Consider the following 41,389-nt stretch of genomic DNA (forward strand, 5'->3'; position numbering starts at 1 on the left):
ACTGCTACCTGATAGTCATTTTCATACAGATAATCAGCAAGCTTTAAATGGTAAACTCCTGTATGCTCCATTATGATAAGCATATCTGACTTTTTAAACTTTTTAAGATAAGGCTTAATTTTCTTTTCAAACTCTACTGGGTCAGATTTAACTTCAAAAGTTTCTTTAAAGCCTAATGTTCTTACTGCAGGTTTTAGGAAGTTTTAGGAAGGACAGTCTAAAACATCCTAAAGCGGTCTTAAAAGACTAATGACAGAAACTTGATCTGTCCTTCCTTTTTCTCCCATGTCTGTAATTATTAGTAAAACTTATTCTCTTAAAGTTTAAAAATTTTTGGTATATTTAATATAAGATGACGGAAAAGTAAGCTTACGAGAATTTTGGAACACTCTTACTTAAATCAATATAAAATACAAAACCCATCGCCATGTTTTAACACAATAGCGAAGGGCATCTTGAAATTTTTAAAATTAATACAATCTAAAGTGTCTGTTTAAGAATTTTTGCCATGTAGAAGGAAGCTTATCCAATTCTTCTTGTGCAATTTTCATTACTTTTTCTTTTATTTTATTTAAATCGCCATTTACTCTTAATTTAACATCACAAACCTGTGGTTCAGTGATTGGTTTACCGATTTGGCTAACTAAATAGCAGTAAGCCTCTTCAACTTCTTCAATCTCCGCAACGATTCTTTCTGCCATATCCATTGCTGCAGTATTGTATATCTTTCCTATATGAGATACCGGGTTTTTACCAGCAGCAGCTTCTAAGCTCATTGGTCTGTAAGGAGTGATTAAGCCATTAACTCTATTACCTCTTCCAACCTGACCGTCATCACCAGCTTCTGCAGATGTTCCGGTAACAGTTATATAAACAGACTCATTATCTATATCATCCGCTGTATTTATAAATATATCAACATGTTTGGTTGTTAATCTTTGAGCTATTGAGTAAGCATAATTAGTAACAATTTCTTTTTTCTCAACATAATCTTTTATATCATTAACATACTTGTCAACAAAAGCCATAGCTATTGTTATTCTGATGTTATCATGGTTTCTAACACCCATAATTTTAATATCTTCACCAACATATGGATGTTCTTTTTTAAACTCTTTACTGTTTAAAGCTCTCTCAAGTTCATAAACGATCGTTTCTACATCAGAAAACGGAGCAAATCCAACACCAAAAGATGTGTCGTTGGCAAGAGGAATTTCGCCCTTTAATTGAAATCTTTCAAAGAGTTCAACTAAATCCTTACTACCGGGTTTTAATTTTGGATGAATAATAACATGATTAGCTATATCTAAGTTAGGAATGTTTTCTTTTAACCATTTGTGAGCTGTCTCTATAGCCAACTCTTTTATCGGTAATTTTTTATTTCCTTTTTCATCAATCGCTCTTCCGGTTAAATAAATTTCTATTGGCTCAATAATTTTTCCGCCTTTAAATTGTGGGTCTGCAATTCCACCGATCAGTAAGGCTTTATCAACGTTGTGATGCATAATTGCTCCAAATTCTTCTCTGTATAGGTTAGATAATGCTATTGACAATTCTTCTGCTAATGCATCACAAATCGTGTCAGGATGACCTGTTCCCTTTCTTTCTACAATTTCTACAGGTTGCTGGCTTACTTTTTCAAACTCTAAAATTCCAACGTTAATATTTGCCAATCTTTTACCTCCTGAAAAATTTTAAGAATATTAAATTACCATATTTTAAACATGCTTGCAAATTTTAATTAAACAGGTTAAAATATTTATCTACATTCTTTAAGACGGAGGATTAAATGGCTAAAACTACATTATCACCAAAAAAACAGAAGCATAAAAGAAGAGTAAAGAAAAATATTAGAGTTGCCGAAAGAAGAAGGCTCGAAAATAGATATCATATTTCAAGAATGAAAACTGCATTCAAAAAACTTTATTCAGTTCTTGAAAAAGAAGGTCCAGAGGCAGCATCTAAATACTTACCATTATGCCAAAAGCTTGCATACAGGGCTGCAGCTAAAGGGGCTATTCATAAAAATGAAGCTGCAAGAAGAGTTTCAAGAGCAGCTAAAAGAATAAAAGCGGCTTTAGAAAAATTGCAACAACAGCAACAAGTTGCATAATTTTTAATTTTGAAATAAAATATTATTTTGAAGAAAGTGGCGGTATAGCTCAGTTGGTTAGAGCACACGGCTCATATCCGTGGGGTCCGGGGTTCGAATCCCTGTACCGCCATTATAATCATGCTTGAAAGCAAATTCCTAAAAGCTGTTAGAAAATTTAATCTTATTGAAAATCAAGATAAAATCCTTATAGCATTCTCAGGTGGCCCTGATTCTTTAGTTTTAACCAACCTACTACTAAAATTCCAAAAAACCTTGAGTATATCAGAAATTCAGCTTGCACATCTAAATCATGCTCTAAGAAAAGAGTCAGACCAAGACCAAGAATTTTGCGAAAATTTTGCCAGTAACCTTGGTTTAAAGATTCATGTTAAGAAAGTCGATGTTAAAAAAGTTGCCAAAGAGCAAAAAATTTCTGTAGAAGAAGCAGGAAGGTTAGAGAGATATAAATTTTTCAATGAAATTCTTCAAAAAGAAAATCTAAATAAAATAGCAACAGGGCATCATCTTTCAGATTTAACAGAGTCTATAGTTCTTTGGTTTATCCAAGGAAATAAACGAGGACTAAAGGGTTTTCGTCCAAAAGAAAACAATATAATAAGACCATTATATCTAATCACAAAAGAAGAGATTGAAGAATACTGCCAAAAAAACGGATTAGTCTATTTAATAGACCAGTCAAACTTTTCAAGAAATTATTTAAGAAATCAAGTTCGCTTAGATGTTATACCAATTTTGAAAAAAATCAATCCAGATTTAGAAAATTCAATGTTAAATTTATCTCAGTTTTCATATTTTGATGAATCCTACTTAGACAAGCTAACGGAGGAGTATTATTCCAATCTTGATAATAAAAATTTATTAGACTTATCTTTTATTAAGATGCTTCCAAATGCTTTAAAATACAGACTTTTAATTAAATGGATATATGAAAACACCAATACTTACCCATCTTACAAGCAAATCTTAAATCTAATGGAAATTTTAGACAAACAAGGACAAAAAGAGATAAAAATTTCAAAAGATATTAAAATTGTAAAAACATACGATAAACTCGAAATTTTAACATCTGAAAATATGGAAAATTTACAAATAGAGTATAAATTAAAAGTTGGTCAGAAAATTTTCTTAAAAGAGTTTTGTATGGAATTAGAAAGCTATATAATCGATGCTAAAGACTTTAAAAAAGATAAAAATACAGAATGTTTTGATTTGCCGGAAGATAGTATTTTAGAAATTAGAACAAGAAAAGAAGGAGATAGATTTTTACCTTTTGGTAGAAAGACGGAAAAGAAGTTAAAAGATGTTTTTATTGATTTAAAAATTCCAAAACATATGAGAGATAGCATACCCCTTTTGGTGTATAATAATAAAATACTATGGATAATTGGATACAAAAGGTCTGGATATTATCCGGTTTCAGAAAATTCAACGAAAGTTATTTGTTTTAGATATAAGGAGGTATAGAATTGCAGCTAACAAGAAGTTTATTGATATGGTTTTTAATCGGTGCTATGATGATTTTGGCTTTCAATATGTTTGGTTCAAAGCAGCTTGCTGATAACAAGGTTCCCTTCACTGAATTTGTCAATATGGTAAATGAAAAAAATATTAAAGAAGCCACAATAAGAGGAGAAGAGCTTATAGCTGTTACGGAAGATGGGAAAAAGGTTGAAACTATAGTTCCATCCGGCTATTCAAGACTATATGATATTTTATCTGAAAATGGTGTGCAGCTAAAAGTATTACCAAGTGAAAGCAGTAATTGGTTTTTAACTTTATTAGTTTCTTGGTTGCCAATACTGCTTTTTATTGGTCTTTGGATTTTTATGATGAGACAGATGTCCGGTGGTCCAAATAGAGCATTTTCTTTTGCAAAAAGTAAAGGAAAGCTGTACTTAGAAGAAAAGCCTAACGTAAAATTAGATGATGTTGCCGGAATGGATGAAGTGAAAGAGGAAGTAAAAGAGCTAATAGAATATCTTAAAGACCCATCAAGATATCAAAAACTTGGTGGTAGAGCACCAAAAGGAATATTACTCTATGGAGACCCGGGTGTCGGTAAAACTTTATTAGCTAAAGCTATAGCCGGGGAAGCTAACGTTCCTTTCATTTCTATATCAGGTTCAGATTTTGTCGAGATGTTTGTCGGTGTTGGAGCTGCAAGAGTTAGGGATTTGTTTGAAACCGCAAAAAAACATGCTCCCTGTTTAATATTTATAGATGAGATTGACGCAGTAGGTAGAGCCAGAACAGGTGTTGGTTTTGGTGGTGGTCATGATGAAAGAGAGCAAACATTAAACCAATTACTTGTTGAATTAGATGGATTTGATACTAATGAAGGAATAATAGTGATTGCAGCGACAAACAGACCAGATATTCTTGACCCAGCATTACTTAGACCGGGAAGGTTTGACAGACAGATTTCTGTTCCAAAACCAGACGTAAAAGGAAGATACGAGATACTAAAAGTTCACGTAAATAAAAAGAATGTACCGCTTGATGAAGATGTAGATTTGATGACAATAGCAAAAGGAACACCAGGATTTTCGGGTGCAGACCTTGCAAACCTTATAAATGAAGCAGCACTTCTTGCAGCAAGAAGAAATAAAGAAAAAGTAGGCATGCAAGAATTAGAAGATGCATTAGATAGAATCATGATGGGATTAGAAAGAAAAGGAATGGCGATAACGGAAAAAGAAAAAGAAAAAATTGCGTACCATGAAGTTGGTCATGCAATAGTTGGAGTAATGTTAGAGGAAGCTGACCCATTGCATAAAGTTTCTATAATTCCAAGAGGTGCTGCTCTTGGTGTAACTGTTAACCTTCCTGAAGAAGATAAGCATCTTTATTCTAAAAAAGAGCTGATGGCCAGAATCTTACAGCTTTTCGGGGGAAGAGCGGCAGAAGAAGTATTTTATGGAAAAGATGGAATTACAACAGGAGCTGAAAATGACCTAATGAGAGCAACAGAATTGGCTTATAGAATTGTTGCAGCTTGGGGAATGAGCGATGAAATAGGACCTATACACATCTCTACAAACAGAAGTGGCGGATTTTTCTTTGGAAACCAAGGACCAGAAATTAGTGAAGAAACTGCAAGAAAGATAGATGAGGAGGTTAACAAAATATTAAGAGAATCTTATCAAAAAGCTAAAAACATAATAGAAAGCTATAAAGATGCAGTTGTAGCAGTAGTTCAGCTTTTACTTGATAAGGAAACGATAACTTGCGAAGAAATGTTTGCGATTTTAAAAGAATATGGCGTTCCAGTATTAAATAGATGTAGAAAGTTTGAAAGCGTAGTCACAATAACAGATTCTTCAAGTCCAGAAACTCCTCCCGCAGAACTTCCGGCACCAGCATAATTAGATGATAGACACCCACTGTCACTTAGATATGCTTTCTTCAGAAGAGGATGTATTAGAGAGCGTGGACAGGTTAGACTACCTGCTCACCATTGGCTGTGATAAACAGGAAATTTATAAAGCTATAGAATTTACAAAAAAATTTAACAATGTTTACGCATCAATAGGGTACCATCCTTATGACATAGGTGATATATCCGAAAAAGATATAGAAAATTTAGCAAAACTATATAAAAACAACAGTAAAGTTGTAGCCATTGGAGAATGTGGATTAGATTTCTATAGAGATAAAACTCCAAAAAATTTACAAGAAAAGTTTTTTAGATTACAAATAGAGCTTGCAAAAGAGTTAAAACTTCCGATAGTCATTCATAGCAGAGAGGCGGATGCTGACACTGAAAGAATACTTTCTGAATATGCACCATTTGAAAATGGTGGGATAATGCATTGTTTTGGCGGTAGCTTAAGATTAATGGAAGCAACTTTAGAAATGGGCTTTTACATCTCTTTTGCAGGAAATATAACCTACCCAAAAGCTGATAATTCAAGAGAAATAGCTAAAAAGGTTCCTTTAGATAGATTGTTATTAGAAACAGACAGCCCCTTTTTAGCTCCTCAAAAAGTAAGAGGAAAGCCAAATAAACCATCAAACATATTTTACACTTTAGAGTTTGTAGCGAATCTTCTTGGAATTTCACCTAATGAGTTAGAAAAAATTACCGATGAAAACGCAAAAAGATTATTAAAATTTGATAACAAACTTTTGTCAGCAGTAATTAATAGTGTTTCAAAATTTTCGTAAGCTTACCTTTCCGTGTCATCCTGAGGTCGTAAGGCCGAAGGATCTCTTCTTTTAAAAAACGATAAGAAGGAAATTCTTCGCCGGCTTGACAGCGCGGATTTTTGAAACACTCTCAATTAAATTTTTCACTTCTTATATATAAACTCCTCTGGAAAAGGGTTCAAATAAACTTGCAATGACTGTAACGATACCTTATATATATAACTCTTATCTTGAGTTATCATTAAAACTCTATCACTTCATCAGATTGATACGTATATCTTCTGTAATCATATGCTAACGGTATTTTAAATTCTCCATCTTTTGATTCAAAGTTAACGACCTGTCCAATAAAAAGCGTATGCTCAGAAAAGCTTATTTTATCTTTTTTTACACACTCTAATGAAAGGATAGATTCTTCTATTAGATAACTTCGTATAAGCTTTGCAGGTTTTTTCGTTAGTTTTGTTCCGTAGAATTTGTCTGTATGTTCGCCTGTTGTTCTTCCTGTATAGTTTATTGCTCCAACATGGGATATATCTACGAAGTTTAAACCAAAATCAAAGCTTCTGTTTAATAGATAATGAGTAAATCTTTCAGTGTGAACAGAGATTCCTATGAGTAAAGGGTCTTCTTCTAAAACAATAAAGTTGTAGCAGGGCATTATATTTTCCATAACGGTGATCAAAGCTACAGGTTTTGGTATTTTTTCTAAAATGTTCATGTATTACCTCTTAAAAGTTTCTTAATAGTTAAACATAATATGACTTCATTTTATACACCATTTTTTTAAGATTAAACATTATTTTAAAAGTGTTACAAAATTCTCGTAAAATTATCTCTCTGTGTCATCTGAGGACTTTAGTCCGAAGGATCTCCTGTTTTAAAGATTGAGGAAAAAGGAGATTCTTCGCTTCGCTCAGAATGACAACGTTGATTTTTGGAACATCCTCACATTATTTTTCATAAACTCCTTACTTTTTCTACGTATTTTTTAATATCAAACTTTGCTTCTAAACCCGATGCGCTCATATATCTAACTTTTCCAAAGATTTTTCTTTCTTTCCATGGTCTGTCATGGGTTCCAAAGCACCAGGATATGCCGGCATAACCGTTTGGGTCTCTTCCGTCAAGCTCGTATTTATCATTTAGATAGCATGCAATATCAAAGGCATGTTTTGGGTCATGCGTCCATTCTATAATTTTTTTACACCAATACATCCTCATGTAGTTATGCATCTTTCCGGTTTTTAAAAGTTCAAGCTGTGCAGCATTCCAGTATTCATCATGGGTTTTTGCATTTTCAAACTCTTCTAATGTGTAAACATAATCTCTTTTGTCGTTTTTGTGATCTTCTAATGTTTTTTTAGCCCAGTCCGGAATGCCTTCATAATGGTTATAGTTTGGATTATAGTAGCAAAAGTTCCTTGCAAGCTCTCTCCAAACTATCAGTTCGTTGAAAAAGCTATCAACGTTTTCATCTTTTTTATACTCTGACAAGATTTCAAGGACAACTTCTACCGGCGAGATTTGTCCAAAATGAAGATAAGGACTTAGGTTTGACTGATAGTCAAGCTCCGGATGAGACCTGTACTCTTTATATTTATGAAGCTTCTTTTCAATAAATTCTTTTAAATGCTTCTTTGCTTGGCTATAACCACCTATAAAAGGTGATAAACTAACGCTTTTGTCTATGTTGAGAATATCTAAAATCTCTAAGGAACTATTTAAAGTTAGCTCCTTTATTCCAAAGTCAAGATTGACGGATTTAATCTTTGACTCCCTTGGCTCTAAATTAAGAAGATATAAATCTAATAAATCATAAATCTTTTTTCTTATATTGAAAGCATAAACTTCTTGCTTTTGAGATGCAATCTCTACAGGAACACAAACATCAGACTCTACTTCGTAAAATGGTATATCTAATTGTTTTGCTATATCACTATAAAGCTTTCTATAATACTTTAAATAGGCTTTATCTGTAATTAAGGCAATGGCATTCTTTGATATCTCTATGACTCTTTGCTTGATATCATCTGATTTTTCTATGATAAATTTCATACCTCTTTCTTCTATGGACTTTTTGGCTTCTAAAATTCCATCTAACATAAATTTGTAGTACCTTGCATTTGAGTATTTATATTTGTCTGTAATTGGAAAATAGACTAATAATGGTTTTTTGTAGTCATTTGATAGGTTGATTGCGTATTCAAGACCGTGGTTAAAGTTTGCTCTATGGCTGTGAGACATCCAGTAAATTATGTATTTGCCTGATTGATTAAACTGTCTGTCGTTTAAAGCTTTTACTCTTCCTTTGAATTCTAATTCCATCGATTATCTCCTTTTGTATAGGTTTATTGTTCTTTATTTGTTTTTTATCCTTAAATTAAAGCTTTAAGGGTTGATTGCCTCTCTATTTTACTGAGACTACTTGCAAAAACCAACATCGTCATTCTGCAGCAGTGCCAAAAATCTCATGTTTTTCTTTTCAAATCAAGAAAAATCAAAAAAAAGAGATCCTTCTGGCTTAAGTCATCAGGATGACAAAAATTAAAGGAGCAGGGGCAATTCATGAATTGCCCTTACATATTCTACGTTAACTGTAACCTTATTCGTCATTCTTAAGTCGGCGAAGAATCTTATACTTTTACCCGAACGTTTATTTTTATTTTACTTTTAATTTTAATTTTTTACAGATAACTTGTAAAATTTTAAATCTAATATGACAAAAATCAGCTTTATTATGAAGAGCATTTCTTGGAAAATATTTAGCGTAATAAATCTTGGGAGGTGCGTTATGAAAAAGTTTTTAGCAGCAGTTGGAACAGCAGCATTTTTAACAGTTGGCTTGGCTAATGCTGAGCAAACTCTGTACGAAAAGCTTGGCGGTAAAAAGGCAATCGATGCAGTGGTTGAAGACCTTACAAACAGAATGATGCATGACAAACAGCTCAAAAGATTCTGTGGCAACGTGTCAAAAGATAAGGTCAAAACAAACAGAGAGCTTGTAGCTGCGTTTATTTGTAAAGCAACAGGTGGTCCTTGCGAGTACAAGGGTAAGGATATGAAAGAAGCACATCAAAATCTTGGAATTACAGAAAAAGATTGGGACAGGTTTGTAGAACTTGCAAAGCAAAGTCTAAACAAGTTTAAAGTACCTGCTGACGTTCAAAAAGAGTTTTTAGGTGCTGTTGCCGGATTAAAAGACCAAGTGGTAAGCAAAAAGTAAATGTTTAAAATAATAGAAGATGGCTACACCCTTGGATACGTTCCACGACCGCTCGTTATAGTGGTCGTGGAAGAAAATCCTTTTACCGTTGGTTGGCATACACCTGTAAATAAAAACCCTTTTCTATACTCTATATCCATAGACAAAACAAATTACAGCTATAAGCTTTTGAAAGATAATTTTACGATAAACTTTCTAACATCTGAATACTTTGAAGAAATTCTGATTGCGGGGTCATATCACGGAGACCAGGTTGATAAACTGAGACTACTTAAAAACATCCATCTAACAAATAGTGAAAAAGTGTCTTCCAAAAGTATTTTAGAGTCTTTCATGGTCTATGAGTGTGAAGTTTACCAAAAATTAGAGTTTCAAGACCATTGTCTTGTGATTGGCGGGGTTTTAGTAATAAAGTACAAACAAGGAAAGGTAAAACCAAAAAACAAACTTGCTTTAACAATGGGAAAAAATTACTACTGCTTTAACACTAAGGGATTTTATAAAAAAATCTGAAAGTAGAAAACTTTCCATCATAAAAGTATTCTAACTCTCCATTGAAAAATATCTTTAGCCTTTCCCTTAGATTTTTAAGACCTGTTCCCTCTGTTATTTCCTCAAAACCTTTTCCGCTATCTTTAACTTCCACATAAAGATACCCGTTTTTTATGTATGAAGATATGATTACTTTTCCGCTGTTTTTTAGTCCGTGTTTTATAGCATTTTCTACAAGAAGCTGTATTGACATTTTTGGAACGGGTAAAGATAAGGTGTTTTTGTTTATGTAAAATTCAAACTCTATGGCAGGAAATCTTAGTTTTTCAATAAAGATAAAGTTTTTTACTATTTTAAGCTCATCTTGTAAGGTTATAATGCTGTTTTCGTCTATGATCATTCTTAAAAATTGTGATAGTTTTAACATTCCTTTCTCTGCAAGCTTTTGGTCTATATAAACCAGCTCTGAAAGTGTGTTTAGAGCGTTGAATAAAAAATGTGGGTTTATCTGATACTCTAAGGCTTTTAACTTTAACTCTATGTTCAGCCTGTTTAACTCTTCTTCTATCTTTTTAGAGTTGACAATCATGTAAAGAAGATAACCTATTAACATTGTTAAAAGTCCTGTCATAATACTAAGATAAAACAGAAATTTGTTAGAAAATTCTAAGTCTATAAGTTTTAGGGCTTTTATAAACTCAAAAGCTGTTAGACTTCCAATAAAGCCGGCAAAGAAAGACATTAAAAGACTTATAAAAGTATAGTATTTATCGCTTAGTAATGGCAGTATCTTTTTGTTGCTAAAATTAATCATTGCAAAAGAGAATACAAATATAAAAAATCCAAAGATAGAGCCGGAAATCATTCCTTTAATGATAGGAATATTTAGAATTAAAGATATAAAACCGCCCAAGATAGAGCCAAAAATCAATCCAAAGATAAAAACTATAGTCCAGTCTTTTTTGTTTATCTCAATGTAGTATTTCATCTATATCCTCTATTTGAAGGAGTAAGTTAAGCACACCAATTATAACACCCGGCCAGCCCTGACCGGGAAAAACAGAGTCTCCAACTAAATAAACTCCTTTTATGGGCGTGAAGTTGAAAGGATACTTAAAGGGAATGTAGTCTTTTATAAGCGGTATTCCGCCAACTGTTCCGTTGTATCTTCCTGTGTATCGCTGAAAAGTCTTTGGGCTTCCTACCATGACGTTTTTTATCTTACAATCTTTAAATTTTGGCACGTATTCAAAAAGCCTGTTTAAAATAAAATCTTTTGCTTTCTCTTTTTTCTCAATATACTCTTGTTTGCTTAAATCTTGCCAAAATGATATTTTACAGTGGGTTGATATGATGACAGATTTTTCTCCGTCTTTTGTAAGGACTTCATCTTCTTTGTCTGAGATTGAGACAAAAAACGAGTTGCTGCCGGTATAAGGGTTTATGTCTTTATGGATTATTTGGTAGTGATACTCATCAACTATGTTATTTTTATCTTCCAAATTAAAGTATATCGTCAAGCTTGACCAGATTTTTGAATACTTTTTTCTGTTTTTGATGCAAGCATCTTTAAAATCTTCAAGTAAATCACAGTAATCCCATATAGTTTTGTTTAAAATCACATTCTTAGCCTCAAAGACTTCTTTATCTGTTATCACTTGGAAAAAATCTTTTACTTTTTTTATTTTTATCACTTTGTGTTTCAAAAAAACATTTTTGTAATCACCGGCTAAGCAGTCAAAAACCTTTCCCATTCCACCATAAACATAGTAGTTGTCAAGGTTTGGATAAGTCAAACCCATAGACCCAACGGATATAGGAACGTCTCTGCTATATCCTTGAGATGTCATCAGAATTTGATTGTCTAAAAAGTCTTTAAAGTCCTCGTCAAAATCTCCAAGATTGTCTTTAAAAAAATCGTAAGAAGTCTTAAATTGATAGGACAAGGTTTTTAGTAAGTATCTGTAATTCTCGGCAAACTTTTTAAAAAGCAGTTTTGGATTTTTATAATTTATGGGTATCACATTGTAAATATTCTGCCAGTTAGCATCAGAGATAGAGTAAACCTTTTGCCAAACAGACCTTAGGTTTTTGAAATTAAAATTATTCTCAAGCTCTAAGACTGCCTTTTCTCTGTCTGAATATCTTTTTATAGCTTTATCTCCAACGAATACAACCATCGGAACTTCAAGCTTTTTTACCTTTGGTTTTGGAAGGTTTAAGAATTTAAAAACTTTCCCAAGGGGCATATGGTCTTGTAGTCCAACCAATGTAGAAGCTCCAACGTTGTACAGATATTCCTTTCTTTTGAATGTTCCGCTACAACCTCCTAAGTATGACTCTTTTTCAAGCAGTGCCACCTTTTTACCTATCTTTTTTAAGATCGCATAAGAAACCGTCCCGCCAATTCCACCACCAACTACTACATAATCAAACATACACTCTCCTTAGTTTAAAGATAGCATTTCATCAAAGTAATCATTCAGGCTTGATGCTATGATTTCCAAATCTTGTGGCTTTTTGATGATTTCAATCTTAAACAAATCAGAAGGAATGCAGATTTTAGAAGTGCTTTTACCTTTAACCTCTATCTTTTCTTCAAAATCTTTGTAGTAATAAGTAATTATCACTTCATAGCTTTGTTTAGACCTAAAGGTTATAACAGTCTCAAAGCATCCTTGCCCTTCAAAATAGACGAAATTATCAGTTGGTTTTATTTTTATGATGGACAGGTAGTCTAATTTTATACACTTCATAGTCTACACCTCTAAGGTTTGATTTAGAATAATGATATTGATTTTGACCAAAAGCTTGAAGGGCTGTTATTTAAGTATAACGGTTAGATTTTAGAGTTTAGAGGGTTAAAAAGAGGGACCCTTTAAAAGGGTCCTAAAGTCTGAGGTGTGGTGAGAAAACACAGCTACCAGCTGGTAGCTAAAAGCAAAACGTTGTATCCTACGTGAAATAACTCCCAAAATATGTATACAATCAATAGCCATTTAAAAAACTTTCTTTCTATCCCTTTTGCATCTTTATATATCAAATACAGAAATACAGCTATTAAAAACTGTAAAAATAAAGAAAAAGAGAGGGTCAAAAGACCCTCAAAGCTTAGATTTTTCATTTAAGCTCTGTTATCCATTTTGCGATCTTTTCTGCCTCATCTTTTGGTACGTTTGTCATAGGTGGCATTGGAGTATAACCAGGCCAGTTTGAAGGTTCAGGTTGATAGATTAGTTTTACTATTCTGTCCGGAGTATATCCTTTTTTAGCAACATCTTTAAAAGCAGGTCCAACTATTTTGGTATCAACTGCATGGCATGCTGTACAGCCATTTTTTGCAATCAATTTTTCTCCTTCTGATAGGTTAGCCGCCTCTGCAACAGAAATTCCAACCGGCTTAGTTTTTGCTTCTTTGTAATCTTTCTCTACTGCTGCTAAGTACTCCTGAGTTTGTTTTTGCATTTGTGCTATTGCCGGTTCAAGTAGTGATATTCTCATTCCGTGTCTTGTTATTCCCATTGATATAAGCGTTACTAACAACAATCCAGCAGCCAAATAAGCATGCTTTGGAGAGATATTATCGTTGAAAAACTCTTTAAGCAAGATAGCAATCGCACCAAGAATAGATATCACGGCTATAATTATAAATACTTCAAATCCTTTTGAATAGAAGTTTTCAATACCGTAGTTAGGAAATTGGAAGAATGTCAACGTTCCAACAAAAAGGTTTAAAACAGTTGGAACTAAAAACCATGCTTTTCCTTGTCTGATGAGGATGTTTGCCGCCTCTAAATCTTGACCTTTACTTTTTTTATAAACTCCGTACAAGAGCATAAACATGCCGTTTACTGCAAACGCTCCAAGGTAAAAGTGAGCCAATCTAAACAGTACATCAGGTCTTGAAACAACATCCCAAAAGTGAGTGTTTGGCGTCCAGGTTGATGGTGTTATGTAAAGTTGTACTGTAGACATAAACACAGGAGGCAGTGATAAAAACAGTATAGCAGCTATAGCACCTATGGTGATATGCAGTGCTTTATGGTTTTCAAGTTTATGCCAACTAAATTTATACAGATATGAAATTAAAAAGGCTACTACGTTTCCCCAAATTATATGGAGCCATTGAGGTGAGTTCATAACAGAAGCCGAATAAAAGAAAGCTGTGTACATAACGCTTACAATCAAAAGAGGAGCAACTCCCCATAACGCCCCCATATTTTCGCTAATGGTTACAGGTGTAGTTAGTAAGTATGCTACTTTGTCATAATTTTTGTCATTTTTTAAATGACCTATCCAGTTGTTAATCACAGATAAAACAGAAGAGCCAAGTAAAACGTTGATGAAAATTATGTGAACTAAGAATGAAACAACCAGAAGAATATGAAAAACAGGAACTATTATAGCATCCATTCCACCTGTTGGAAGGGGTAAAGGTATATCATGGGGAAGGTAAGGGAAAATTGGGTTATTTGGATTATTCATTTTTTCCACCTCCGATTTTATTTATTTACTGCTGTTTGGGTTTGCTTTTGTTCTACTAATGTAGCAAGGTATGCTGCTAATGCTTTTCTTTCTTCATCCGTTCCTACAAATGGTGGCATAAAAGGAGTTGCTGGAGAGTTTAAAGCTCCTATTCTGTGATAGATAGCATTCTCATCTAAGCCTTTAACTTTCTTGGTTATTGCATTTACTCCATTTACAGAGTGGCAAACTCTACATTCAAGCTTAAACAAATACTCACCTACTTTAACTTTGTTTTCTTCTGTAATAGTTCTGTACTGTTGGGGAACAAAAGATGCATACTTTAAAACACCAACGCTATTTAAATGTGCAACGTCAAATTTTCTAATTCCATGGGCGTACATGTATCCATAAATTATATAAGGTTTTCTTACAAATTCTCTAATTCTTTCAAACTCAGCCACTAAGAACACATAAGAAACCATCATTAAAGATGCTAAGGCAAACGGAACAGCTTTTGGTTTTAGGTAGAAAGCAAAAATTGCAACAAGGATTAAAGCAAACGCTCCAAGAAGTGCGATAATTAGCATTTCTTTATGACCGATGTATTTGGTTGTCAATCCTGCAACAAACATTAAGCTTTTTGCTTCTTGAGGAATTTGTGCATAATACCACAATCCAAAGATAATTGTAATTGGAATGGTTGCAAGCACAATTCTTCCAAACCATCTTTCAGCTTTTTCTCTTAATGTTAAATCATTTCTTGTAAACCACCAAGTCCAGTACATTGATATTGCAGCAGCAAAGCCAATAGCAAAAAATGTTCTAAACATTAAAGATGGTATCCAGCTTGGGTTAAAGAGTGATGCTATATAGTCTGGCTGAGCTGGAAAGTCTGATTTAAGCCAGTTTCCTGGTGTTAGCATAAATCCAAGTATCGCAGTGATGATAACCATCGTAAGCCAGCTTGCAACTGCGTAAACAATTCCAAACTTCAAGTTTTGAGTTCTTTTTTCCCATCCGTACGTTTTCCATGTTAAAAACCATGCAAGTAAGAAAATTAACTCAACGTTAAACACTATCCATTCTGTAAACCATTTCCAGAAGAAAACTCTAAGCAGTGAGCCAATAGCCGGTGGGTCTATGATGTTTGCGTGTATCCATATACCTATTCCTGTCAAAGCACCGATGGCGGTTGCAGCAATAAACAGAACAAACAAGATTTTGTAGGTTAGGTCATAGAGCTTCTGGTCGTTAGTTTTTATGGCATACCACTGGGTAAGAGCAAGAACGATACTTCCACCAACCGCAGCACCGTGAGAGATAAGAACGTGGAGGATGGCATCAATCGCAAAGATGAGCCTATGCCCTAAAACGGGCATCTCAAAAATCGGATAGTCAAACATGACTTACACCTCCTGTTAAAATTATATTAAAATTAACACTAAATTCACTTTAAACTAAAATATGATTTTTGTCAATATTCATAAAAAGATTGATTAATCAATGATTTATTGAATAATAATTTTGATAAGTAATTTTTAAATATTCATTTTTTAAAAGAGAAATAAAGTGAAATTTGAAAATACCAAAAAGAAATAAAAAGACTACAAGATGCAGAGGTAAGCAAGAAAAGAAATTTAAACAGAACGTAAAAATAGGAAAAGACAAATAAATCTTAGATTTTCTTTAAGGGTTTTTTAAGTTAACTCAAGTATAAGAGCGTTCCAAGGTTCTTGCAGGCTTACCTTTCCGTGTCATCCTGGAGGCTGTAAGCCGAAGGATCTACTCTTTTAAATAAGGTGAGAAAGTGAGAGGTGAAAGACGGAGATTCTTAAGCCGGCTGCAGAATGACTGTGTGGATTTTTGGAACGGTTTTGCTCTGAATGTGTTAAATTAGCTTTTTCACTTCCTACATCAACTCCTCTGGAAAAGGGTTCAAATAGACTTGTGATTGTAGATAGTTGTCGTTAAACCTGTATATGAAGCTTTTAATGTATTCAAGGAGACCTTCAAGATGAAGTCTGTTATTTGTGAATTTATCTATCATTCTAAGTAGATGCTTTTTTTCTGACTGGGAAATTTTATCTGAGAAATGTCCGTATATGTGCTGGATGACGTTTAAATGTTTGTTTAAATTTGACCTTTTAGATAAAGCACTATAGAATAAATTAACATACTGATTCATTGTCTCATCTAATCCATACTTTTTCCAGTTTGCAAGTATATTTCCCATCTTTTTTAAAGCGTTTGGGTCATAAAGCATAAGCAAATATTTATGTTCTTGGTGAAATTTTAGCAAATCGTTGATATCTTTATAATTATCCTTCAGATATCTTAATCTTGCATAAGAAAAAATCTTTGTTAAAAAGTCTCTTCTTATCCAGTAGTCGTTCAACCTTCCCTCATCTTCCACCGGTAAGTAGGAGTAATGATCCATAGCCTTTTGTGCAAATAAACCGCTGCTTTTTCCGTTTATCAAACCTTTTAAGTTTTCTTGATAAAGTTTAGCATCTTTTACTCCACAGCTTGGAGATTTTGCTTTTAGTAAAAATCCGTCAACTTCTCCAACAGATTTTAAAAAATTTTCTGAGTAGTTTATAATCTCTTCTGTGTAATCTTTCATGCTGTTTGGCTCTATCATTCTTATCTGATTGTCTTTTTTGTAAAGCAAGACAGAAGGTCTTGGAACAGACATTCCTATGTCTACCTCTGGACAAACTGTTATGTATTCAACATAATCAAGAAGTTTTTTGCTAAACTCATCGTTTACAATACCGCCGTTGTATCTAACCGGCTCTATGTTTAAACATCTACTTAAAACGATTCTTGGCTTGTAGTAGTTCATGATTTTTCCTTTAAATGTTCAGATAATCCCTTAAATATTTTGCACCATCTCTGCTTGTTTTTAAAGTGTCTGGTATATCTTGGAATGTGATTAAAAATTTACTTTGTTCTACTGACTTCATCTCTTTAATTTTTGTAAGATTTACTAAGTAGCTTTTATGAACTCTAAAAAAACCTTTGTATTTTAAGATATCTTCAAACTCATACAGCTTTCTGTTAGAAATGTACTCTTTATCCTTTGTTCTTATGACTGTCTCAGAAAGTTCGGCCTTTATGTAATAAATATCATCCGGCTTTAATAGAACTATCTTGCTAAGATGCTTTACTGGTATGAGTATTTCTGTGTTAGTAGTAATGGTTGCTATCTTTGCAAGGTTAAAGCTTTTGTTTTCTATATTTTTTATTTTCTCTAATGCTTTTTCTACGTCTTCTTTTGTAAATGGCTTTAATAGATAATCTATTGCATTTGCCTTAAAGGCATCAAGTGCAAAGTCTCCATATGCCGTTGCAAAGATTATGTAAGGCGGATTATCCATACTCTCAATGACTTCTTTTGCAATCTCTAAGCCTGTGCCGTCTGGAAGCTTAATATCTAAAAATAACACATCAATCTCTTTATCTTTCATCTCCGATAGAGCTTTTTCCTTACTGTCAGCAACTCCAACAATATTGATGTTTCCAATCTCTTTTAAAAGTCTAATCAATCTTTCTCTTGCGATTGGTTCATCTTCTACGATAAAAACATTCATGATCAAACCTCCTTTAATCTGGCTTAAAAACAGCCATGTAAATAATAATTAGTCCGAAAAGTATCAAAAATGGTGAAATTATCAATACAAATCTATCATACCTTTTATAATCTTCTATGTTTTTCGCCTTTACAACAAAATAAAGATTTAAAGCTTCCATGGGAGCAAAAAACAGCAAAGCTGTCAAAATCTTAACTCTTAACCAAGTTATTGAAAAATCTTCATAGAACAAAAAGTATAAGCTCAATCCAAGGGATATTACTGCCGAAAACAAAAATACTTCTAAGTATACTAAATATTTGTAAAATTTTCTTTCTTTTTCTTGATTTTCATCTTTTAAAACAAAGGTTTTATAAATCAAATACAACGACATAGAGCTTGAAGAGCTAATCCAACCTATCACAGCAAGTATATGCAGATATTTCAAAAAAAGATACATAAAAAACCTCCCTAATGTTAGGGAGGAAAAATTTTAGCATCACTGACCAAAGATTGCGCTACCAAACTTATGTCCAAGATAAAACACAAGACTAATTCCAATCACATGAACTACCCACCAACCGATTCTTAAAAACCTCATAGATTCTGGCAACATGACTTACACCTCCTTAAGATAAATTTACATTATAAGAGTAAAGTAGTGGCTAAGGCTTTTAAATGGAGATTGTGTCGTTTTATGTGATTGATTTTTCAGTTTGTAGATTAAGCAGGAATAAAATCGTTGTGGGAGGCTGTTCCAAAAATCAAAATTGTCATTCTGAGCGAAGCGAAGAATCTCATAATTTTCTTTTCAAATCAAAAAATCAAAAACGAGATCTTTCGACATTACGGCCTCGGGATGACAAGGAAAGGTAAACTTAAGGGAATTTTGGAACACTCTTAATCGTTGTGGTGATTTTTAAGATAATCTTTATATAAGATGATATTTCGTGTGAGAAACTCAATAAAAATAAGATTCTTTGCCGGCTGCAGAATGACGAATAGGGTTGTCCCTAGTCAAGTATATGATTATCAAGTTTTCTTCGTCATCTTGAAGCTGTAAGCCAAAGGATCTTATTGTTTATATTACATAAAAACCATTAATTTCTCACTCCAAGGTATGCAAAAAATATAACATTGTTTAAAATTATCTTAAAAAGCTAACAAAAACTAATTTCTTTACCTTGCTACTCCACAATTTCCCTTCTTATCTTAGCGCCGATATTGATTAATTTATCATCTATATGTTCATAACCTCTGTCTAAATGATAGATGCTAAATATTTTTGTTTCTCCTTCTGCTACCAAGCCAGCGATTACCATTGCAGCACTTGCTCGTAAATCTGTTGCTTTTACTTCTGCTCCTGTAAATTTCTTAACAGGTCTAATAATAGCAGTTTTTCCTTTTATTTCAATATCTGCTCCAAGTCTGTTTAACTCTGGAACATGCATAAATCTATTTTCAAAAATATTTTCTGTAATCTCGGATATTCCATCAGCAAAACAAAGTAGAGTCATAAACTGAGCTTGAAGGTCTGTTGGAAAAAGCGGATATTCTTTTGTCTCTATATTTACAGGTCTTAATTTTTCTTCTCTTTTAATTAAAACTTCGTAATCTGAAAGCTTTACAATGTGTATGCCGATTTTATTTGAAATTTCTTCCACATACTCCAAATATTGACTTGGATAGTTTTTGATTATTATTTTTCCATCTGTCAGTGCAGCTAATACTAAAAAAGTTCCGGCTTCAATTCTATCTTGAATTACTTTATGATAAGCTCCGTGAAGTTCTTTTACGCCGTTTATAACAATTCTATTGGTTCCTTCTCCTTTAATATCTGCTCCCATTTTTTTAAGCATAACGGCAAGGTCTACAACCTCCGGCTCTAATGCTGCGTTTTCTATAATTGTCTGACCTTCTGCTAAAGATGCAGCCATTAAAATATTTTCTGTTCCTGTAACCGTGATTTTGTCAAAGAAGATATGAGCTCCCTTTAAGCCTTTTGGTGCATAGGCTTTTATATATCCATGCTCTATTTTTATCTGGGCTCCCATTTTTTCTAAGGCTTTTAGATGTAAATCAACCGGTCTTGCTCCGATAGAACATCCACCGGGCAGAGCAACTTCTGCATAGCCAAACCTTGCAAGCATTGGACCCAGTACAAGGATAGATGCTCTCATCTTATTTACTAAATCGTATGGGGCGGTGTAAGATTTTGGATTAGCAAGTTTAAAACTGTATGTTTTATCTTTTATGTGATTTATTTCTGTTCCTAATTCTTGTAAAAGCTTTTTCATTGTATCTATATCTAAAAGGTCTGGAAGGTTTTCTATTATTACTTCATCAGATGTTAGGATGGTTGCAGCCATATTAGGAAGTGCGGCATTTTTAGCCCCAGAAACTTCTAATACACCCTCTAATCTATTTCCACCTTCTATAATTAATACTTCCTTCAACTTAACATCTTCCTTCAACATTATTCTTCTCCTTTATTTTAACAGGTTTTTTGCTTTATATCTAATTTTTAATCAAGAATACTTTAAAATTTTAATTAAGTCTAAAATTATTAATTAATCTTTGTTCGTCTTTCTGTAGCCGTGCAAAGAATCTCCACCTTTGTGCTTCTATAATGTCATTCTGCAGCCGGCGAATAATCTCCAATTCTCGCCTCTCACTTATTCACTTTCTTTAAAAGAGGTGTTTCTTCGGACTAAAGTCCTCAGGATGACGTGATGAAGATAAACTTACAAAAATTTTAAAACATTCTCATTTTCAATCTCCTATTTTTTTAAATCTCTCGCCAATAACAACTCTATCAATTCCAGCCAAATCTTTATGGATTTCTACATTTTTATATCCTTTATCTTCTAAAATTTGCTTTACCTTTTCAGCTTGACCTATTCCAACTTCAAAAGCAAAAAAACCATCTTCTTTTAGAAAATCTTTTAAAGAATTCACTATCTTTTCGTAAAATTCTGTTCCTTCTTTACCAGAAATTAAAGCTTCTTTTGGCTCTTTTTTTACTTCTTCTTGAAGTTTTTGATAATCTTCTTCTTTTATGTATGGTGGATTAGAAACTACAAAATCAAGCTTTGGAAGGTTTAAAGAATTCATTTTTTCATTCACAATATCAAACTTAAAAAGTTTTAACCTGTCTAAAACTTTATGAATTTTAGCGTTTTTTTCTGTAATCTCTAAGGCTTTTTCTAAGATATCAATTCCTATGATTTTCAAGTTTTTTATATTTTTTAATAAACTAACAGAAATGCAGCCACTACCTACGCCAACTTCTAAGCCGATTAACTCCCTCTTAACATTTTGCAACTTTTCAATAACTTTCTCTACCAAAATCTCCGTCTCCGGTCTTGGGATTAAGACGCCTTCTTCTATGTAAAAATCAAGTCCAAAGAATTCTTTGCTTTTTGTAAGGTATGCCATAGGATAGCCTGAAGCTCTTTTTTCAGATAAAACTATTAATTTTTTTGCATCTTCTTCCGATATCTCTAAATCCGGATATGAAATAATGTAATGTTTTGGAAGATTGAGAATTTTAGAAATCAGTATTAAAGCTTCATTCGCCGGATTTTCTATTTTTGATTCTTTAAAGATTTCTGTTATTTTACTAAATAGATCTTTTAACTTCATTGAAATTTTGGAAGCTTCCAATCATAGAGAATTGCTACGATTCTAAACATCAGAACAAGTAAACTACAAACAATAGATGCTACTGTTAAATCTGATGTTAAAACCATAGATATGTAAAATCCAATTGATCCTATTATGCTACAACTTGCGTAAAAATCATCTCTCAGTACAGATGGAACTTTTCCAAGAAGTAAATCACTAATTACACCACCACCTACACCTGTAAGTGTCGCAAGAATGATAATTCCGAAAAAAGACACATCAGCATTGTATGCAATGATTGCTCCCGTTGTAGTAAAAGCTGACAGACCAATTGCATCAGGAATTAAAATGTAGTATTTGTTTGAAATATCACCTTTAACAACTTTATACATCACCACAGCAACCCAAACACCAAAGAGTGCAACGCTCATATCTGTGATGGATTTTAAAGCATTTGGAATTGTATTTATAAGTAAATCTCTCGTAATTCCACCACCAAGTGCAGTCATAACACCTAAAACAGTAATTCCAAGCAGGTCTAAACCTTCTTTTATTGCCTTTAAAGAACCGGTTACAGCAAAAGCTACAAGCCCTATAATGTTCATTATGAAGAAAATTTCTTTTGCAAACTCCATATCTCCTCACTCAGGTTTAAACTACCATTTAACATAATGTTAAATTCCTCATCAAACCTTACTTTGTAACCTAAAAATTTTACTCCAACTTCTAACGCTTTTAAGAAGTATTTACTTAACTCTTTATCTGTTTCATAATTTGGCAGAAATTCTTCACAATCTCTAAATGCAATTATCATAATACCTGCTTCATAACCTTTATTTTTTAATTCTATCAGATGTTTTATATGTTTTGCTCCTCTTGATGTTGGTGCATCAGGAAATAGACAGAGTTTTCCTTTTTTAAGATTACAGCCTTTGACTTCTATATAAAAATTGTCATCAATGACAAAATCTATTCTACTGTCTTGATACAAAACCTCTTTTTTTATCTTTTCAGGTTTAAAGCCAAGATATCCTTTTTCTATAATTTTTTCTGCTATTTTGGAATGGAAAGAAGTATTTATTAGAATGTAGCCCTCTTCCATCTTCACAGATATTAACTTGTAATCTGTTTTATTTTCTGCTTTATTTTTTATGACTAAAATCTCTCTTCCTTTTGTGAGAATTTCTTTTAGCCTTCCCGTGTCTGCAATATGACATTTTGTAATACTTCCATCAATTTCAATCAGTCCAACAAATCTGTTTAATCTCTCTATAAACTTGGCTTTTTTTAAAGATGGAAACTCTGATTTATCAAGAATTTTCATAATTTTCTAAATACTCAACTGCCGTAGGTAATGCAACTCTTCCTTTTGCCGTTCTTTTTATAAATCCAAGCTTAAGAAGATAGGGTTCAATTACTTCTTCTATCGTTCTTTTGTCTTCTGATATTGCAAAAGATATTGTGTTTAGGCCAACAGGACCACCGTTAAACTGATAAACCAAAGATTTTAGATATTTTAAAGACAGTCCATCTATTCCGTCTTTACCGATAGATAAAAATCTCAATGCATCAAAGGCTGTATCTCTATCTATAACATCTTTTTTGTGAATGACTGCATAATCATAAACTCTTTTTAAAAGTTTGTTTGCAATCCTTGGAGTTCCTTTTGAGTGTTTGGCAATCTCTAAAGCTCCCTCTTCTGTAATGTCTATGTTTAAAATTTTTGCAGACCTTAAAATGATCTCTTTTAAAGATTTCTCATCATAAAAATCAAGGTTTAAAATTATTCCGAAACGAGAGATTAAAGGCGTTGATAACATGCCTATTCTTGTAGTAGCTCCAATCAGTGTAAATTTATTAATGTCTAATCTTATGGCTTTGGCAGACCTTGCCTTCCTGTTAGACCCACCACCAACTATAACATCCACTTTAAAATCTTCCATTGCAGAGTATAAAATTTCTTCCAATGTTGGAGTTAGTCTGTGAATTTCATCAATAAATAAAATATCTCCTTCTTTTAAGGAAGTAAGCAGTCCTATAAGGTCTCCTTTTTTCTCTAAAACAGGTGCAGATGTTATTTTTATATTTGTCCCAAGTTCATTGGCTATAATTGTCGCAAGGGTTGTTTTACCAAGCCCTGGTGGTCCTGAAAGTATAGTATGGTCAAGAGTTTTTCCTTGAATTTTACATGCTTCTATAAAAACTTTAAGCTGTTTCTTAACTTCTTCCTGTCCTATAAAATCATCAAGCTTGAGTGGTCTGATTGAATGTTTTTCTGATATCATAACAGTATTATTTTACCATGAGGTTTTTTAATGGCAAGGTATTATTTAGCCAAGACAGAACCTGAAGAGTATTCATATGATATGCTGGAAAAAGAAGGTAAAACTGTTTGGAATGGAGTGAAAAATCCGTTAGCTCAAAAGTTTATAAAACAGATGAAAAAAGGTGATTTGGTTTTTATCTATCATACAGGAAAAGAAAAAGCTATCGTTGGAATTGGTAAAGTAGTGTCTGAGCCTTATCAAGATGAGAATGGTTTGTATGTTGTAGATATTCAGCCATACAAGAGATTGAATAAGAAATTAACTTTGTCAGAGATTAAAAAAATGAAAGAGTTTCAAGATTTTTATCTTGTTAAAATGCCCCGTTTATCTGTAATGGAAGTTCCGGACGATTTGGCTAATTTGATTTTAAAGTTAACAGAGTGAGAGGTGATGAAGATTTTTAATATGCTTGTAAAGATGTCTTAGGTGGTAATCTTGTCTGTCATTCTGCAGGTGGTGATAAATCTTGACCTCAAAGATATCATTCTGAACGAAGCGAAGAATCTCTTCCTTTCTTTTCAAGTCAAAAAATCAAAAAGAGATCCTTCGGACTTTGTCCTCAAGATGACACGGAAAGGCAAGCTTACAAGAATCCTGAAACGCTCCTCAATTTCTGCTTGACATATAGAAAATTTTTTTGTATATTTATATTAGCTTTTTAATTTTTTAACTGCACCTTGGCAATTGAATAGGTGACCCACACAAGCTTATTTTAAGTGAAACATGAGACGTGAGAAGTGAGACGTTGGAGATTGGTTTATCAATATCTTAGCTATTTTTGTTTGATTATGTGATAGGTTGGTGAAATGATTCAGCAGTCAGTGAAGCTAAGGTATTGGTAATGTGATTTTATTTTTTGATGTTTGATTTAAGCTTGTGTAGTGATGTTTTTAAAGAGATTTTTTGAAAAGTAAATGTAAGTGTTTGTTAAAATAGACTTTTTAATTTTGAATTTTTTAATGCTTAATTTTTTGAAAATTTGTAATTTTTTATTTTAAAATTTTTTAAGATCGGGAAGTTAAGGAGTGGTATTTGCAGCGAGCTTCTGAGTTTGTGGTTTTCAGCGGTTGGCTTGTGATGGGATGTTAAAGGATAAAATAATAAAATATAATAATATATTTTCTGTATATCGAGGTTTGCTGCAAAAAACTTCAACTTGCGGATTTTTTAAAAATTTGGTATAATGTTTTACAACTTGGCAATTGAATAAGGTTTTTGCGAATTTATTTTTGAGTTAAAAGTTAACGGGGTTCCATCTGAACCGTGTGGGTTATAAAGCATAAACCATAATACATCCCTCCTATAATTAATTTTGTTCCATCTGAACCGTGTGGGTTATAAAGTTTCAAAAGTTTCCAAATCCTTGACAAGATATTTAAGTTCCATCTGAACCGTGTGGGTTATAAAGATTTCTTGATCGAGAGTTTAAAAAGTTCTCGATCTAGTTCCATCTGAACCGTGTGGGTTATAAAGAGGGGCTATAAATGTCGTTATCGTAGGGATAATTCCGTTCCATCTGAACCGTGTGGGTTATAAAGACCTTTACGTAGGATCCTTCTCCATTTGTATAGACGGTTACATCTGAACCGTGTGGGTTATAAAGGACGAGAACTAACATAAACCTTTAAAACAACATTAGAGTTACATCTGAACCGTGTGGGTTATAAAGTCCGGTTCAGGAACAGGGAGCTCAAACAATATCCATGTTACATCTGAACCGTGTGGGTTATAAAGACAGCTGAAAAATCAAGAATGCCTAACGTACAAGTTCCATCTGAACCGTGTGGGTTATAAAGATTTAGGCTGACAAAGATCTGAATCTCCCAATCCCCGTTACATCTGAACCGTGTGGGTTAGAAAGCGTTTTTTATGTCTATATAGGTAGTTTCGTAGCACTGTTCCATCTGAACCGTGTGGGTTAGAAAGCCGAATGATGGAGGAGGCTGCTATGAAAAGAAACATGTTCCATCTGAACCGTGTGGGTTAGAAAGAAATATGAACATCGTGATCTTCTCTAGTTCTACACCGTTCCATCTGAACCGTGTGGGTTAGAAAGCTATCAAGCACAAACTCTTGTCCGTAGAATGAGCCGAGTTCCATCTGAACCGTGTGGGTTTTGTAAGGTGAGACGTGAGATGTGAGACGTGAGACGTTTTAAAAGAATGATATTGGTTTAAATTCTTCTACGTTTTACGTTCCACGTTTCACTTCTCACGTTAAAGTTCCATCTGAACCGTGTGGGTTAGAAAGAGATTATTGATGACTACGGCTACATTATAATCATTTTTACATCTGAACCGTGTGGTGGGTCATGTGAAGTGAAATGCAAGATGTAAGAAGTAATATGTTTCATAAGAACGGTGATAGTTTAAATAACGCTTCACGTTTTACGTCTTACGTTTAAGCTGTATCTGAACCATGTTGGTTATGCAAATTGAAAAGTGGAAGTGAGATGTGAGACAGATTTAAACTCTTTTTACATTTCACGGTTCATTTTTCACGTCTCGCTTACAGCATTCCATCTTGAAATTTTTAGTCAAAAAGGTTATCTTATTCAAATCTAATTTAAAATAGAGGGTTATGTGAAAAACTTAAAGATAAATTTTATAAGCTTAGGCTGTCCTAAGAATCTTGTAGATACAGAAGTTTTAATTGGAAAGTTAAATCAAGAAAATATAAGCTTTACAGCCAATCCGGAAGAGGCGGATGTTATATTAATAAATACATGTGGATTTATTGAGCCTGCAAAAGAAGAATCTATTGAAACAATCTTAGAAGCTGTCAAGCTGAAACAAAATTCAAACAAAAAAATAATCGTTACAGGCTGTTTGGTAGAGCGTTATAAACAAGAACTTGAAAAAGAAATTCCGGAAGTAGACTACTTCATTGACCTAAAAAATCAATCTCAAATTCCAGTATTATTTGACATAAAACCCAAAGAAAACACAAAAAGAATAATATCAACTCCAAAACACACAGCCTACCTAAAAATCTCTGAAGGATGCGACCATACATGTAGTTTTTGTGCCATTCCAAACATAAGAGGAAAACATAGAAGTAAGCCAATAAAAGCTCTGGTAGAAGAAGCAAAATACCTTGCAGATTTAGGCGTTAAAGAGTTAAACATCGTATCTCAAGATACAAGCTACTACGGATATGATTTATACGGAAAACCGATGTTGTTTGAACTTTTAAAGCAGCTTGAAAAAATAGATGGCATAAAATGGATAAGACTTTACTATCTTTATCCATCAACAGTAGATGAGGATTTCTTTAAATTCATAAAAGACAGTGAAAAAATTCTTCATTATATAGAAATGCCAATTCAACACTCAGAAGATAAAATCTTAAAAGATATGATGAGAGGATACAGAAAGAAAAAACTTTATCAAATCCTACATTGGAAAGAAAAATACACGCCAGATATGACAATCAGAAGCTCTGTTATTGTAGGCTATCCAACAGAGACAGAAGAGGATTTTGAAAGCTTGAAAAATTTTATACAAGAAGCTCAGTTTGATTGGCTTGGTGTTTTTGTATATTCCCATGAAGAAGGAACGCCTGCTTACCAAAAACATAAAGACAAAATCCCAAAAAAAGAAAAAATCAGAAGATTTAATGAAATTACAGCATTGCAAGAAAACATCACAGAACAGAAAAATAAAAGCTTAATAGGCAAAGAATTAGATATAATAATTGATGGATTTTCGGAAGAATGGGAAACCCTGCCAATTGGAAGAAGCTATAGAAGTGCTTTTGAGATAGACGGCGTTGTATACGTAGAAACAACAGAACCTGTTAATGTTGGAGATATTATAAAAGTAAGAATAAAAGATACTATCGATAAATACGATGTTGTTGGAGAAGCTGAGTGAGAAAGTTAAAAGATATAAAGCCGTTAGAACTTAAAGATGATGTTTTATATGTAATAAATCAGTTAAAACTTCCACATGAGTTAGTATGGGAAAAGCTTGAAACCTTAGCAGACTATGAAAAAGCAATAAAAGATATGATTGTTAGAGGTGCTCCGTTAATCGGAATAGTTGGAGCATATGGATTTTATACAGGAATAAAAGAAGGCATTGATTACATTCAAGTTTATGAAAGATTAAAACAGACAAGACCAACGGCAGTAAACCTGTTTTGGGCTCTTGATAGAATGAAATCTATCTATGAAAAATACGGAAATGATTTAAACCTGCTTCTAAAAGAGGCAAAGAGAATAGAAGTAGAAGATTATCACGCAAACAGGTCGATTGGTGGATACGGAGAGGTTTTAATTCCAAAGAAAGCAAACATTTTAACCCATTGTAATACCGGTGCATTGGCAACTGCCGGCTGGGGAACAGCTCTTGGAATCATAAGGTCTGCATTTGAAAATGATAAAGATATAACCGTTTACGTAGATGAAACAAGACCTTATCTACAAGGTTCAAGATTGACCGCTTGGGAGCTTTTGCAAGAGGGGATACCTCATTATATAATTACAGACTCATCAGCCGGCTTTTTAATTAAAAAAGGAATGATAGATGTAATCGTAGTTGGTGCCGATAGAATAACATTAAACGGTGATGTAGCAAATAAAATAGGAACTTATAGCCTTTCAATCCTTGCAAAACATCACAATATTCCGCTCTATGTTGCAGCTCCAAGCTCTAGCTTTGATTTTAACTTAGAATCTGGAGATGAAATACCAATTGAAGAAAGAAACGAAGATGAAGTAAAAAACTGTCACTGCTGTAAAGTTGCACCGCAGCAGTCTAAAGCATTAAACTACTCATTTGACATAACACCTGCAGAAAATATTACAGCTATAATAACAGAAAAAGGTATAATAGAAAAGCCAAATAAGGAAAAAATTTTAAAATTTTTTGGGAGAAAGTTATCATGAAAGTTGTAGCAATTGGTGGGGGAACTGGATTAAGCACACTTTTAAGAGGATTAAAGTATTTTGTCCCGGACATAATACAGGATTTGACAGCTATAGTTACGGTTTCTGATAATGGGGGAAGCACCGGGATTTTAAGAAAAGAGCTTAACATACCTGCTCCTGGGGATGTTAGAAACTGTATTACAGCTTTGGCTGAAGATGAGGATATACTAACAAAAGTAATGCAGTATAGATTTGAAGAAGGGGAAGGTCTGAAAGGTCATAGCTTTGGAAATTTATTTTTGACTGTTTTGACAAAAATTACAGGAGATTTTTTAGAAGCTGTAGAAATAACATCCAAAATCTTAAAAATTAAAGGTCATATAATTCCATCTACAGATTCCATGGTAAATTTGGTAGCAGAGTTTACAGATGGAAATATCATTAAAGGTGAAGTTGAAATTACAGAGTATGGTAGAAAATTAATCGCAAAGATAAAAAGGATATGGCTTGAGCCGGAGGATGTAAGAGCTCCACAAAAAGCTGTAGATAGTATATTAGATGCAGATATGATAATACTTGGACCGGGTAGCTTGTTTACAAGTATAATTCCTAACCTGCTTATAAAAGATATAAGAGATGTTGTATTAAACTCAAAAGCTTTTAAGCTTTACATATGCAACGTCATGACTCAGTATGGTGAAACAGATGGCTTTACAGCTTCAGACCATGTAAAAGCACTAAATAAAATAGTAACAGGTGATGAAGAGTCAACATTTTTAAATGCAGTACTGCTAAATACAACCATTCCACCGGATGAAGTTCTCAAAAGATACTTAAAAGAAAATTCAGAGCCTGTTGTGGCAGATGTTGGAAATCTATCAAGAATGGGACTTACAGTTTATGCAAAAGATTTATTAGACGAAGGAAACTATGCAAGACATAGTCCTAAAAAATTAGATGCAGCAATTTTAGAAATTATCAACAATTTAAAAGTGCATGCAGTTTAATAGATATTTAACCTGTTTTAATACAAAAGAATTACCGGAAGAAAGGGTTGATACGATTATTGTTGGAACCGGACTTGCCGGCATCTCTACCGCTTATTATCTCTTGCAGCTTGGCATAAAACCACTACTCATAACAAAGAAAAAGCCGGGTATATCAAACTCTTTCTTAGCTCAGGGTGGAATAGCCGCTGCAATCTCTCCGGAAGATTCTACAGAATTACACTATGAAGATACATTAAAAGCAGGTAAAGGTCTATGCATAGAAAGAAACGTTAGACTTCTTGTTGAAGAAGGATTAGAAAGGGTCATAGATTTAATCAATATTGGTGTAAATTTTGATAGAGATGAAAAAGGTTTTATTAAACTTACAAGAGAAGGGGCACATTCAAGAAATAGAGTCTTACACTCAAAAGACAAAACAGGTTATGAGATAGGAAAAACTCTGCTGTCGTATGTGAAAGATAAAGTAAGCTTAGCAGATGGCTATTATTTAGAAGAGATTTTAACAGATGAAGATAGATACGTAGGAATTATCCTGTCAGATGGAAACAGTCAAAAGGTGATAAGGTCTAAATCTATCGTTTTAGCAACAGGTGGCTATAGTGCAATATATTTACGAAATACCTCTGCTTACAATGTGGCAGGAGATACAATCTCTGTTGCTTATAGGGCAGGCTGTGAGCTTATGGATTTAGAGTTTGTTCAGTTCCATCCAACAGCTATTTACTTAGAAGGAAAACCAGGATGGCTTATATCAGAAGCAGTAAGAGGAGAAGGTGCTATACTTGTTGATGAAAACGGTGAAAGATTTATCGATGAGCTAAAACCAAGAGATGAAGTAGCTAAAGCAATATTTAAAAAATACCAAGAAGGACATAAAGTATTTTTAGACATAAAACCTTTATTAGAAAAAGGTATTGACTTTAAAGAAAGATTTCCTAATGTTTATAGTATGTTGAAAGAATTCGGTCTTGAAAACGAAACAAGAATACCGGTAAGCCCATCTGCCCATTATACGATAGGTGGCATAAAAGCAGATTTAAACGGAAAAACGGATATAAAAGGACTTTTTGCAGTTGGTGAAACTTCGTCAACAGGCGTCCATGGAGCAAACAGACTTGCAAGCAATTCGCTTTTGGAGTGCATAGTATCCGGATATAAAACAGCATATACTGTATATTTACACAATATTTATGCTAATATATTAGATGTAGATATTAAAAATGAAACACAAACAAAAGAACAGTTAAGCAAAGAAGAAAGGGCTGAAGTTTTAAAGAATATAAAAACTATCATGTGGGAAAAGGCAGGGCTAATTAGAAGCAGAGAAAGTTTAGAAAGCGCTATTTTAGACTTAGAAAATCTATATAATTCAATAGATAAATTCTGTAATGTTAGATATCTCAAAGATTTAATAATTCTTGGAAAAGGTATATGTGAAGCAGCTTTGAAAAGAGAAGAAAGCAGAGGTGTTCATTACAGAATTGATTTTCCGGAGGAAAACGAGGAGTTTAAAAAACATTCAATCTTAGAAAAAAATTTTAAAATAAACCATAGGAAGTGACAACAGTAAAGATGTTCCAAAAACTCAAATCGTCATTCTGCAGCCGGCAAAAATCTCATAATTTTCTTTTCAAATCAAAAAATCAAAAAAGAGATCTTTCGATATTACGACCTCGAGATGACAAGGAAAGGCAAACTTACGGGAATTTTGGAACACTCTTATTACAATAGTTGCTATTTTCCGTAAAAAAGTGTAAAATAATAAATTATTATAAATAGAAAACTATTAACTACAAAAAGTGTGAAGAGATATACGGAAGCAATAGAATACTATTGATTAATTATGAAAAAAAGATTGACAGCTCCTGTAGAAAATGGAAAAGTAAGACAGCTACCCAAAAACCTGTCAACCAATGGAAGTAGCAGATGAGAGGTCTGCCCACAGGTAGACATAAAAGCTGGCAAGTTCTTTCCATAGTCTCAGGCTTTTGCTGTCTTGAAAGGTCTTACAAAGATCTTTATTCTTTGAAGCGTGTTATAATTTCAAAGGATTGGATAGCAGTGGCTGATAGGACACTTCCAAAATACCGCCTGTTGGGGTCGGAAGTGTCTGAAATGGCGGAATACAAATACCCCAACCCAAACTGTGCGAGTTTTATACAGTTTGGTTGACCAGGAAAAATGTATAGATTGGACGTAGTTACTCCAACAGGTAGTGTATTTAGTGGTGATGTTTATCAGACTGTAATTACAACAGCCGATGGCGAAATTGGTATTCTTGAAAATCATATGCTACTACTTACAAATATAACTCCCGGAAAATTAAGAATTGAGAAAGCTGACGGAGAAGTAAAAGAATTTGCAGTAACTTATGGTGTTTTAGATGTTAGAGGCGATAAGGTTATTGCTCTTGTAGAAGAAGTTTTTGAGCTTGATAAAATTAATGTTGAGAACGAAAAAAAGCTTTTAGAAGAAGCTAATCAAAAGCTACAAAATGAAAATCTTTCAGAAGAAGAGAAAGAGCATTACGAAAAACAAATACTAAGGTCGCAAACTTTATTAGACCTTGCATCTGCTAAGGTTTGAATGAATAAGTAATTTATAATTCTGAGAACATAGGTCCAGAATCGTCATTCTGTAGCCTGTAAGGAATCTACGGTTTTTGTTCCTTTCTTTCTAAAACACATTAATAACATAAGATTATTCGGTCTTACAACCTGAGGGATGACGATGTGGATTTTTAAAGCCTCGGGGTATAATACTAAAATATTAGTAGTAGTTTTTTCACATCTTGGGTGAGAAATTAGCAGTTTTTATAAATTAAAAAGGAGATCCTTCGGACTTACGTCCTCAGGATGACAGGAAAAGGTTGATTGATAAGTGTTAAAGGAAGGACAACCTTATTTGTCATTCTGAGCGAAGCGAAGAATCTCCTACTTTTACTAAATTTCTCACCCGACGTATACTAAAATATTAGTAGTAGTTTTTTCACTTCCTTGTTTTCTCACTTTTCAAATAAATTCTTCGTACTTCATTAAAAAAATCAGCGTTTTCTTTGTAGTCTAAATAACTCCATAATAGTGGCTGAAAACTTCCATGATGGTAAAGTAGCTGCATCTCAGCATAAACACCGTTTGATAAATATATTCTTGAACCCTTGTCTTTATGGCTAAGTGCTACAACTTGATATTCATCAACATAAACCGGGTCTATATTAACTGTTCTATTCCCATCTACACGTAAACTATCTTCTAACTCCATAGAGTACTTTTTTATTTTTACACTGTCTTCTTTGTCTATTATTTCATCAAAAAGAACAAACTTTTTTATCAAACCTTCTCCCATCTCTTTTTCATAATAATGAGAGTATTCTAAGCCAAATTCTTTAGATTGAAGAATAATACTTCCAAAATTTTTTTGTAGCTCATCTATGGCTTTTGTTAAGTATTCTTGTTTATTTTTATTCCACATTAAGGCAAAAACAATTAAAGCTTTATTTTTCAATGTTTCTTTTCACCTTTTGCCATTCTGATTGCATGTTTTAACAATGGCGCAATCATTCTTAAATTATCTTTTACTCCGCCGGTGCTACCTGGTAAATTGATTATTAAGGTATGGTCTCCTGCTATACCGCAAACAGCTCTTGATAAAAGAGATTTTGGAGTAAATTTAATCCCAACGATTCTCATAGCTTCGGAAAAGCCTATCATCTCTTTTTCTATCACTTCTCTCGTTGCTTCCGGTGTATTATCTCTTTTACTAAATCCTGTTCCGCCTGTTGTAAAGATAATATCGACTTTATCTATTAAAGATTTGAGTTTTTCTACTAATTTTTCCTTATCATCAGGAAGAATTGTATAATCCACAACCTTGCCACCAAATTCATTTTCGATAATATCTATTGCTGTTTTTCCGCTTTTGTCTTGAGCCTCACCTTTATAGCAGGAATCACTTAAAGTGATTACCGCACAGTTTAAGCCAGAAAGGTCTTCTTCATAGTCAGATTTTCCACCTTTTTTAGATAAAAGTTTAATATCTGAGATAATCATATTTTTATCAAAAGCTTTACACATATCATACACATTTAAAAGTGCAGCAGAAACTGCCGTTAAAGCTTCCATTTCTACGCCGGTTCTACCAATACATCTAACAAAAGATTTTGCATATACTCCATCTTCATGAAGCTCAACTTCTACAAAAGCTTGGTCTATCATGATAGGATGACAAAAAGGTAATATCTCAGGTGTTTTTTTTGCCCCCATCATTCCAGCCATCATAGAAGCTGTGAGCACATCTCCCTTTGGAATTTGTTTATTCCTTATAAGCTCTACCGTTTCCTTCGACAAGTATATTTTCCCTTCAGCTGTTGCCTCTCGGATAGTTTCAAACTTTATAGAAACATCTACCATTTTCATGATTTCTCTCTCCTAAGTTATTAGTTTAAACGTTCCATCTTCCATATCGTAGTTATAAATGTCTCCAGTATCTATGACATAATACCAGCCATATATGTTTAATTTTCCATCTTCAAATCGTTCTTTTACAAATGGATATGTCAAAAGATTTTTAATCTGATTTACTATGTTTATCTGTTCAACTGCCATCTCTAATTTAAGTTCATTATTTTCTGTACAAATTTTCTTCGCATAATCGACCGATGGTTCTATCAATTCTATCCATTTTTTAACATGTGGAATGTTTTCTAAATTTTCTTTATGTAGTGCACTATAACATCCGCCACAGTTTGAGTGTCCGCAGACTACTATATTTTCAACATTTAAAACTAAAACTGCGTACTCTATGGCAGAAGTTGTTGCAACATATTCTTGTGTATCTCTATACGGTGGTACTATATTGGCTATGTTTCTAACTGTAAAAAGCTCGCCGGGCATAGTTTTTGTTATTAAATCTGGAATTATCCTAGAGTCTGAACATCCAATAAATAATGTATGTGGATTTTGTTTATCCTTAAGTTTTTCAAATATATCTTTGTATTTTTCAAAATCTTCATTTTTAAACTTGTATATACCTTCAAATAATTTTTTCCCCATATAAAACCCCTCAAACTACCGCATAAATTTCTTTTAAGTTTCTTCCTTCTTCTGCCCAATCAAGTCCATATCCAACCACAAATTTATCCGGAATTTCAAACCCGTAAAAATCAGCATTATAATCTACTTCTCTTCTTTCTCTTTTATCTAAAAGCACACAGGTTTTTAATTTTTTTGGCTCTCTTAAAGATAACGCTTCAACTAAAGCTTTTAAAGTTCTTCCTGTATCTATAATGTCGTCAACAATCAAGACGTTTTTATCTTTAATGTCAACAGACATATCTTTTATAAAGATAACCTCTCCAAAACTTTCCATCCCTGTTTTATAGGAAGATACCTGCATAAAATCAATAAAAATTTTTCCTTCCAAATTTCTTACCAAATCAGCAAAAAACATAAATGAACCTTTTAAAATACCTATAACATAAAGCTCTTCGCCATTGAATTCTCTACTTATAGCTTTTGCAAGCTCTTTGACTTTTTCTTGAATTTTGTCTTCCGGTATTAAAAGTTCTAATTTTCTTCCTCTTATCTCCATTTATAGCTCCTTTTTCATCAAAATTGCATCATCTGAGTTTGAATAATACTTTTCTCTATAACCATATTCATAAAAACCAAACTTTTTATATAGATTGATCGCTCTTGAATTTTTTGAAGAAACTTCTAAGTAGCAAATCTTTACGTTATTCTCTTTTAGCTTATTCAAAAGATACTCTAACAAAATTTTACCATATCCCAAACCTTGAAACTCTTTTTTGACAGCTATTAGAAAAAGCTCTGCTTCATCTAAAATATAAAAGTAGCTTAAAAATCCTATGATTTGACCATTTATTTCTAAAACTGTTGGATTGTTGTTTTCGCTAAAAAAAGAGTCATCAAAATCTTTTTCAAAGATATCTCTTAAGAAACTTTTTACTATTTCTTTCTCGTTTGGGTTTAATGGTCTAAAAGTCATAGGATGCTATTTTTTCTGGTTTTTCCTGCCAAGATAATTTTCTGCTTAAAACTATTCTAACTTTGTCAAATTCTGCTACTGAGTTAAATTCTAAGACTTTTTCTTTGCCATTTACAAATGGATCATTTGGAAGAACTGTTATGCTGTCAGAATAAACATCCTTACCACCTTTTAAAAAGGTTACATCAACGTAGTATTTAGGCTTTCCGTTATCTGCTGTTGGTACATTATGGGGAACTTTTTTATTTAAGATTGTGAGTTTTAATGTCTTGTCTGTTTTCTCTGCTTTTACTTCAAAAAATTCTGGTTTTGATTTTGGAACTATAAATCCGTGATGATGAACTTCCTTTGGTAAGTGCATGTATGTAAATGGAAATTTTTGAATCAAGCTTCCTTTTTCCGCAGGCATATGACATTGCTGACAGTTTTTGTCCGTGCCAACCATTTTCCATTGTTTGTACGTTTCTTGATGGCATCCTGAACATATTTCTGCTTTTGTATATGTTAAATCTTGTGTTGACGGATGGGGTGGAGAAAATACATCGTAAGGTCCATGCATGCTTTTTGTAGAATCTCTAAAGTGGCAGGCTACGCAGTTAACTCCATCCTCTCTGTGTGCATCTCTAAGCTTTGGTTTTTCATTAATTGTTATCTCATAAGGTGCATGACATGAAAGACATTTTTCTTTTGAATAATTTTCACTTCCTCTTTTAAATTCTGGGCTTATCCAAGACATTGCATGCCTTGATTCTTTAAACTGATTGTATATATTCTCATGACATTCTGCACATCTTTTTGAAGTTGGTCTTTCAAGTAAATCTTTTTCCTGAAAAAACTCTAAACCTTTTTCACAGGAGGTTAAAAATATAGATATCATCAAAAGTGTCAGATAGTTTAAATATCGCATTTTAAGTCTTCCAATCCTTCTATCATATGTCCAAGTTTATCTTTTTTAGCTTTTATATACTTTTCATTATGTGGATTTGTTTGTGTAACAATAGGCACCCTTTCAACGATCTCAAGTCCAAAACCTTCTAAAGCTACTATCTTTCTTGGATTATTCGTCATAAGTCTCATTTTTCTAACACCAAGGTCTAACAAAATTTGGGCTCCTGTTCCAAAATCTCTTAAATCTGCATTAAATCCGAGTTTATGATTTGCTTCCACTGTATCATAACCCTCATCTTGAAGCCTGTATGCTTTTAGTTTATTGATAATTCCAATACCTCTTCCCTCGTGCCCTCTCATGTATACTAAAACACCTTTGCCTTCTTCGGCTATCTTTTGAAGTGCTAAGTGTAATTGATTTTGACAATCACATCTTAAAGAACCAAATATATCACCTGTCAAACATTCTGAGTGAACCCTTACAAGAACAGGCTCATCTTCTTTTATCTCTCCCATCACAAGTGCCACATGCTCAGTATTATCAACTAAACTTTTATAACCATATATCTTAAACACACCATACTTTGTAGGTAAGAATGCCTCTGCTTCTCTTGAAACAAGCTTTTCTTTTTTTAATCTGTATTTAACTAAGTCTGCAATTGTAATGATTTTAAGATTATGTTTTTTGGCAAACTCCATCAAATCTGGAAGTCTTGCCATTGTGCCATCTTCTTTCATAATTTCACATATAACGCCGGCAGGATATAAACCTGCAAGTCTTGCAAGGTCAACAGAAGCTTCTGTATGTCCTGTTCTTTCTAATACTCCACCTTTTTTAGCCATCAATGGGAATACGTGTCCCGGTCTTACAAAATCCTGTGGTTTAGCTTCTGGACTAACTGCTAATTTTATCGTAGTTGCTCTTTCATAAGCAGATATACCTGTTGTTATTCCATATTTTGGATGTGCATCAATAGATACACAAAAAGCAGTGCCTTTTGGGTCTGTGTTGTTTGTTGTCATTAGTTGGATATCAAGCTCTTTAAGTCTTTCCGGTAGCATAGTTAAGCAGATTAACCCTCTACCTTCTTTTGCCATAAAATTTATGATTTCTGGCGTTACCTTTTCTGCTGCACAAACAAGGTCTCCTTCATTTTCTCTGTCTGGGTCATCTACAACAATAACCATTTTTCCGTTTAGAATATCTTCTATGGCTTCATCTATGGTGTTAAATTTAAAATCTGTCATTGACTTCCCCCAAAAATCTTTTCTTTAATCATTTTAATAAAATTTTCTACTTTTTCAATAATCGTTTCAATAAACGACTCTTCTTTTTTAGGCGGCTGAACCCCAACTAATTTCCTAATCTCTTCTTCTGCCTTTTTCTCTGCTTCTTTGTCTTTATCCTTTGGTTTTTCTTCATTTGCATCAGAATTTTCAGATTGGTTTTTGTCTTCTTCTTTTAATGATTTAAGCTTATCTATAGAAGTTTTATATGTAATTGAAGAATTTTCTTCATTTGATTTATTGTTACTTTCTTCAAAAACAACCGAATGATATTTTTCTTGCCATTTTCCAACGTTTTGAGAGACATAATAACCTATCGCTATTAAAATTAGTATAATTAACCATTTTTTCATTTATTGCTTCCTTTTTAATATAATCCCTATTAAATATATCGGATGAAAAATTCAATATTCAAATTCGATAAAAGAGGTAGGAGATTCTTCGCTGGCTGTAGGATGGCAAACAAAGTTATTCTTCCTCTAATGCTTACCATTCAATCTTTCTTTAACCTGCCATCGTATATTAAGTATACCAAAAATTTTTAAACTTTAAGAGAATAAGTTTTATAATAATACCTTGGGTGAGAAATTAGCGGTTTTTGTAAAATTTAAAAATGAGATCCTTTGGCCTTACAGCCTTAGGATGACAAGGAAAAGGTTGATTAATAAGTGTTAAGGAAGGATAACCTTATTCGTCATTCTGCAGCCGGCGAAAAATCTTATGTTTTTAATGAACTTCTCACCCGACGTATTATTTTCTCAGTTAAAATTAAATACACAAAATCAAAAAATGGAATGTTTACATGAGAAAAACAGAACGGTGCTACATAGCAAATGCTACAGGTTTTGCCTATGGAGATATTTATAAGCAAAGTAGATTTTATCAAAAGACTAACTTTTTATAGCTGATAAAGGTTATGATTCAATAAGTGTAATACAAAAAATCTTAGACATTGGACTTATTCCTGCTATAAAGATAAAGCAAACTCTTAGAATAAAAATAAAGCATCTATTGAGACAGTTATCAAAGGAAAATAAAGAACAAAGCAAATTCAGTGTTTAGAGTTAAAAGAGAAGATTTTGGAATTTCTACATGATTTTAATTTGTGTATTTTTATTTATCTTATCAATCTTAATTTAAGAGTGTTCCAAAAACTCAAATTGTCATTCTGCAGCCGGCGAAGAATCTCATATTTTTCTTTTCAAGTCAAAAAATCAAAAAAGAGATCCTTTGGTCTTCGATCTCAGGATAGCAAGGAAAGATAAATTTACAAAAATTTTGGGACACCCTCATCTTAATTTTGAGAAGAAGTTTTTTGATTTTTGGAACAGGGTCAGTAAAAAGTAATAAAGATAAGATAAATGTTAACCATACCTTACGAAGTTTGAGCTACAAATCTAAATTTTTCAGTAATAAATGATTTAATGTTGGTTAAAAAAATTTAAAAAAAATGTGATATAATTCCCGGCTTTTGGAAAAAGTTTTCGGTAAAGTCTAATCTTTTTTAAGATTATTTTGATATCTTTGGAGGGATGTAGCGGTTAAGTATTTTTGAAATCTTATTTTCGACTTGGACAATATCTTGCATTGAACTTAATTTTAGGATAAAATTGTCTTTAATTTTAAAGGAGTTTACTGTGAAAGAATTAGTCTTAACAATTCATATAATTTTGGCTACATTATGGATAGGCGGTATGCTATTTATGGTTTTTGTACTATCTCCATATGTCAGAAATCTACCAAACAGTGTTGAGGTATTTCAAAAAGTTGGGAAAAGATTTTCTATTATTGGAACGTTTATAGGCTTACCTTTGCTTTTTATTACCGGAATAGGAAACATGCATAATTTAGGTGTTTCTTTTAACGATTTGATAAACAGGTCCTCTGAGTATGCATCAACACTGCATGATAAGATTCAGCTTTTCTTGCTAACTTTCTTTTTAGCAGTATTACATGACCTATACTTTGGTCCAAGGTCCCATTTAAATGAAAAATTTAGAATAATGACACGAATTATTGGAATAATCAATCTCATAATTGGAGTGGTTATTATCTATTATGCAGCAAAATTGAGATTTGGGGGTTAAGATGTTATCAGAATCTGTTAAAGATTGTATAAGAGCTTTAATCTATCTTGCTATAAATCAAGAGAAAAGCTATGTTTCCGTAAAAGAAATAGCTGAAAAATTAAATCTTCCTTTCCATTATTTAGCAAAAAACGTTCAAAAACTTGTAAAATCTGGAATTCTTGATTCTTATAGAGGTCCAAAGGGTGGTATAGTTTTTAAACAGCCAATAGAAAGCATAAAAATAATAGACATTATTAAATCATTAGATGATGATAGATTATTCAAATCTTGTATTTTAGGGTTCGAGGAATGTAGTGATGAAAATCCATGTGCCATTCATAATAGATGGGTCGTTGAGAGAAATCATTTGTATAATCTTTTTAACACATCTCTTAAAGATATAGTGGAAGATATTAAGCAAGGAAGAATTAGCAACGTAAAATTATGATAGAAATTGTAAATCTTGGATTGATTGATTATCAAGACGGTTTAAGTATTATGAAAGATTTTCATAAAAAAGCATTAGAGAATAATAAAAACTATCTTTTGATATGTCAGCATTATGATGTTTATACGGTAGGTCAAAATGAAAATAAAAATTTTCCTGTAAATGTGATAAAAACAGATAGGGGCGGGTCTATAACGTTTCACGGACCCGGTCAGCCGATTTTTTATTTTATTTTTAAAGTTAAAAGCCCAATTGTTTTTTATAAAAAAGTAGTTAAGTCTTTTGATATTGTCTTTAAATCTCTTTGTGAAAAAATTTATCATGATTTTAAAAATCCTGGATTTTACATTGAAAATAGAAAGCTTGCATCAATAGGGTTTAAGTATAGCAAAGGTTATTCTTTGCATGGCGTAGCTGTAAATCATTCGGTTGATTTAGATAAATTTAATCTAATAAAACCATGTAATTTAGATGGTTACGTTGCAACATCCTTAATCAATGAAGGCATTGAGATTGAATTAGATGAGTTAGTCAGTAGAATAACGAATAGCATATTAGAGAATTTTCAAAGGTGAAAAATGAGATAAAGGTGAGTAAATGAGAGAGCGGGAGGTAAAAGGTGGAGATTCTTCGCTTAGCTTATAATGACGATGTTGTTTTTGAAACAGTCTCTGTTTTATATTGCAATAAACTAAGACGAAATTGTATATGCTTTGTCCAATAATAGAAAATCATAGAATAGTCTATTTTTTTCTGCATACGTTTTATTGCTTTTCTTTAATTAATTATACACTACGCTAATAATTATTCATTGTTAAAAACCTATTAATAA

The 41,389-nt window shown here is 32.9% G+C and carries 40 protein-coding genes, 1 tRNA gene, 3 pseudogenes and 1 CRISPR repeat array; of the genes and pseudogenes, 18 read left to right on the forward strand and 26 right to left on the reverse strand.

All coding sequences use genetic code 11. From position 1 onward, the window contains the following. Both Q0929_RS08935 and Q0929_RS02435 read right to left on the reverse strand, forming a co-directional pair. A pseudogene (locus tag Q0929_RS08935) lies at positions 1-167 on the reverse strand (IS110 family transposase); the annotation flags it as partial. 303 nt (positions 168-470) lie between these two features. Next, a complete protein-coding gene (locus tag Q0929_RS02435; RefSeq protein ID WP_299238000.1) occupies positions 471-1,673 on the reverse strand; it encodes a methionine adenosyltransferase in 1,203 nt (400 codons plus the stop codon). A 116-nt stretch (positions 1,674-1,789) separates the two neighbouring features. On the opposite strand from Q0929_RS02435, the gene rpsT reads away from it, so the two are divergent. The 5 genes from rpsT (at position 1,790) to Q0929_RS02460 (ending at position 6,283) form a co-directional block, all read left to right on the forward strand. After that, entirely contained in the window at positions 1,790-2,113 is a 324-nt protein-coding gene (rpsT, locus tag Q0929_RS02440) for a 30S ribosomal protein S20 (protein ID WP_299238001.1), read from the forward strand. Between the two features lie 38 nt (positions 2,114-2,151). Next, positions 2,152-2,225 (forward strand) — tRNA-Met (locus tag Q0929_RS02445). An 8-nt stretch (positions 2,226-2,233) separates the two neighbouring features. Beyond that, positions 2,234-3,580 (forward strand): tRNA lysidine(34) synthetase TilS, encoded by a 1,347-nt coding sequence (tilS, locus tag Q0929_RS02450; RefSeq protein WP_299238002.1) that lies wholly within the window; start codon positions 2,234-2,236, stop codon positions 3,578-3,580. Between the two features lie 2 nt (positions 3,581-3,582). Next, entirely contained in the window at positions 3,583-5,481 is a 1,899-nt protein-coding gene (gene ftsH, locus Q0929_RS02455) for an ATP-dependent zinc metalloprotease FtsH (protein WP_299238003.1), read from the forward strand. Between the two features lie 4 nt (positions 5,482-5,485). Beyond that, a complete protein-coding gene (locus Q0929_RS02460) occupies positions 5,486-6,283 on the forward strand; it encodes a TatD family hydrolase (protein WP_299238004.1) in 798 nt (265 codons plus the stop codon). 223 nt (positions 6,284-6,506) lie between these two features. Here the strand turns inward: Q0929_RS02460 and Q0929_RS02465 are convergent, their stop codons facing one another. Both Q0929_RS02465 and Q0929_RS02470 read right to left on the reverse strand, forming a co-directional pair. Then, on the reverse strand, positions 6,507-6,986 hold the full coding sequence (locus tag Q0929_RS02465; RefSeq protein ID WP_299238005.1) for a flavin reductase family protein: 480 nt from the start codon (positions 6,984-6,986) through the stop codon (positions 6,507-6,509). Between the two features lie 239 nt (positions 6,987-7,225). Further along, on the reverse strand, positions 7,226-8,593 hold the full coding sequence (locus Q0929_RS02470) for a deoxyribodipyrimidine photo-lyase (RefSeq protein WP_299238006.1): 1,368 nt from the start codon (positions 8,591-8,593) through the stop codon (positions 7,226-7,228). A gap of 466 nt (positions 8,594-9,059) precedes the next feature. On the opposite strand from Q0929_RS02470, the gene Q0929_RS02475 reads away from it, so the two are divergent. Together Q0929_RS02475 and Q0929_RS02480 are read left to right on the forward strand one after the other, a co-directional pair. Beyond that, positions 9,060-9,491 carry a group 1 truncated hemoglobin gene (locus Q0929_RS02475; RefSeq protein ID WP_299227552.1) on the forward strand — a complete coding sequence of 144 codons (432 nt, stop codon included), beginning with the start codon at positions 9,060-9,062 and terminating at the stop codon, positions 9,489-9,491. Beyond that, entirely contained in the window at positions 9,492-10,004 is a 513-nt protein-coding gene (locus Q0929_RS02480) for a flavin reductase family protein (protein WP_299227554.1), read from the forward strand. On the opposite strand, the gene Q0929_RS02485 is transcribed toward Q0929_RS02480, so the two are convergent. From Q0929_RS02485 to ruvB, 14 genes are all read right to left on the reverse strand, one after another. Next, the gene (locus Q0929_RS02485) at positions 9,979-10,971 is read right to left on the reverse strand and encodes a histidine kinase (protein ID WP_299227556.1); all 993 of its coding nucleotides are present in this window, start codon (positions 10,969-10,971) and stop codon (positions 9,979-9,981) included. The genes Q0929_RS02480 and Q0929_RS02485 overlap by 26 nt on opposite strands. Beyond that, positions 10,955-12,421 carry an NAD(P)-binding protein gene (locus Q0929_RS02490; RefSeq protein WP_299238007.1) on the reverse strand — a complete coding sequence of 489 codons (1,467 nt, stop codon included), beginning with the start codon at positions 12,419-12,421 and terminating at the stop codon, positions 10,955-10,957. The genes Q0929_RS02485 and Q0929_RS02490 overlap by 17 nt, the downstream gene beginning before the upstream one ends. A gap of 9 nt (positions 12,422-12,430) precedes the next feature. Next, complete coding sequence (locus Q0929_RS02495) at positions 12,431-12,739, reverse strand: hypothetical protein (protein WP_299238008.1); 309 nt, start codon at positions 12,737-12,739, stop codon at positions 12,431-12,433. A 164-nt stretch (positions 12,740-12,903) separates the two neighbouring features. Beyond that, the gene (locus tag Q0929_RS02500; RefSeq protein ID WP_299238009.1) at positions 12,904-13,107 is read right to left on the reverse strand and encodes a hypothetical protein; all 204 of its coding nucleotides are present in this window, start codon (positions 13,105-13,107) and stop codon (positions 12,904-12,906) included. Next, positions 13,104-14,468: a c-type cytochrome gene (locus Q0929_RS02505; RefSeq protein WP_299238010.1), complete on the reverse strand. Its 1,365-nt coding sequence runs from the start codon at positions 14,466-14,468 to the stop codon at positions 13,104-13,106. Before Q0929_RS02505 ends, Q0929_RS02500 begins: the two co-directional genes overlap by 4 nt. Positions 14,469-14,485: 17 nt before the next feature. Beyond that, positions 14,486-15,853, reverse strand: a complete 1,368-nt coding sequence (locus Q0929_RS02510) for a c-type cytochrome (protein WP_299238011.1) — start codon at positions 15,851-15,853, stop codon at positions 14,486-14,488. 506 nt (positions 15,854-16,359) lie between these two features. Further along, positions 16,360-17,295 carry a DUF1722 domain-containing protein gene (locus Q0929_RS02515; RefSeq protein ID WP_299238012.1) on the reverse strand — a complete coding sequence of 312 codons (936 nt, stop codon included), beginning with the start codon at positions 17,293-17,295 and terminating at the stop codon, positions 16,360-16,362. Between the two features lie 10 nt (positions 17,296-17,305). Then, positions 17,306-18,043: a LytTR family DNA-binding domain-containing protein gene (locus tag Q0929_RS02520; protein WP_299238013.1), complete on the reverse strand. Its 738-nt coding sequence runs from the start codon at positions 18,041-18,043 to the stop codon at positions 17,306-17,308. Positions 18,044-18,056: 13 nt separating this feature from the next. Then, positions 18,057-18,482 (reverse strand): hypothetical protein, encoded by a 426-nt coding sequence (locus Q0929_RS02525; protein WP_299238014.1) that lies wholly within the window; start codon positions 18,480-18,482, stop codon positions 18,057-18,059. A gap of 727 nt (positions 18,483-19,209) precedes the next feature. Beyond that, positions 19,210-20,499, reverse strand: a complete 1,290-nt coding sequence (gene murA / locus Q0929_RS02530; protein WP_299238015.1) for a UDP-N-acetylglucosamine 1-carboxyvinyltransferase — start codon at positions 20,497-20,499, stop codon at positions 19,210-19,212. A gap of 295 nt (positions 20,500-20,794) precedes the next feature. Beyond that, on the reverse strand, positions 20,795-21,667 hold the full coding sequence (prmC, locus tag Q0929_RS02535; protein ID WP_299238016.1) for a peptide chain release factor N(5)-glutamine methyltransferase: 873 nt from the start codon (positions 21,665-21,667) through the stop codon (positions 20,795-20,797). After that, positions 21,664-22,284 (reverse strand): trimeric intracellular cation channel family protein, encoded by a 621-nt coding sequence (locus tag Q0929_RS02540; protein WP_012458902.1) that lies wholly within the window; start codon positions 22,282-22,284, stop codon positions 21,664-21,666. The genes prmC and Q0929_RS02540 overlap by 4 nt, the downstream gene beginning before the upstream one ends. Then, complete coding sequence (gene sfsA / locus Q0929_RS02545) at positions 22,254-22,973, reverse strand: DNA/RNA nuclease SfsA (protein ID WP_299238017.1); 720 nt, start codon at positions 22,971-22,973, stop codon at positions 22,254-22,256. Before sfsA ends, Q0929_RS02540 begins: the two co-directional genes overlap by 31 nt. Beyond that, positions 22,960-23,934: a Holliday junction branch migration DNA helicase RuvB gene (gene ruvB, locus Q0929_RS02550; protein ID WP_299238018.1), complete on the reverse strand. Its 975-nt coding sequence runs from the start codon at positions 23,932-23,934 to the stop codon at positions 22,960-22,962. The genes sfsA and ruvB overlap by 14 nt, the downstream gene beginning before the upstream one ends. 30 nt (positions 23,935-23,964) lie before the next feature. Between ruvB and Q0929_RS02555 the strand changes: the two genes are divergently transcribed. From Q0929_RS02555 to atpC, 7 genes and pseudogenes are all read left to right on the forward strand, one after another. Continuing rightward, the gene (locus Q0929_RS02555; RefSeq protein WP_012458905.1) at positions 23,965-24,360 is read left to right on the forward strand and encodes an EVE domain-containing protein; all 396 of its coding nucleotides are present in this window, start codon (positions 23,965-23,967) and stop codon (positions 24,358-24,360) included. An 865-nt stretch (positions 24,361-25,225) separates the two neighbouring features. Then, a CRISPR array of direct repeats spans positions 25,226-26,098; the repeat unit is 29 nt; unit sequence GTTCCATCTGAACCGTGTGGGTTATAAAG. 460 nt (positions 26,099-26,558) lie between these two features. Further along, positions 26,559-27,851: a 30S ribosomal protein S12 methylthiotransferase RimO gene (gene rimO, locus Q0929_RS02560; RefSeq protein ID WP_299238019.1), complete on the forward strand. Its 1,293-nt coding sequence runs from the start codon at positions 26,559-26,561 to the stop codon at positions 27,849-27,851. Further along, a complete protein-coding gene (gene mtnA, locus Q0929_RS02565; RefSeq protein ID WP_299238020.1) occupies positions 27,848-28,867 on the forward strand; it encodes an S-methyl-5-thioribose-1-phosphate isomerase in 1,020 nt (339 codons plus the stop codon). Before rimO ends, mtnA begins: the two co-directional genes overlap by 4 nt. Further along, positions 28,864-29,856: a YvcK family protein gene (locus tag Q0929_RS02570; protein WP_299238021.1), complete on the forward strand. Its 993-nt coding sequence runs from the start codon at positions 28,864-28,866 to the stop codon at positions 29,854-29,856. Before mtnA ends, Q0929_RS02570 begins: the two co-directional genes overlap by 4 nt. Next, positions 29,846-31,420 carry an L-aspartate oxidase gene (gene nadB / locus Q0929_RS02575; protein WP_299238022.1) on the forward strand — a complete coding sequence of 525 codons (1,575 nt, stop codon included), beginning with the start codon at positions 29,846-29,848 and terminating at the stop codon, positions 31,418-31,420. Before Q0929_RS02570 ends, nadB begins: the two co-directional genes overlap by 11 nt. Positions 31,421-31,737: 317 nt before the next feature. Beyond that, positions 31,738-32,031, forward strand: a pseudogene (locus tag Q0929_RS02580) (IS200/IS605 family accessory protein TnpB-related protein); the annotation flags it as partial. A gap of 9 nt (positions 32,032-32,040) precedes the next feature. After that, on the forward strand, positions 32,041-32,445 hold the full coding sequence (gene atpC / locus Q0929_RS02585; protein WP_299238023.1) for an ATP synthase F1 subunit epsilon: 405 nt from the start codon (positions 32,041-32,043) through the stop codon (positions 32,443-32,445). A 402-nt stretch (positions 32,446-32,847) separates the two neighbouring features. On the opposite strand, the gene Q0929_RS02590 is transcribed toward atpC, so the two are convergent. The 8 genes from Q0929_RS02590 to Q0929_RS02625 are packed head-to-tail and all read right to left on the reverse strand — an operon-like array spanning position 32,848 to position 38,393. Beyond that, complete coding sequence (locus tag Q0929_RS02590; protein WP_299238024.1) at positions 32,848-33,363, reverse strand: DUF4416 family protein; 516 nt, start codon at positions 33,361-33,363, stop codon at positions 32,848-32,850. Beyond that, complete coding sequence (moaCB, locus tag Q0929_RS02595) at positions 33,360-34,274, reverse strand: bifunctional molybdenum cofactor biosynthesis protein MoaC/MoaB (RefSeq protein WP_299238025.1); 915 nt, start codon at positions 34,272-34,274, stop codon at positions 33,360-33,362. Before moaCB ends, Q0929_RS02590 begins: the two co-directional genes overlap by 4 nt. 12 nt (positions 34,275-34,286) lie before the next feature. Further along, positions 34,287-34,910, reverse strand: coding sequence for a carbonic anhydrase (locus tag Q0929_RS02600; protein WP_299238026.1), 624 nt, complete (start codon positions 34,908-34,910; stop codon positions 34,287-34,289). A 10-nt stretch (positions 34,911-34,920) separates the two neighbouring features. Beyond that, positions 34,921-35,448 carry a hypoxanthine phosphoribosyltransferase gene (gene hpt, locus Q0929_RS02605; RefSeq protein WP_299238027.1) on the reverse strand — a complete coding sequence of 176 codons (528 nt, stop codon included), beginning with the start codon at positions 35,446-35,448 and terminating at the stop codon, positions 34,921-34,923. After that, entirely contained in the window at positions 35,449-35,865 is a 417-nt protein-coding gene (rimI, locus tag Q0929_RS02610; protein WP_299238028.1) for a ribosomal protein S18-alanine N-acetyltransferase, read from the reverse strand. It abuts the gene before it with no gap. Next, on the reverse strand, positions 35,855-36,772 hold the full coding sequence (locus Q0929_RS02615; RefSeq protein ID WP_299238029.1) for a multiheme c-type cytochrome: 918 nt from the start codon (positions 36,770-36,772) through the stop codon (positions 35,855-35,857). The genes rimI and Q0929_RS02615 overlap by 11 nt, the downstream gene beginning before the upstream one ends. Then, complete coding sequence (locus Q0929_RS02620) at positions 36,760-38,001, reverse strand: bifunctional 3,4-dihydroxy-2-butanone-4-phosphate synthase/GTP cyclohydrolase II (RefSeq protein ID WP_299238030.1); 1,242 nt, start codon at positions 37,999-38,001, stop codon at positions 36,760-36,762. The genes Q0929_RS02615 and Q0929_RS02620 overlap by 13 nt, the downstream gene beginning before the upstream one ends. Next, positions 37,998-38,393, reverse strand: a complete 396-nt coding sequence (locus Q0929_RS02625) for a hypothetical protein (protein ID WP_299238031.1) — start codon at positions 38,391-38,393, stop codon at positions 37,998-38,000. Before Q0929_RS02625 ends, Q0929_RS02620 begins: the two co-directional genes overlap by 4 nt. Before the next feature lie 464 nt (positions 38,394-38,857). Here Q0929_RS02625 and Q0929_RS02630 point away from each other — a divergent pair. The 4 genes and pseudogenes from Q0929_RS02630 to lipB all read left to right on the forward strand — a co-directional run. Next, positions 38,858-39,180: pseudogene (locus Q0929_RS02630) on the forward strand (IS5/IS1182 family transposase); the annotation flags it as partial. A gap of 497 nt (positions 39,181-39,677) precedes the next feature. After that, a complete protein-coding gene (locus Q0929_RS02635; protein WP_299238032.1) occupies positions 39,678-40,127 on the forward strand; it encodes a CopD family protein in 450 nt (149 codons plus the stop codon). Position 40,128: 1 nt separating this feature from the next. Then, positions 40,129-40,557 carry an Rrf2 family transcriptional regulator gene (locus Q0929_RS02640; protein ID WP_299238033.1) on the forward strand — a complete coding sequence of 143 codons (429 nt, stop codon included), beginning with the start codon at positions 40,129-40,131 and terminating at the stop codon, positions 40,555-40,557. Beyond that, complete coding sequence (lipB, locus tag Q0929_RS02645; protein ID WP_299238034.1) at positions 40,554-41,132, forward strand: lipoyl(octanoyl) transferase LipB; 579 nt, start codon at positions 40,554-40,556, stop codon at positions 41,130-41,132. The genes Q0929_RS02640 and lipB overlap by 4 nt, the downstream gene beginning before the upstream one ends. Positions 41,133-41,389 lie beyond the last annotated feature (257 nt).

This window comes from Sulfurihydrogenibium sp., from assembly GCF_028276765.1.
Taxonomy (GTDB): Bacteria; Aquificota; Aquificia; order Aquificales; family Hydrogenothermaceae; genus Sulfurihydrogenibium.

Bases quoted from the DNA above. Each gene is read 5' to 3' on its own strand.
- rpsT (WP_299238001.1), top strand. From the start codon at position 1,790: ATGGCTAAAACTACATTATCACCAAAAAAACAGAAGCATAAAAGAAGA.
- tilS (WP_299238002.1), top strand. From the start codon at position 2,234: ATGCTTGAAAGCAAATTCCTAAAAGCTGTTAGAAAATTTAATCTTATT.
- Q0929_RS02460 (WP_299238004.1), top strand. From the start codon at position 5,486: ATGATAGACACCCACTGTCACTTAGATATGCTTTCTTCAGAAGAGGAT.
- Q0929_RS02465 (WP_299238005.1), bottom strand. From the start codon at position 6,986: ATGAACATTTTAGAAAAAATACCAAAACCTGTAGCTTTGATCACCGTT.
- Q0929_RS02470 (WP_299238006.1), bottom strand. From the start codon at position 8,593: ATGGAATTAGAATTCAAAGGAAGAGTAAAAGCTTTAAACGACAGACAG.
- Q0929_RS02475 (WP_299227552.1), top strand. From the start codon at position 9,060: ATGAAAAAGTTTTTAGCAGCAGTTGGAACAGCAGCATTTTTAACAGTT.
- Q0929_RS02480 (WP_299227554.1), top strand. From the start codon at position 9,492: ATGTTTAAAATAATAGAAGATGGCTACACCCTTGGATACGTTCCACGA.
- Q0929_RS02485 (WP_299227556.1), bottom strand. From the start codon at position 10,971: ATGAAATACTACATTGAGATAAACAAAAAAGACTGGACTATAGTTTTT.
- Q0929_RS02490 (WP_299238007.1), bottom strand. From the start codon at position 12,421: ATGTTTGATTATGTAGTAGTTGGTGGTGGAATTGGCGGGACGGTTTCT.
- Q0929_RS02495 (WP_299238008.1), bottom strand. From the start codon at position 12,739: ATGAAGTGTATAAAATTAGACTACCTGTCCATCATAAAAATAAAACCA.
- Q0929_RS02500 (WP_299238009.1), bottom strand. From the start codon at position 13,107: ATGAAAAATCTAAGCTTTGAGGGTCTTTTGACCCTCTCTTTTTCTTTA.
- Q0929_RS02505 (WP_299238010.1), bottom strand. From the start codon at position 14,468: ATGAATAATCCAAATAACCCAATTTTCCCTTACCTTCCCCATGATATA.
- Q0929_RS02510 (WP_299238011.1), bottom strand. From the start codon at position 15,853: ATGTTTGACTATCCGATTTTTGAGATGCCCGTTTTAGGGCATAGGCTC.
- Q0929_RS02515 (WP_299238012.1), bottom strand. From the start codon at position 17,295: ATGAACTACTACAAGCCAAGAATCGTTTTAAGTAGATGTTTAAACATA.
- Q0929_RS02520 (WP_299238013.1), bottom strand. From the start codon at position 18,043: ATGAATGTTTTTATCGTAGAAGATGAACCAATCGCAAGAGAAAGATTG.
- Q0929_RS02525 (WP_299238014.1), bottom strand. From the start codon at position 18,482: ATGTATCTTTTTTTGAAATATCTGCATATACTTGCTGTGATAGGTTGG.
- murA (WP_299238015.1), bottom strand. From the start codon at position 20,499: ATGTTGAAGGAAGATGTTAAGTTGAAGGAAGTATTAATTATAGAAGGT.
- prmC (WP_299238016.1), bottom strand. From the start codon at position 21,667: ATGAAGTTAAAAGATCTATTTAGTAAAATAACAGAAATCTTTAAAGAA.
- Q0929_RS02540 (WP_012458902.1), bottom strand. From the start codon at position 22,284: ATGGAGTTTGCAAAAGAAATTTTCTTCATAATGAACATTATAGGGCTT.
- sfsA (WP_299238017.1), bottom strand. From the start codon at position 22,973: ATGAAAATTCTTGATAAATCAGAGTTTCCATCTTTAAAAAAAGCCAAG.
- ruvB (WP_299238018.1), bottom strand. From the start codon at position 23,934: ATGATATCAGAAAAACATTCAATCAGACCACTCAAGCTTGATGATTTT.
- Q0929_RS02555 (WP_012458905.1), top strand. From the start codon at position 23,965: ATGGCAAGGTATTATTTAGCCAAGACAGAACCTGAAGAGTATTCATAT.
- Q0929_RS02570 (WP_299238021.1), top strand. From the start codon at position 28,864: ATGAAAGTTGTAGCAATTGGTGGGGGAACTGGATTAAGCACACTTTTA.
- nadB (WP_299238022.1), top strand. From the start codon at position 29,846: ATGCAGTTTAATAGATATTTAACCTGTTTTAATACAAAAGAATTACCG.
- atpC (WP_299238023.1), top strand. From the start codon at position 32,041: ATGTATAGATTGGACGTAGTTACTCCAACAGGTAGTGTATTTAGTGGT.
- moaCB (WP_299238025.1), bottom strand. From the start codon at position 34,274: ATGAAAATGGTAGATGTTTCTATAAAGTTTGAAACTATCCGAGAGGCA.
- Q0929_RS02600 (WP_299238026.1), bottom strand. From the start codon at position 34,910: ATGGGGAAAAAATTATTTGAAGGTATATACAAGTTTAAAAATGAAGAT.
- hpt (WP_299238027.1), bottom strand. From the start codon at position 35,448: ATGGAGATAAGAGGAAGAAAATTAGAACTTTTAATACCGGAAGACAAA.
- rimI (WP_299238028.1), bottom strand. From the start codon at position 35,865: ATGACTTTTAGACCATTAAACCCAAACGAGAAAGAAATAGTAAAAAGT.
- Q0929_RS02615 (WP_299238029.1), bottom strand. From the start codon at position 36,772: ATGCGATATTTAAACTATCTGACACTTTTGATGATATCTATATTTTTA.
- Q0929_RS02620 (WP_299238030.1), bottom strand. From the start codon at position 38,001: ATGACAGATTTTAAATTTAACACCATAGATGAAGCCATAGAAGATATT.
- Q0929_RS02625 (WP_299238031.1), bottom strand. From the start codon at position 38,393: ATGAAAAAATGGTTAATTATACTAATTTTAATAGCGATAGGTTATTAT.
- Q0929_RS02640 (WP_299238033.1), top strand. From the start codon at position 40,129: ATGTTATCAGAATCTGTTAAAGATTGTATAAGAGCTTTAATCTATCTT.
- lipB (WP_299238034.1), top strand. From the start codon at position 40,554: ATGATAGAAATTGTAAATCTTGGATTGATTGATTATCAAGACGGTTTA.